The 57,671-nt window shown below is 45.9% G+C and carries 54 protein-coding genes and 2 pseudogenes; 53 read left to right on the plus strand and 3 right to left on the minus strand.

Annotated elements, in window-relative coordinates; genetic code table 11:
* A pseudogene (locus Q0339_RS02075) lies at positions 1-248 on the plus strand (oligopeptide ABC transporter substrate-binding protein); the annotation flags it as partial.
* Between the two features lie 223 nt (positions 249-471).
* Positions 472-2,220: an oligopeptide ABC transporter substrate-binding protein gene (locus tag Q0339_RS02080; RefSeq protein ID WP_298077122.1), complete on the plus strand. Its 1,749-nt coding sequence runs from the start codon at positions 472-474 to the stop codon at positions 2,218-2,220.
* Between the two features lie 104 nt (positions 2,221-2,324).
* On the opposite strand, the gene Q0339_RS02085 is transcribed toward Q0339_RS02080, so the two are convergent.
* The gene (locus Q0339_RS02085) at positions 2,325-4,073 is read right to left on the minus strand and encodes an oligopeptide ABC transporter substrate-binding protein (RefSeq protein WP_298077124.1); all 1,749 of its coding nucleotides are present in this window, start codon (positions 4,071-4,073) and stop codon (positions 2,325-2,327) included.
* Positions 4,074-4,277: 204 nt separating this feature from the next.
* Between Q0339_RS02085 and rnc the strand changes: the two genes are divergently transcribed.
* The 8 genes from rnc (at position 4,278) to ffh (ending at position 13,447) form a co-directional block, all read left to right on the plus strand.
* The gene (gene rnc, locus Q0339_RS02090; RefSeq protein ID WP_298077126.1) at positions 4,278-5,015 is read left to right on the plus strand and encodes a ribonuclease III; all 738 of its coding nucleotides are present in this window, start codon (positions 4,278-4,280) and stop codon (positions 5,013-5,015) included.
* Positions 5,016-5,018: 3 nt separating this feature from the next.
* Positions 5,019-8,573 (plus strand): chromosome segregation protein SMC, encoded by a 3,555-nt coding sequence (gene smc, locus Q0339_RS02095; protein WP_298077127.1) that lies wholly within the window; start codon positions 5,019-5,021, stop codon positions 8,571-8,573.
* A 38-nt stretch (positions 8,574-8,611) separates the two neighbouring features.
* Complete coding sequence (locus Q0339_RS02100) at positions 8,612-9,421, plus strand: Cof-type HAD-IIB family hydrolase (protein ID WP_298077128.1); 810 nt, start codon at positions 8,612-8,614, stop codon at positions 9,419-9,421.
* A gap of 38 nt (positions 9,422-9,459) precedes the next feature.
* Complete coding sequence (ftsY, locus tag Q0339_RS02105; protein WP_070755486.1) at positions 9,460-10,482, plus strand: signal recognition particle-docking protein FtsY; 1,023 nt, start codon at positions 9,460-9,462, stop codon at positions 10,480-10,482.
* A gap of 156 nt (positions 10,483-10,638) precedes the next feature.
* Positions 10,639-11,073 (plus strand): hypothetical protein, encoded by a 435-nt coding sequence (locus Q0339_RS02110; RefSeq protein WP_070755487.1) that lies wholly within the window; start codon positions 10,639-10,641, stop codon positions 11,071-11,073.
* Positions 11,074-11,204: 131 nt separating this feature from the next.
* Positions 11,205-11,576 (plus strand): metal-dependent transcriptional regulator, encoded by a 372-nt coding sequence (locus Q0339_RS02115; protein WP_070755488.1) that lies wholly within the window; start codon positions 11,205-11,207, stop codon positions 11,574-11,576.
* Positions 11,577-11,585: 9 nt separating this feature from the next.
* A complete protein-coding gene (ylxM, locus tag Q0339_RS02120) occupies positions 11,586-11,906 on the plus strand; it encodes a YlxM family DNA-binding protein (protein WP_298077130.1) in 321 nt (106 codons plus the stop codon).
* Between the two features lie 65 nt (positions 11,907-11,971).
* Entirely contained in the window at positions 11,972-13,447 is a 1,476-nt protein-coding gene (gene ffh / locus Q0339_RS02125; RefSeq protein WP_298077131.1) for a signal recognition particle protein, read from the plus strand.
* Between the two features lie 56 nt (positions 13,448-13,503).
* On the opposite strand, the gene Q0339_RS02130 is transcribed toward ffh, so the two are convergent.
* Positions 13,504-14,706 (minus strand): NADH-dependent flavin oxidoreductase, encoded by a 1,203-nt coding sequence (locus Q0339_RS02130; RefSeq protein ID WP_298077133.1) that lies wholly within the window; start codon positions 14,704-14,706, stop codon positions 13,504-13,506.
* Between the two features lie 150 nt (positions 14,707-14,856).
* On the opposite strand from Q0339_RS02130, the gene Q0339_RS02135 reads away from it, so the two are divergent.
* The 28 genes and pseudogenes from Q0339_RS02135 (at position 14,857) to nth (ending at position 43,217) form a co-directional block, all read left to right on the plus strand.
* A complete protein-coding gene (locus Q0339_RS02135) occupies positions 14,857-15,864 on the plus strand; it encodes an LLM class flavin-dependent oxidoreductase (RefSeq protein WP_298077136.1) in 1,008 nt (335 codons plus the stop codon).
* Complete coding sequence (locus tag Q0339_RS02140) at positions 15,864-16,202, plus strand: glycine cleavage system protein H (protein WP_298077138.1); 339 nt, start codon at positions 15,864-15,866, stop codon at positions 16,200-16,202. Before Q0339_RS02135 ends, Q0339_RS02140 begins: the two co-directional genes overlap by 1 nt.
* 16 nt (positions 16,203-16,218) lie before the next feature.
* Positions 16,219-17,010: a protein-ADP-ribose hydrolase gene (locus tag Q0339_RS02145; protein ID WP_298077139.1), complete on the plus strand. Its 792-nt coding sequence runs from the start codon at positions 16,219-16,221 to the stop codon at positions 17,008-17,010.
* Entirely contained in the window at positions 16,991-17,866 is an 876-nt protein-coding gene (locus tag Q0339_RS02150) for an NAD-dependent deacetylase (RefSeq protein WP_298077140.1), read from the plus strand. The genes Q0339_RS02145 and Q0339_RS02150 overlap by 20 nt, the downstream gene beginning before the upstream one ends.
* A gap of 9 nt (positions 17,867-17,875) precedes the next feature.
* On the plus strand, positions 17,876-18,898 hold the full coding sequence (locus Q0339_RS02155) for a lipoate--protein ligase (RefSeq protein WP_298077141.1): 1,023 nt from the start codon (positions 17,876-17,878) through the stop codon (positions 18,896-18,898).
* Between the two features lie 310 nt (positions 18,899-19,208).
* Positions 19,209-19,940 (plus strand): metal ABC transporter ATP-binding protein, encoded by a 732-nt coding sequence (locus tag Q0339_RS02160; protein WP_298077142.1) that lies wholly within the window; start codon positions 19,209-19,211, stop codon positions 19,938-19,940.
* Positions 19,941-19,942: 2 nt separating this feature from the next.
* Positions 19,943-20,785: a metal ABC transporter permease gene (locus tag Q0339_RS02165; protein WP_298077180.1), complete on the plus strand. Its 843-nt coding sequence runs from the start codon at positions 19,943-19,945 to the stop codon at positions 20,783-20,785.
* An 11-nt stretch (positions 20,786-20,796) separates the two neighbouring features.
* Positions 20,797-21,699, plus strand: a complete 903-nt coding sequence (locus Q0339_RS02170; RefSeq protein WP_298077143.1) for a metal ABC transporter substrate-binding protein — start codon at positions 20,797-20,799, stop codon at positions 21,697-21,699.
* 95 nt (positions 21,700-21,794) lie between these two features.
* Entirely contained in the window at positions 21,795-22,058 is a 264-nt protein-coding gene (gene rpsP / locus Q0339_RS02175; protein ID WP_023390741.1) for a 30S ribosomal protein S16, read from the plus strand.
* A gap of 35 nt (positions 22,059-22,093) precedes the next feature.
* On the plus strand, positions 22,094-22,357 hold the full coding sequence (locus Q0339_RS02180) for a KH domain-containing protein (protein WP_023390740.1): 264 nt from the start codon (positions 22,094-22,096) through the stop codon (positions 22,355-22,357).
* Positions 22,358-22,405: 48 nt separating this feature from the next.
* Positions 22,406-23,368 carry a hypothetical protein gene (locus Q0339_RS02185; RefSeq protein ID WP_298077145.1) on the plus strand — a complete coding sequence of 321 codons (963 nt, stop codon included), beginning with the start codon at positions 22,406-22,408 and terminating at the stop codon, positions 23,366-23,368.
* A gap of 259 nt (positions 23,369-23,627) precedes the next feature.
* Positions 23,628-24,530, plus strand: a complete 903-nt coding sequence (locus Q0339_RS02190) for a hypothetical protein (RefSeq protein ID WP_298077146.1) — start codon at positions 23,628-23,630, stop codon at positions 24,528-24,530.
* Positions 24,531-24,641: 111 nt separating this feature from the next.
* Complete coding sequence (locus Q0339_RS02195) at positions 24,642-25,652, plus strand: hypothetical protein (protein WP_298077147.1); 1,011 nt, start codon at positions 24,642-24,644, stop codon at positions 25,650-25,652.
* Positions 25,653-25,758: 106 nt separating this feature from the next.
* The gene (locus Q0339_RS02200; RefSeq protein WP_298077148.1) at positions 25,759-26,739 is read left to right on the plus strand and encodes a hypothetical protein; all 981 of its coding nucleotides are present in this window, start codon (positions 25,759-25,761) and stop codon (positions 26,737-26,739) included.
* A 73-nt stretch (positions 26,740-26,812) separates the two neighbouring features.
* A complete protein-coding gene (locus Q0339_RS02205; RefSeq protein WP_298077150.1) occupies positions 26,813-27,802 on the plus strand; it encodes a hypothetical protein in 990 nt (329 codons plus the stop codon).
* Between the two features lie 80 nt (positions 27,803-27,882).
* Entirely contained in the window at positions 27,883-28,416 is a 534-nt protein-coding gene (gene rimM, locus Q0339_RS02210) for a ribosome maturation factor RimM (RefSeq protein ID WP_298077151.1), read from the plus strand.
* Positions 28,406-29,137 (plus strand): tRNA (guanosine(37)-N1)-methyltransferase TrmD, encoded by a 732-nt coding sequence (gene trmD, locus Q0339_RS02215; RefSeq protein ID WP_298077182.1) that lies wholly within the window; start codon positions 28,406-28,408, stop codon positions 29,135-29,137. Before rimM ends, trmD begins: the two co-directional genes overlap by 11 nt.
* Before the next feature lie 122 nt (positions 29,138-29,259).
* Positions 29,260-29,607: a 50S ribosomal protein L19 gene (gene rplS, locus Q0339_RS02220; protein ID WP_023390732.1), complete on the plus strand. Its 348-nt coding sequence runs from the start codon at positions 29,260-29,262 to the stop codon at positions 29,605-29,607.
* Positions 29,608-30,423: 816 nt separating this feature from the next.
* Positions 30,424-32,196, plus strand: coding sequence for a DUF4118 domain-containing protein (locus tag Q0339_RS02225; RefSeq protein ID WP_298077152.1), 1,773 nt, complete (start codon positions 30,424-30,426; stop codon positions 32,194-32,196).
* 189 nt (positions 32,197-32,385) lie between these two features.
* On the plus strand, positions 32,386-33,141 hold the full coding sequence (locus Q0339_RS02230; protein ID WP_298077153.1) for a hypothetical protein: 756 nt from the start codon (positions 32,386-32,388) through the stop codon (positions 33,139-33,141).
* Positions 33,142-33,153: 12 nt separating this feature from the next.
* Positions 33,154-34,979, plus strand: a pseudogene (locus Q0339_RS02235) (DUF2194 domain-containing protein).
* Between the two features lie 2 nt (positions 34,980-34,981).
* On the plus strand, positions 34,982-36,388 hold the full coding sequence (gene pelF / locus Q0339_RS02240; protein WP_298077154.1) for a GT4 family glycosyltransferase PelF: 1,407 nt from the start codon (positions 34,982-34,984) through the stop codon (positions 36,386-36,388).
* Positions 36,388-37,860 (plus strand): exopolysaccharide Pel transporter PelG, encoded by a 1,473-nt coding sequence (gene pelG, locus Q0339_RS02245; protein ID WP_298077156.1) that lies wholly within the window; start codon positions 36,388-36,390, stop codon positions 37,858-37,860. The genes pelF and pelG overlap by 1 nt, the downstream gene beginning before the upstream one ends.
* 127 nt (positions 37,861-37,987) lie before the next feature.
* Positions 37,988-39,598: a CotH kinase family protein gene (locus tag Q0339_RS02250; RefSeq protein WP_298077157.1), complete on the plus strand. Its 1,611-nt coding sequence runs from the start codon at positions 37,988-37,990 to the stop codon at positions 39,596-39,598.
* Complete coding sequence (locus Q0339_RS02255) at positions 39,588-40,385, plus strand: polyphosphate polymerase domain-containing protein (protein ID WP_298077158.1); 798 nt, start codon at positions 39,588-39,590, stop codon at positions 40,383-40,385. The genes Q0339_RS02250 and Q0339_RS02255 overlap by 11 nt, the downstream gene beginning before the upstream one ends.
* 26 nt (positions 40,386-40,411) lie before the next feature.
* The gene (locus Q0339_RS02260) at positions 40,412-41,095 is read left to right on the plus strand and encodes a DUF4956 domain-containing protein (protein ID WP_298077159.1); all 684 of its coding nucleotides are present in this window, start codon (positions 40,412-40,414) and stop codon (positions 41,093-41,095) included.
* 32 nt (positions 41,096-41,127) lie between these two features.
* Positions 41,128-42,504, plus strand: coding sequence for a DUF4832 domain-containing protein (locus Q0339_RS02265; RefSeq protein ID WP_298077160.1), 1,377 nt, complete (start codon positions 41,128-41,130; stop codon positions 42,502-42,504).
* A gap of 80 nt (positions 42,505-42,584) precedes the next feature.
* Complete coding sequence (gene nth / locus Q0339_RS02270; protein WP_023390722.1) at positions 42,585-43,217, plus strand: endonuclease III; 633 nt, start codon at positions 42,585-42,587, stop codon at positions 43,215-43,217.
* Between the two features lie 110 nt (positions 43,218-43,327).
* On the opposite strand, the gene Q0339_RS02275 is transcribed toward nth, so the two are convergent.
* Complete coding sequence (locus Q0339_RS02275) at positions 43,328-43,951, minus strand: lysophospholipid acyltransferase family protein (protein ID WP_298077161.1); 624 nt, start codon at positions 43,949-43,951, stop codon at positions 43,328-43,330.
* 79 nt (positions 43,952-44,030) lie between these two features.
* On the opposite strand from Q0339_RS02275, the gene Q0339_RS02280 reads away from it, so the two are divergent.
* From Q0339_RS02280 to Q0339_RS02350, 15 genes are all read left to right on the plus strand, one after another.
* Complete coding sequence (locus Q0339_RS02280; protein ID WP_298077162.1) at positions 44,031-44,819, plus strand: glutaminyl-peptide cyclotransferase; 789 nt, start codon at positions 44,031-44,033, stop codon at positions 44,817-44,819.
* An 11-nt stretch (positions 44,820-44,830) separates the two neighbouring features.
* Positions 44,831-45,406 (plus strand): 5-formyltetrahydrofolate cyclo-ligase, encoded by a 576-nt coding sequence (locus Q0339_RS02285; protein WP_298077163.1) that lies wholly within the window; start codon positions 44,831-44,833, stop codon positions 45,404-45,406.
* Positions 45,407-45,464: 58 nt separating this feature from the next.
* Positions 45,465-46,181, plus strand: coding sequence for a rhomboid family intramembrane serine protease (locus Q0339_RS02290; protein ID WP_298077165.1), 717 nt, complete (start codon positions 45,465-45,467; stop codon positions 46,179-46,181).
* 11 nt (positions 46,182-46,192) lie between these two features.
* On the plus strand, positions 46,193-47,167 hold the full coding sequence (locus Q0339_RS02295) for an ROK family glucokinase (protein ID WP_298077167.1): 975 nt from the start codon (positions 46,193-46,195) through the stop codon (positions 47,165-47,167).
* A 10-nt stretch (positions 47,168-47,177) separates the two neighbouring features.
* On the plus strand, positions 47,178-47,579 hold the full coding sequence (locus tag Q0339_RS02300; protein ID WP_070755516.1) for a rhodanese-like domain-containing protein: 402 nt from the start codon (positions 47,178-47,180) through the stop codon (positions 47,577-47,579).
* A gap of 9 nt (positions 47,580-47,588) precedes the next feature.
* Positions 47,589-48,215 carry an SGNH/GDSL hydrolase family protein gene (locus tag Q0339_RS02305; protein WP_298077169.1) on the plus strand — a complete coding sequence of 209 codons (627 nt, stop codon included), beginning with the start codon at positions 47,589-47,591 and terminating at the stop codon, positions 48,213-48,215.
* A 114-nt stretch (positions 48,216-48,329) separates the two neighbouring features.
* Entirely contained in the window at positions 48,330-48,686 is a 357-nt protein-coding gene (locus Q0339_RS02310) for a hypothetical protein (protein WP_023390714.1), read from the plus strand.
* A complete protein-coding gene (locus tag Q0339_RS02315; protein ID WP_298077171.1) occupies positions 48,655-49,950 on the plus strand; it encodes an excinuclease ABC subunit A in 1,296 nt (431 codons plus the stop codon). The genes Q0339_RS02310 and Q0339_RS02315 overlap by 32 nt, the downstream gene beginning before the upstream one ends.
* Positions 49,951-50,030: 80 nt before the next feature.
* The gene (locus Q0339_RS02320; protein WP_298077172.1) at positions 50,031-51,362 is read left to right on the plus strand and encodes an FAD-dependent oxidoreductase; all 1,332 of its coding nucleotides are present in this window, start codon (positions 50,031-50,033) and stop codon (positions 51,360-51,362) included.
* A 124-nt stretch (positions 51,363-51,486) separates the two neighbouring features.
* Positions 51,487-52,632 carry a tRNA guanosine(34) transglycosylase Tgt gene (gene tgt, locus Q0339_RS02325; protein WP_023390711.1) on the plus strand — a complete coding sequence of 382 codons (1,146 nt, stop codon included), beginning with the start codon at positions 51,487-51,489 and terminating at the stop codon, positions 52,630-52,632.
* Between the two features lie 68 nt (positions 52,633-52,700).
* Positions 52,701-53,027 carry a preprotein translocase subunit YajC gene (gene yajC, locus Q0339_RS02330; RefSeq protein WP_298077173.1) on the plus strand — a complete coding sequence of 109 codons (327 nt, stop codon included), beginning with the start codon at positions 52,701-52,703 and terminating at the stop codon, positions 53,025-53,027.
* 285 nt (positions 53,028-53,312) lie between these two features.
* The gene (gene opp3b, locus Q0339_RS02335; RefSeq protein WP_298077174.1) at positions 53,313-54,251 is read left to right on the plus strand and encodes an oligopeptide ABC transporter permease; all 939 of its coding nucleotides are present in this window, start codon (positions 53,313-53,315) and stop codon (positions 54,249-54,251) included.
* Position 54,252: 1 nt separating this feature from the next.
* Complete coding sequence (gene opp3C, locus Q0339_RS02340) at positions 54,253-55,323, plus strand: oligopeptide ABC transporter permease (protein ID WP_366517269.1); 1,071 nt, start codon at positions 54,253-54,255, stop codon at positions 55,321-55,323.
* A gap of 8 nt (positions 55,324-55,331) precedes the next feature.
* Positions 55,332-56,393, plus strand: a complete 1,062-nt coding sequence (locus Q0339_RS02345) for an ABC transporter ATP-binding protein (protein ID WP_298077175.1) — start codon at positions 55,332-55,334, stop codon at positions 56,391-56,393.
* Entirely contained in the window at positions 56,374-57,264 is an 891-nt protein-coding gene (locus tag Q0339_RS02350) for an ATP-binding cassette domain-containing protein (protein WP_298077176.1), read from the plus strand. Before Q0339_RS02345 ends, Q0339_RS02350 begins: the two co-directional genes overlap by 20 nt.
* Positions 57,265-57,671 lie beyond the last annotated feature (407 nt).

Genomic DNA, 57,671 nt, shown 5'->3' on the forward strand with positions numbered 1-57,671 from the left:
CTAGTGATCAAAATGATAGCTTACTCAAAGACATCCGCTCTGATGCTTCCTTTGACGCGGATTACCGTAAGGAAGCCTTCAAGAAATGGCAAGACTTCATCATGGATGAAGTCCCAATGGTGCCAACTCTCTATCGTTACCAGTTAACATCCTTTAACAACCGGATTAAGCACTATGATGCAACTCCAGGGGTTGACTTCGACTGGAACCAAGTAGAATTAACGGCCGATTCACCAATCAAGGAATAGGCGTCTAAGAACGCACAAGAGGCTGGGATTATCCCAGCCTTTTTTGTCATTTCTGGGGATGATGGCCTAGTAATTCTGAGTGTTGAGTGGCCTTTTAATGGCTAAAAGCATCGGAATATGATACAAAAATTAAAAAATGGTGAAAAAACTATTGCTTTTCAATATGAAAAGGAGTATAGTAAACTCAATAATCAAATGACACCTATGTTTGGAGGAGAAAAACATGAACAAAACTTTGAGAAAAAGTCTTACCCTCATGGCTACGGCCTTTTCTGTCGGCGCCATTATGGTGCCTTCAGTGACAGCTGTGGCTGAAGGCGATTTGCCCTTATCTGTTTCTAACGAAGGAACAGCCATTGAGGGTGGAGTATTCAAATATGCCTTAGTTGGGGATCCCTTCTCTGGCGCACTCAGCAGTCTTTACGCTGAAAAGTCTAATGACATGAGAATTACTGAGTTCTTCAACCCAGGCCTCTATGGTTCTGATGGCGACTATAAGATTGACGATTCTGGTTTGGCTAAGTTGACCTTTGACCAAGCTAACAAGAAAGTCACCATCAAGATTCCGGAAGGGGTGACCTGGACAGATGGCCAGCCCCTCACCATTGAAGACGTCATCTACCCTTACTATGTAGTAGGGCACAAGGACTATACCGGTATCCGTTATGGTTCTGACTTCAAGAACGTGGTTGGGATGGAAGAATACCATGAAGGTAAGTCTGACACCATCTCTGGTCTTAAGAAGATAGATGATTACACCTTAGAGATTAGCTATAAGGAATTCTCAGCTTCCATGCTCCAAGCAGGTGGTGGGGTATCCTCCTACGTCGAACCTAAGCACATCTTAGAGAAAACACCAGTCAAGGATCTTGAAGATAGCGAACAAGTTCGGACAAATCCAGTTGGCTTTGGGCCTTTCAAGGTTAAATCCATTACCCCAGGTGAGTCTGTTGTCTTCGAACGGAATGACAACTACTACAAAGGCAAGCCTAAATTAGCAGGCCTACAAGTCGATGTGGTCAACGCCTCAACGGCTGTGTCAGAAATGAAGGCAGGTAACTATGACTATGCGTCATTACCAGAGGATGCTTACAACACCTATAAGGATGCAAGCAACTTCAAGACCTTAGGTCGTTTGACAAACGTCTACAGCTACATTGGTTTCCACGTTGGGACTTGGAATAAGGAAAAAGAGCAAGTACAACCAGATGACAGCAAGCCAGTGTCCAATAAAGCGCTCCGTCAAGCCATGGGTTACGCCATTGATAATGATGCCATTGGCCAACGTTTCTACGAAGGCTTACGGGTGCGGGCAAACTCTCCAATTCCATCCATGTTCGCAAGCTACAACGATGGTAGCATCGAAGGTTATACCTACCAACCAGAGAAGGCTAAACAGATCTTGGCTGATGCCGGCTTTGTCGACAAAGATGGCGATGGCTTCGTGGAAGATCCTAAGGGTAATAGCTTCAAGCTGACCTTCGCTTCTATGTCAGGTTCTGATGTAGCTGAACCAATTGCACAATACTATGTTGATGCTTGGAAACAAATTGGGGTGAACGTTGAACTCTATGAAGGTCGTTTGCTTGAGTTCAACACCTTCTACGATCTCCTAGATAAGGACGCAGATATTGATGTCTTCCAAGCTGCCATGGGGGTAGGGGGCGATCCAAACCCATCTACTCAATTTGGTCGCGACAACCAGTTCAACATGATGCGTTGGGCAACTGACGAAAACGATAAGCTCTTAGCAGCTATTAACTCTGATGCAGCCTTCGAAGATGCAGCCCGTAAGAAAGCCTACGATGAATGGCAAAAATACGTAATCGATGAAGCGCCTGTTATCCCAACGCTCTACCGTCATACCCTTGTTTCAATTAACAACCGGGTTAAGCATTATGATATTACCCTAGGTTCTGGGACTGAATGGGAAGAAGTAGAATTGACTGCTGATCAACCTGTCAAAGAATAAGACACAAAAAGATGCAAGAACTTTACAGTCTTGCATCTTTTTTGCTTGAAAAAATAATAGGCTAGGATTACATGAGGTAATCCTAGCCTAGGGCAGTAGCCCAATTATTTGATTGGTTCGTCAGCCGTTAATTCTAACTGCTCGATCCCGAAGCTTGTGCCGTTAGCAACATCATAGTGTTTAACACGGTTGTTGACAGAACGGATACCGTAACGGTAGAGGTAAGGAATAGCAGGAAGTTCTTCGTTGGTGTAAGCTTGCCATGCGTGGAAGGCTTCCTTACGGTAGGCTTCATCGAAGGCCTTGTCAGAAGAGAGGGCTTCTAGCAATTCTTCGTTCTTGTCGTCAGCCCAACGTTCGTAGTTAAATGGTGCTTTCTTACTATAGAAACCAGTTGGATTTGGGTCACCGCCGGTACCCCAAGCTCCTTCGAAGACATCAAAGGATTGGTCATCGCCACGAAGCATTTCAGCATAGGAGTTAAAGTCATAGAGACGACCGTCTAACAATTCGACATTAATCCCTACTTGCTTCCAAGACTCAACGAAGTAGGACCAGAGTGGTTCAGCAATATCGCTAGAGCTACGAGCTAAGAATTTGAGGGTGAATGGCTTACCGTTAGGATCTTCTACGAAGCCGTCGCCATCTTTGTCGACAAAGCCCGCATCAGCTAAGATTTGTTTAGATTTTTCTGGGTCATAAGTAAAGCCAGGAAGATCTGAAGCGTGCACGCTCTTGAAGAGGGAAGGAATCAAGGTGTTGGCACGGAAGCGGAGGCCGCTAAAGAAGCGTTGACCTACAGCATCTGCATCGAAGGCGTAAGCCATGGCTTGTCGTAAAGCCTTTTGTTGGATGACCTTGCTAGTGTCCATCTCAACTTCTTCCTTCTCCTTGTTCCAGCTACCAAACTTGAAGCCAATGTAGGAATAGGTGTTTTCAACTGTCCCAATGGTCTTGAAGTTGGTGGCATCTTTAAAGGTGTCGTAAGCATCAGTTGGCAATTCAGCCAGGTCATAGTTACCAGCCTTCATTTCAGCTACGGCGGTAGATGGGTTGACCACCTCAATGACAGCACCGTCAACTTTTGGTTTGCCCTTGAAGTAGTATTCGTTGGCTTCTAAGACAATGGCTTCACCTGGTGTGATGGATTTGACGCGGAATGGGCCCATACCGACTGGATTTACGCGTACTTGGTCGCTATCGGCAATATCCTTAACGGCAATCTTGTCATAAATATGTTTAGGTTCTACATATGGAGAAATCCCGCCCCCAACTTGCTTCATAGAAGCTGAGAAGGTTTGATAGCTGATTTCTAAGGTATAGTCGTCAATTTTCTTAAGACCTGAAATAGTATCCGTCTTGCCTTCGTGGTAGTCTTCGATCCCGACTACGTTCTTGAAATCTTCTCCGTAACGAATCCCAGTGTAGTCCTTGTGAGCGACAATGTAGTAAGGCGCGATGACGTCATCAATGGTAAGGGGTTGGCCATCTGACCATTTTTGGTCTTTACGAATGGTGATGGTCACTTTCTTGTTCTCTGGATCTAGTTTGGCACTTGCTAAACCGGTATCCTTGATTTGAAGGTTTTCGTCATATTCAAAGAGCCCAGTGTTGATGTAGCCTACGACGCTTAAGTCAGTCGCTTGGTCAGCGACTAGAGAGCTGAAGGCGCCAGCAAATGGTTCGCCAGCAACCTCCGCAATTTTCAAAGTGCCACCTTGAATAGGGGTCCCTTCGTTGTCGACGCTTGTCTCAAGCGCAACTTGCGCATTAACTGCAGGGCTGATGGTCCCTGCCAAGGTAAAGGCAGCCAAGCCTAAAATCGCTGCTTTACGCAGTACGGAATGATTCATTTATATTCCTCCACAAATAATTAATTATAAGATACTGTAACAGTTTACTCCTATTTTCAAGCCTTTTCAAGGCAATATGAGCGAATAGCCTATGTTAAATAACTATTAGACCTTATAGTTTTAGATTATAGCTCGACTTCCCTTTGTCAAAAGGGGGTCAAACGTGATAAAATAGATAGGATGAAAGAGAGGAGGTGAATGGCTATGAATCGGACCATTCGTGTAATAGAAAAGCAGTTGAATCTGACTTTTAATAAGCCGGAATTAATTCAACAAGCCTTTCGCCATACATCCTATGCAAATGAACAAGCCAGACGCCATTTGCCGCATTATGAGCGCTTGGAATTTTTGGGAGATGCCGTTTTAGAACTGCTATCCAGTGAATTTCTCTATCACAGCTATCCAAACTTACCCGAAGGCAAATTAACTCGTATGAGAGCTCAAATCGTACAAGAGAAGAGTTTGGCCTACCTAGCCCGACAACTTAAGTTCAACCACTTCCTCCAATTAGGTAAGGGGGAAGAGTCGAGCGGTGGTCGGGAGCGTGACTCGATTCTAGCTGACTGCTTCGAAGCGGTTCTCGGCGCAATCTATGAAGATCAAGGCATAGAGGTCGCCAAAGACTATCTCAACCGGGTTATGTTCAGTCAACACCAACTCTTGCTTGGCAGAGTAACACAAGACCACAAGACCCTCTTCCAAGAGCGAGTTCAAAAGCAAGGAGCGGTTCAGATTGACTATCGCCTCAAAGATAAGCAGGGTCCTGCCCACGACCAAATTTTTACCGTAGAGCTCTATGTCAACGACCAACTCATTGCCACTGGACAGGGATCTAGCAAGAAGCAAGCCGAAATGCAGGCGGCTGAACAGGGCATGGCATCCGTAGATCCAAAGACTGGCAGTCTCAAGGCGCCAGATTCAACTATTAGAAAGGGAGGTTAAGCCTTGTATTTAGCACGTATTGAAATGACAGGTTTTAAGTCTTTTGCCGATAAGACTGTCATTGAATTTGACCGCGGGATGACGGCGGTCGTTGGCCCTAATGGGTCGGGCAAGTCTAACCTCTCGGAAGCTATCCGTTGGGTCTTAGGGGAACAATCCGCTAAGAGCTTACGGGGCAATAAGATGGAGGACGTCATCTTTAACGGGACCCAAGCCCGTAAGGCGGTCAACCTAGCTAAAGTCACCCTGGTCCTCAATAACGAAGACCGTTACTTGGACTATGATTTTAGCGAAATTTCCATTACGCGTTCCTATAACCGTAATGGGGAATCCCAGTACTTCATTAATAATGAAGCGGTCCGCCTCAAGGACATCGTCGACTTACTCCTAGACTCTGGTTTAGGTAAGAACAGCTTTGCCATGATCTCCCAAGGTAAGGTGGAGTCCATCTTCCTCAATAAGCCGGAAGAACGCCGTTCTATTTTTGAGGAGGCGGCAGGGGTCCAGAAGTATCAATTCCGTAAGCAAGAAGCTGAGCGCAAACTCAGCAAATCCAGCGATCACCTAAGCCGGGTACGGGACATTATTCATGAGTTAGAGCTCCAACTCAAGCCGCTCAAGCAACAACAAGAAGCAGCCTTGCTTTATTTGGAACAGAAGGAAGCCCTCAAGCAATTGGAGATTTCTCTCTATGTCTATCAGGTTGAACAATATCGTGATGCCTGGCAAGCGGCCAAGGCTAAGAATCAGGCCGTTAGCCAAGAATTAGCTCAAGTAACTGCCCAGTTAGAGGCCTTAACCACCCAACTGGAGCAAGAACAAGCCAGCTTAGAGGATTATATCCAACAAATCGACCAAGCATCAGAACGCAATCAAGCCCAGGTTCAAGTCATTGAGCAGACTAGGGCCAAACAACAAATGCTGGATCAACAAATCCAGTTTAATACCTCCAATTTACAGGAGAAGCAGCTGAGCTACCAACAACATCAAGCAGAGGCTCAAGCTCTAACTGAGCGCCTATCAGCCTTGAAGGAAGAAGAAGGCAAGGTTCAGTTGGAAATGGCAGAAATTAAGCAACACCTGGCCAAGCTGGAATCCGAGCGTGCCAGTCTTGCGGGTTTGTCAGAAGATCAGGCTGAGCGCCTGCGGGCAGACTTAATTGATGCCTATCAGGCTGAAGCCAGTGCTAAGAACCAGTTGGCTCACCAAGAACAAATTAAGCAACAAGCCCAAGCACGTCTGGCTCACTATCAAGCTCAGGCTGCTCAAGCCCAGGCGGATCAAGGAGACTTGGAGAGTCAATACCTGGAGGCACAGGAACGCTACGAGAGCAGTCGTGAGGCTCAAGTCAGTGCCCGTCAAGCCTTTCAGACGCTCAATGAGCAGTTACGTCAAGGCAATAGCCAGCGTGAGGCCTTGCAGGCCAAGCTCTTCCAATTTGAGCGCCAAAGCCAGATGCTGGATGCTAAGGTTCAATCCTTGGCCCAGCTGCAAGCAGACTATGCGGGTTATTACGCAGGCGTCAAAGCCATTATGAAGCGTAAAAAGCAATTGCAGGGAATTGAAGGCACAGTGGCGGACCTGATTAAGGTACCGGCTGACTACCAAGTAGCCATTGATACTGCCCTAGGTGCTAGCGTCCAACACGTAGTAGTCACAGATGATGCGGCTGCCCGAGCGGCCATTGCCTACCTCAAGCAAGCCCAAGCAGGGCGTGCTACCTTCCTGCCTCGTGCCAGCATGAAGGCCCGCCATCTAGGCGCTGGGCAAATCCAAACAGCTAGCCAGACAGCTGGTTTTATTGGCCTAGCTTCTGATTTAGTAGAGTTTGACCCAGCCAATCAGATCATTGTGGCCAATTTGTTAGGGACTACTTTGGTCTGTGACCGCATTGAAGCGGCCCAAAGCCTTGCCAAAGCCCTTAAGCATCAGGTCAAGATTGTCACCCTGGATGGAGAAGTCCTCATGCCGGGTGGTTCCATCACAGGTGGACGCCAGAAGCAACAAACTAGCTCCATGTTAGCTCGTAACCAAGAGTATGAAGCAGCCAAGGCCGACATGGCGCAAGTCATCAAGGACCGAGCTCAGGCGGAAGCTGAGTGGCAAGCTTTTCAAGTGCAAATTCAAGACTTGCAGGGGCAGGTGGAAGCCGCTCGACTTAGCATGAGTCAGGCGGATTTAGCCTTTCAACAAGCCCAAGAAGGCTTAGGCCACTTAGCGAGCCAGGTCAAGCATCAATCCCAACATCAATTAATTGCCCAAGACGAAGTCAGCCAGCTTAGCCAGACGATTGCCAATGCGGAAGCCCACTATGCGCAAGCTCAGGAAGACTTAGTGGCAGCCCAAGCAGCCATTGCCCGTCTCAGTCAGGATTTACAACAATTGAACTTGAGTGAAGAGGATCGCCAACAGCAACTACAAGTTCTAGATGCCTCGCTATCCCATTACCGGACTCAAGAAGCCGTTAAGCAAGTAGAAGTGCGGCAGTTGCGACATGATCTGGCGACAGCTAAGAGTCAATTAGAGGAACGTCAGAATTTCCTTATGCAGTATGAGAATCTGGCAGACCAGAATTCTGCCGATTTAGCTGAATTAGAGCGTCAATCGGCTGATTTGCTAGAGCAATTAGCGGACTTAGAGGCCACGGCTCAGGCGCAACAGGCGGAACTTACAGCATTACGAGAAGCGCGGCGGGTTCTCAACGAGACCTATCGGGCTCATGAACAAGAAGATCGCCAACTCCAAGGTCAGCTTCAACAACTTTATAAGGATGAAGCGCGAGCACAGGCTCAGATTGAGAAAAATGAATCCCTGATTGATTCTCACTTGGATTATTTAAGTCAAGAATATCAACTGACCTATGAAGCAGCCAAAACAGAAGCTAGTCAGCTAGAAGATGCTAGTCAAGTTAGCCAACAAGTTAAGCAGATTAAGCGTCAAATTGACAATTTAGGTCCCATTAACTTGGCGGCCATTGACGATTATGCTGCCTTAGACGAGCGTTATACTCATTTACGGGAGCAAGAAACCGATCTGCTGACTGCTATGGGACAATTACAAGAAACCATGGATGAGATGGACGCGGAGGTAATCAAGCGATTCAGCGAGGCCTTCCATCAAATCAACCAACAATTCCAGAAAATCTTTAAGAAACTCTTTGCCGGTGGGGAAGCCGCCCTGCAATTGACGGATCCAAGTGATTTGTTGACAACAGGGATTGACATTATCGCCCAACCGCCAGGCAAGCGTAAGCAGCATCTAGCCCTCCTATCTGGGGGCGAGCGGGCCTTTACTGCCATTGCGCTCTTGTTTGCCATTCTGGAGACGCGTCCTGTTCCCTTCTGTGTCTTGGACGAAGTGGAGGCGGCCTTGGATGATGCCAACGTCTTCCGTTATGGCCAATATTTGCAGAACTTTACTGAAAATACGCAGTTCATCGTCATTACTCACCGTAAGGGGACCATGGAACATGCCGATGTGCTCTATGGGGTTACCATGGAGCAATCAGGTGTCTCCAAGTTGGCTTCAGTACGTTTGAGTGAAGCCAACTACGACTAAGTGTTAGACTCAGACCCATATATAGAAGGAGGAAGGCTATGATTAAGCTAATTGCCATTGACCTTGATGGTACCTTACTTAATGCTCAAAAAGAAGTATCCCAGGCTAACCGCCAGGCACTAGCCTATGCTAAATCCAAGGGGGTCAAGGTAGTGCTCTGTACCGGCCGACCTTACTTTGCCATGAAACATTTCCTAGCTGATTTAGGCTTGGTAGACCCAGAAGATTACATTGTGACCTTCAACGGTGGTATGGTCCAAAAGGCTCAGGATGGCCAGGTATTAGTCTCTAATACCTTAGGGACATCAGATGTCTTGGCTTGGTATCAAGTGACACAAGATTTGGATTTACCAATTAATGTCATTGATGCCGATTGTCTCTATGAGCCGACTGCCTATCCTGCAGGCTATCCATCCCTCTACTTGGAAAATGTCACCAATGTGCCGAGTGTGGTCCAAGACTATAGGACCTTTGATCCAGATCATGCCTTCAATAAATTCGTCATTGTCACCACTCAGGAACATTTGGATGCTCAAATTCCTAAGTTGGATCCGGATTTCAAGGACCAATACGCGGTCTTCAAGTCACGCTCCTTCTTCCTTGAAGTCATGAAAAAAGGCGTCAGCAAGGGTGATACCCTAGCTAAATTAGGGGAACTCTTAGATATTAGTCCGCAAGAAATGATGACCATGGGGGACCAAGAAAACGATCTGTCCATGATTGAATTAGCAGGTCTAGGCGTAGCCATGGGCAATGCGACCGATCAAGTCAAGGAAGCCGCCCAATATGTCTCCTTGACCAATGAGGAAGATGGCGTAGCTCACGCTATTCATAAATTTATCGTATAAAACAAAAGTCAGCTAAGACTTAGAAAAGGGGTGAACCCATGGGGTTATTTGATCGTATACGGCGTGCCTTTACCGGGGAAGATGCCGTTGTCAAAGAAGAAGAAGTAAAAAAAGAAGACCAGATAGTCATTGACTCCTACGACCAAGGGACAGCCAAGACCCGTCGCAACTTCACTGATATTATGACCAATCTCTTCACCAGCTTCCGTGAAGTGGACGAGGAGTTCTATGAGGACTTGGAAGAAGCCTTTATCGGGGCGGACGTTGGTTTTGCGATGACTATCGCTATTACTGATGCCATTCGTGATGAAATCGAACGGACAGGCGTCCACAAGCCAGAAGATGTCAAGCGCGTACTCCTTGAAAAAATGGTTCAAGTCTATGAGCGAGGCGGCCAAAATCTGGTTTCACTTAAGGAGAACCCAGATGGTCCGACGGTTATCCTCTTTGTCGGGGTTAATGGGGTAGGGAAAACAACATCGGTCGGTAAGATTGGTTATCAGCTCAAGCAAGAAGGTCACAAGGTCCTCATGGCAGCTGCCGATACCTTCCGGGCTGGTGCTGTTGAGCAACTGAATGTCTGGGGCGAGCGTCTGGACATTCCAGTGGTAACGGGCAAGGCCCAAGGCGACCCTGCCGCTGTTGTCTATGATGCGGTTAAGAAAGCCAATGCGGAAGGCTATGACTATCTCTTAGTCGATACGGCCGGTCGTTTACAGACCAAGGCCAATCTCATGGAAGAATTGGCTAAGATTAAGCGGATTATTGAGCGTGAGAACCCAAATGGGGTCCAAGAAGTCCTATTAGCTTTGGACGCGACAACCGGGCAAAATGCGCTCATCCAGGCCAAACAATTCAATGAAGCAACTGAAATTACCGGCTTGGTGCTGACTAAGTTAGATGGAACAGCCAAAGGGGGCGTAGTCCTCTCCATTCGCTATGAATTGGATATTCCAGTTAAGTACATTGGTCTCGGTGAGAAGGCGACTGACTTGAAGAAGTTTGATGCTGAAGCCTATATGTACAGCTTGGTCAAGGATGTTCTAGAAGTAAAAAATTAAGATAGCGAGAGGTTGGGTTAGCCTGGCCTCTTTTTGTAATGGAGATGAAGTCGCTGTGATTTGGATTATCGCAATCTTAAGGAAAACTTTACTTGCGTGTGGGATTTTTTTAGGGTAGGATAAGATGTTAACAATCTATCTGTTTGAGGAGGTCCTATGGAAAAACAATCTTCCTTTAAGTTTGTCATTCAATATAATCTACTTTTATCCATCTTTGCTAGTACGGCCATTTCAGCCGCTATTTTAATAAAATATAGTCAGTTTTCTTGGGGGCAGTTGGCCGTGGATACGACACAAGCCATTATTATCAGTGTCTTGGTCGGCGTGGGCTTTCCTTTTGACTTGATTACCAAGCCACTTAAGTCAACTCTGTCATTAAGCGGCTGGCCTTTGCGTTTGGCAACGAACGCCATGATTTGTGCGATAGTCGCGGCGGTTGTGACCATCTATTTCAAGCTGCTAATCTTTGGCTTTGGGCCGGCAACTGGCCCTGCCTTCCTAGCCGATTATCCCTTGTCCTGGGCAGTTGGGGTAAGTGTGGCTTTTATTCTAGAACCTTACCTCTTATCATTTTTGCAAGCAGATAGTTAAAATAACCTAGTGCTCTTTGGGCACTAGGTTGTTTTTATAACAATAAGACTTAGGCAGGCCTAATCCAGTTTGTCTTGACTCTAGAAACATGGTAGAATAAGACAAGAAGGATTAGGAGACGAGGTGTCGCAATGAAAAAAAGCCAAAGTCAAGAAGACTACCTTAAGTTCATTCACGAGGCAGGTCATGGCCAATATGTTTCTAACAAGGAAATTGCCACTGGTCTCAATGTAGCCCCTCCTTCGGTGAGTGAGATGATTACTAAATTGGCCCAAGAAGGCTTGGTAGCCTACAAGCCCTATAGTGGGGCCATGCTGACGCCTCAAGGCAAGAAATTAGCCATTGAATTAGTGCGTAAGCATGAAATCTGGGAATATTTCTTAGAGCACAAACTAGGCTATACTAAGACGGAAGTCCATGAATTGGCGGAGCTCTTAGAACATGCAACTTCAACGGATTTGGCCAATCGCCTGGCAGCCTATATCCAATATCCTGAAGGGTAGGCGGCTCTAATGGATTTAGCAAAAGTAATGCGAGTCAACCAGTTGCTTGGTTTTTACGGCGGGCTTCTGACTGACAAGCAACAAGCCATGCTAGGGCTCTACTATGAGGAAGATTTTTCCCTGGCTGAAATTGCCGACCACTATGACATTAGTCGCCAGGCTGTCCGGGATAATTTGAAGCGGGCTGAACAGACTTTAGAGCACTATGAAGATCAGCTCCATCTCTTAGCACGGCGAGAGGCAAGACTAGCCTTGCTAGACCAGCTAGCCAATCATACCAATGAGGCGGGTCAGGCTTTCCTAGCAGAAATACGGGCTATGGATCAGTAGACCAATTTATAAGATAAAATCAATAGAGGAGGCTAGGTCAGTCCTAGCCAAGAAGGAGGAAAACAATGGCGTTTGAAGGATTATCCGAACGCTTGCAGAATGCCATTAGCGGCATTGGTGCCGGAGGTACCATTAGCGAAGCAGACTTAAGACAGATGATGCGGGAGATTCGTCTAGCCCTCTTAGAGGCCGACGTCAACTTCCAAGTGGTGAAGAGTTTTGTTAAGACAGTCAATGAACGGGCCTTGGGCTCAGATGTCTTGGCTTCTTTATCACCCGCTCAACAAGTAGTCAAGATTGTTGACGAAGAATTAACTGCCCTCATGGGTGGCGAACAGGTGCCGCTTAACTTTGCGACCCAACCGCCAACCATTATTATGATGGCCGGTCTCCAAGGGGCCGGGAAGACAACAACCGTAGGTAAGTTGGCCAAATACGTCCAAGCCCAAGGCAAGAAGCGGCCTTTACTGGTGGCAGGCGATATTTACCGTCCAGCTGCCATTGCCCAGCTTCAAACTATCGGCCAGCAACTAGGTTTTGATGTCTTTAGCTTAGGTTCAGATGTCAGCCCGGTAGAAATTGCCCGTCAAGCGGTGGCTCAAGCCCGCATGCAAGGTAATGACGTAGTCTTAATCGATACGGCAGGTCGTCTGCACGTCGATGAGACCCTGATGGAAGAGTTGCGCCAAATTAAGGCAGCGGTTAACCCACACGAAATTCTGCTGACTGTGGATGCCATGACCGGTCAGGATGCCGTCAACGTGGCCAAGTCATTTAACGATTCTCTGGATATTACCGGGGTTATTATCACCAAGTTAGATGGGGATACCCGGGGTGGGGCGGCCTTATCTATCCGCTCGATTATCGACCGTCCAATTAAGTTCACCGGTCAAGGTGAAAAACTAGACGCCCTGGAGCCATTCTACCCAGACCGTATGTCTAGCCGGATTCTGGGTATGGGGGACATGATGACCCTGATTGAGAAAGCTCAACAGGAGTTTGATGAAGCCCGCGCCCAAGAGATGGCTGATAAGATTAAGGCCAATAGCTTTGACTTTAATGACTTTATCGAGCAAATGGACCAAGTCAACAAGATGGGCCCACTCAAGGACTTGATTAAGTTAATCCCTGGGATTAACAAGATTCCTGGCCTAGATGAATTGGATGTCAACCAGAAGGATATGGCGCGTGTTAAGGCCATTGTCCTCTCCATGACACCAGCCGAACGTGAGAATCCAGACATTATTTCTCAGAGCCGTCGTAAACGGATTGCAGCAGGTTGTGGTCAGTCGCTAGCCGATGTTAACCGCATGATTAAACAGTTTAATCAGTCACGCGATATGATGAGCCAAATGTCTAATGGTAAGATGGGCGGTATGAAGAAAATGATGGCCCAACTCCAACAAGGCGGCGGTGGCTTCCCAGGTATGGGTGGCGGCGGTATGAGCGATACCGACTTCATGACACCAGAACAGTTAGCTAAACGTAAGGCTGAAAAGGACTTACAACGCAAACTCAAAAAATTGAAGAAACGTCGTTAAGACAAGTAAAGAGGCTGGATATTCCAGCCTCTTTTTCTATCTATATAATAGGAAGTTTAAACTTCTTTGAAGGTCTTATCACCGTCATAATTCTGCTCTAGCTTGCGGAATTGGTCGCGAGTATCTTGTGGCAGGGCTTGGCCGATATCCATCATGCGGACAATGTCCTTGAAGGCGGCTTGAGGAATAGCCAAGTCTGCCAAGTCTTCAGGACTAATCTGCAGATTAATCGGATCAGGATCTCCTGCAGCAAACTTATTGACAAAGTCTGGATCCACCACAAAGGGGGTAGAAATCCCCACTAATTCAGCATGTTCTAAGGCTTCTTGGGCCTTGGCAATAGAGTTAATGCCACCCGTTACCATGAGAGGAAGTCGACCGGCTAGATGCTCATGGACGACTTGGTTAATTAGACGGCCTTGATGGGGTCCCGCAGCTCTCACGCGGTTACGGAAGACATCCCGCCCCCAACTTGCTAGGCAGAGGTAGTCCAAGGGGACACGTTCTAAAATCCAATCCGTCACTTGATTGAATTCTTCTACTGTATAGCCCACTTCTTGGCCGCGCGTTTCCTCAGGCGTACAGCGATAGCCTAGGATAAAGCCAGGCGGCGCCAGTCGCTCGACGACCTCCATAATGGCTTCCCAAATTTCTAAGATCAAGTGAGCGCGATTTTCTAGACTATCAGCCCCATATGCATCCGTCCGCTGGTTAGAGAAGGTAGATAAGAAGGACTGAGGCAGCAAACGTTGGGCACTGGATAACTCGATGCCGGCAAAGCCCGCTTGAATGGCCCGTCGCGTTGCATCCGCATAGTAGCCAATGATGGCCTTTATCTGTGACTGATCTAAGGCATTGACTTGATGGGGGATAGGGGAATTCAGGGTCATTGGGCTCGGCCCGTAAACATAGCCCTGCCGACGTAAGTAAGGCTCCGCAAATCGTCCCGCGTGGGTCAATTGGATGAGCGCCTTGGCGCCATCTTGCTGCATAGCCTGAGCTAGTTTTGTCAAACCCGGCACACAGACATCCTCAGCTAGACTGGGTCCAAATTCGAAGAGTTGTCCCTGGGGATGAATGTAGGCAGCCCCGGTGATTTGTAGGGGGGCGGACTGAGCTCGGCGGCGTGAGTAGGCCAAGTCTTCTTCTGTAATGTGACCTTGCGCGGTTGAGGAATTGGTAGTCATAGGTGAGAGGACGAAGCGATTGGCTAAGGTATGGGTACCTAGACCTAGTGGGCTAAGCAGGGGTGATGGCATGTGAGACACTCCTTCGGCAGCTGTTCAAGCAGCTAGCATAATCAGATACTTACACGTTAGCATGAAAATTTCATCTGGTCAAACACCATGAGTTGACATTCCCCTTGGTCTGATTGATAATAAAATTATTGATAAGAATGGAGGGCTCACATGTTACTAAGTGTTTTGGATTATGCCATGGTAGACAGTGGCCGAACAAGTCAAGAAGCCCTAGGGGAGACAGTAGCCCTGGCTCAATTAGCAGATGAATTGGGCTATCACCGTTTCTGGGTGGCCGAGCACCATCAGGTGCCAGCCCTAGCCAGCGCCAGCCCGGAGCTCATGATCATGCATTTGCTAGGGAAAACGCAGCGCATTATGATTGGTTCGGGTGGCATCATGCTACCTCACTACCAGCCTTATAAGGTAGCAGAGTGGGTGACTACCCTCAGGTCCCTCTATCCAGGTCGTGTCAATGTGGGCTTAGGAAATAATCCAGGTACCAGCTCTGTCAGAGAATTGATGGGCACGGGTGAACTTAAGCGCTCAGATTATGCCCAGCAAGTGACGGATTTGGTTCAGTACTTGGCGGATCCAGAATCAGTTGGTTTGCACGCGCCAGGACCTAGCCAGGAGGCCCTATGGTTGCTGTCGGCTGGCCTTCACTCAGCCCAGTTAGCAGGAAGTTTGGGTCAGGCTTATGTCTATGGCTATTTCCTAGCACCAGGCAAAGACCCACTTGCCAGTGCCCAAGAAGCCTTAAATACTTATCGAGCTGCCTGCCAAGAAGCAGGCCACGCACCACAGGCTAGCCTGGCGGTCTTTGTGGTCTTAGGTCAGGATGAGACTCAGTGTCAGCAACTCCTATCAGCCTTAGACATCTGGCAACTGGGTAAGCAAGATTATGCTGAATTCAAGACCTTTCCAACAGTCCAGGAGGCGGCCGCTTATCCCCTAAGTCAGGAGGACCGAGCACAGATAGAAATCAACCGTCAGCGTGTGGTCGTAGGCACCCTCGATCAAGTCAAGCAGCAGCTAGATGACTTGGCAGCTAGTCTAGACCTTGAGGAGCTTATGGTTATTCCCTTAGTGCCAGATATTAAAAAACGTCAAGCAACACTCCAGGCTTTAGCACAAGCCTATCAACTCAATCAAGATAAGAAATCGGAGGAATTATAATGAAGAAATTAGGTAATTATTTATGGGTTGAAAAAGAAGGGGATATCTACACCCTCAGCATGACCCCAGAATTACAAGACGATGTCGGAACGGTCGGCTATGTGGAATTTACCCGCCAAAGCCAAGTCGAGGCTGGCGACTCCCTCTTAAGTTTGGAAGCCTCTAAGACGGTTTTAGATATTTTTTCACCCCTATCTGGTCGCATTGTGGAGCTTAACTCCGCCGCTCAAGATCAGCCAACCTTGCTTAACTCAGCTAATCCAGCAGAATCTTGGCTGGTGCGCTTGACTGATGTTGAGGAAGCAGCCTTCTTGGCTTTACCAGATCCGCTAGACTAAGAGAGGTGGGGCTGACATGTTTGAGCAAGATTTGGATGCCCTGATTCGTCATCTTGGGGCTAGCCCTGAGCCGGGGACTGATGAAGAAAAGTTCCGGCAATATCGTGGCTTAGTCAATCAACGCTTGCCTTATCCAGTTAGTCAGGACTACCTCGATTTGGAAAGTCGCTTCTTGGCAGCCTGGCGCCAGCAGGAACCTATCTATCACTTGGCTGATTGCCAGAAGACAGCGCACCCCTCACTTTATCTCTGGCAGGGGGATATTACCCGTTTGGCGGTAGATGCCATTGTTAATGCAGCTAATTCAGCCATGCTAGGTTGCTTTGAACCTAACCATTATTGCATTGATAACCAGATTCATACCTTTGCCGGCGTTGGTTTGCGCTTGGCCTGTGCCGATTTGAAAAAGGCCCGTGGTGGTAAGCCGCTGCCTGTCGGTCAAGCTCTCATGACACCCGGCTTTAATTTACCAGCCAAGCAGGTCATTCATACGGTAGGGCCACGCATTCATCATTTGCCAGTATCGCCCATGATGCAGGACCTACTCAAAAAGGCTTATCGGGCTTGTTTGGCTTGTGCCGACCAAGCGGGTTTGGAGACAATCGCTTTCTGCTGTATTTCGACCGGTGAATTTTCCTATCCTATTGAAGAAGCGACTCCAATTGCCATTGAAACGGTCGCCGCTTATCTAGCGGAGACGGGTTCCAAGCTCAAGGTCATCTTCAATGTCTGGACAGATAGCCAGTACCAACTCTATCATGACTTACTTAATTCCAAGGAGGCCTCCCATGTGGCAAGCACTAACTAAAACCTATCCTAATCAAGCCCAGCAACTCTTGGTCCTGCTTAAGGAAGCAGAGGCAGTAGTTGTGGGGATTGGAGCCGGCATGTCAGCCGCGGATGGTTTTACCTATATTGGCCCACGTTTCCAAGAGGCTTTTCCTGACTTTATTGAAAAGTATGGATTTCTTGATATGTTGCAGGCTAGTCTCTTTGATTTCCCTAGTTGGTCGGAATATTGGGCCTTCCAAAGTCGCTTTGTCTGCCTCAACTACTTGGATCAGCCCGTGGGTCCATCTTACTTGGCTCTCAAAGACTTACTCAAGGACAAGGACTATCATATCATAACGACCAATGCCGATAATGCCTTCTGGGTGGCAGATTATGATCCCAAGAAGGTCTTCCATATCCAGGGGGAGTATGGCTTGATGCAGTGCAGTCGCCATTGCCATGCCCAGACCTATCGAGATGATGCGCTGATTCGCCACCTAGCTCAGCACCAAGTCCAAGGTCAGGTGGCTTATGAAGATATTCCTCTCTGTCCTAAGTGCGGGGCACCGCTAGAAATCAACAAGCGAAATGCTGAAAAGGGCATGGTGGAAGATGGAGACTTTATGGCCCAATTGGGTCGCTACAAGGATTTCTTGGCTAGCCATGAAGGGGACAAGGTGCTCTATCTTGAAATCGGGGTAGGTTTTACCACACCACAATTTATTAAGCAACCTTTCCACCAAGCGGTCATGGCCAATCCGGATGCCATCTTGGTGACCTTAAATCAAAAACAATATCGCATGCCACGTGCCATTCAAGACCGGACGGTCTGGCTGTCTCGAGACAGTAAAGACCTCTTGTTGGCCTGTGCGGCTGCAGCTAATCAAGCCTAGGAGGATGAGATGTATCTAATTGAACCTATTCGCAATGGCCAATATCTGCCTGATGGGGCCTTAACGCTGGCTATGCAGGTCTATGTTCTTAATCATTTAGACTTAGACGAGACCATACTTTTCCCTTATTACTGTAAGCCTAAGGTGGAAATCGGTCGCTTCCAGAACGCAGAGGTGGAAGTCAACCATGACTATCTTAAGGAACATGATATTCAGTTAGTCCGTCGTGACACGGGCGGTGGGGCGGTCTACTGCGATCAGGGGGCCGTCAATGTCTGCTATATTATGCCAGGCGATACCAATATCTATGGCAACTATCAACGTTTCTACGCACCCGTTGTCAAACTCTTACATGATATGGGGGCAAGTGAGGTCGAGCAAAGTGGTCGTAATGACCTGACGGCGCTAGGCAAAAAGGTATCTGGTGCCGCCATGACCATGGTAGCTGGTAAGATTTATGGTGGTCATTCCCTCCTATTAGATGTCGATTATGAAGCCATGGTGGAAGTGCTCAATCCTAACCGTAAGAAAATTGATTCTAAGGGCATTAAATCGGTGCGCAGCCGGGTTATGGGCTTGCGCGAACTCTTGGATGAGCCCTATCGTCATATGACCATTGATCAGTTTAAGGATGAGGTTATTTGCCGTCTAATGGGGATTGACTCCATTGATCAAGCCAAGCGTTATCAGCTGACTGAAGAAGATTGGACAGCCATTGAAGCCCTGGCTGATTCTAAATATCGCAACTGGGAATGGAACTATGGAAATTCGCCACGCTATAGCTATAATCGCGATGCTCATCTGGGAATCGGGACTGTAGAGTTCAGCCTAGAAGTTGAGGCTGGTCGCATTAGCAAATGCCGTATCTATGGTGATTTCTTCGGTAAAGGGGCCATCCAAGATATTGAAGAAGCCTTGCTAGGAACAGCTGTTACCAAGCAAGATTTATTAGCGGTCCTATCCAAACAGGACTTGGCTCATTATTTTGGCCCAGTCACCGCCCAAGAGCTGGTGGACTTAATCCTATCCTAACATTTCGGCTCCTGTCCTTTGAAAAGGGCGGGGCTTTTTTTTTGATGCGGCTTGAAAAATTTTCGTCATTAATTTTTTGGTGGGTGTCTCAAATGGAGTGGCCAAAACTAATATCACTGCTAACAAGAAACCGATATAATGAGTTAGCCATGAAAAGCGCCTATCACCATAGATAAACATAAGTTTGAAAGCTAAAAGCTTCTAAACCTAAAATCACAAGAAAAATTTTTGCAAACCTAAACATTTTAGGTTGACCTAATCTTTTCTCTGGTGTACAATATAATTAGCGGTAAGAGAGGAGATGATTCATGTGATTAAGACACAGGATCTAACGGTCAGTTATGACAATCAAGTGGTCGCTTTGGAAGGGGTTAACCTAGAATTAGCAGGTCCGACCATTACCGGCATTATTGGGCCCAACGGTGCTGGTAAATCTACTTTTGTCAAAGCAATCTTGAATATGGTAGACCATGATGGCCAGATTTTTCTGGACGGGGTGCCTGCCAAGAAGATGCTGAAGAAAGTAGCTTACGTCGGACAAAAGAGTGACATTGATTTCAACTTTCCAATTAAGGTCAAAGAATGTGTCTCCTTAGGCACGTATAGTAATCTCGGTATTTTCCGCAAGGTAAGTAAGAAAGAATGGAATAAAGTTGAAAAAGCGCTCGCCCAAGTTGGCTTGAGTGACTTCGCTAACCGACAAATCTCAGCCCTCTCGGGTGGACAGTTCCAACGCGTTCTGATGGCGCGCTGTCTGGTTCAAGAAGCAGATTACATCTTCTTGGACGAGCCCTTTACTGGGATTGATTCGGTCAGTGAAGAGATTATTATGAAGATCTTGAAGGACCTCAAGAACCAAGGCAAGACCGTCTTGATTGTCCATCATGATTTGCATAAGGTACGGCGTTACTTCGATCAGTTGATTATCATCAATAAGCAACTGATTGCTGTAGGGCCTACTGAGCAGGTATTTAATGACCAGAATATGAAGGCCGCCTATGGCGACAGTGTTTATTTTGGTAAGGGAGGTGACCAGGTATGACCTTGATTCATGAGTTTATTGAGAATGTGTCGACCCTGCATTATATGCAGAATGCGCTAGTCACCGCCATTGTCATTGGGATTGTCTCAGGGGCTGTAGGGTGTTTCATTATCCTAAGAGGGATGTCTCTTATGGGGGATGCTATCTCCCATGCGGTGTTACCAGGGGTCGCCTTATCCTTCATTTTGGGGATTAATTTCTTCGTCGGGGCCATTGTCTTTGGGCTTTTTGCCTCCATGATTATTACCTTCATTCGAGGAAATTCAATTATCAAGGGGGATACAGCGATTGGGATTACCTTCTCCTCCTTCTTGGCCTTGGGGGTCATCCTGATTGGCTTGGCCCGGAGTTCGACAGATCTCTTCCATATTCTCTTCGGGAATATCTTAGCGGTTCAAGATTCTGACAAGTGGATTACCATTTGGGTTTCAGTAGCGGTGCTAATCGTCATCATCCTCTTCTTCAAGGAGTTGTTGATTACGTCCTTCGACCCGCAAATGGCTAAAGCCATGGGCATGAAGGTCAACTTCTACCACTACCTCTTAATGATTCTCTTGACCTTAGTGTCTGTAACGGCCATGCAAAGTGTCGGAACCATCCTGATTGTGGCCATGCTTATTACACCTGCTGCCACCGCCTATCTCTACGTCAATAGCCTTAAGTCTATGATTCTCCTCTCATCGATTTTGGGGGCTGTGACTTCAGTATTAGGTCTCTTCCTCGGGACTAGCTTCAACGTGGCGGCCGGCTCCAGCATTGTACTCACCTCAGCTGTGATTTTCGCGATTAGCTTCTTCATCTCTCCAAAACAACAATTCTTTAGAAAGCGGGTTTTACGCAAATGAAACATAAGCTAATGAAATTAGTGGCACTCTTGACGGTATTGTTTTGTTTGGTACCAAGCGTGAGCGCTCAAGATAAAAAACTCAAAGTTGTCGCAACTAACTCTATTATCGCCGATATCACCAAGAACATTGCGGGTGATAAAATCGATCTTCACTCCATCGTACCAGTAGGCCAAGACCCTCATGAATATGAGCCACTACCTGACGATATTAAGAAAACTACCCAAGCTGATTTAATCTTCTACAATGGCATTAACTTGGAAACTGGGGGCAATGCTTGGTTCACTAAATTGGTAGAAAATGCCAAACGAGTGGAAAATAAAGACTACTTCGCAGTCAGCGAGGGTGTGGAAGTTATTCACTTGGAAGGTGAGGGCGAAACCGGTAAGGAAGACCCTCATGCTTGGTTGAACTTAGAAAATGGGGTGATTTACGCTAAGAACATTGCTAAACACCTGATTGAAAAAGATCCAAGCAACAAGGACTTCTACCAAAAGAACTTGGATGACCATGTTGCCAAGTTAGAAGCTTTGGACAAGGAAGCTAAAACTAAGTTTGATGCTATTCCGGAAGAGAAGAAAATGATTGTTACCAGCGAAGGCTGCTTCAAGTACTTCTCTAAAGCCTACAATGTACCATCAGCTTACATCTGGGAAATTAACACCGAAGAAGAAGGCACACCTGACCAAATTCGTGATTTGGTTAAGAAGCTCAAAGGTTCTAAGGTATCAGCTCTCTTCGTAGAATCAAGTGTGGATGACCGTCCAATGAAGACCATCTCTAGCGAGACTGGTATTCCGATCTACGCTAAAATCTTCACTGACTCTATTGCTGAAGAAGGCCAAGAAGGCGACAGCTACTACTCTATGATGAAGTATAACTTAGATAAGATCTCAGAAGGTTTAGCTAAGTAAACAAAATTTTCGCATCTGTAAAGTAAAAATACTTTACAGATGCTTTTTTATATGTTAGACTAGGGTCTGTAATCAATTGAGGAGGTGAAATTAACATGGCAGTTAAAATTCGTTTGAAACGTATGGGTTCTAAGAAAGCACCTTTCTACCGTATCGTTGTTGCTGACTCACGTTCTCCACGTGATGGTCGTATCATCGAGAAAATCGGTCACTACAACCCATTAACTAACCCAGCTACTTTAGAAGTTGAAGAAGAACTCGCATTGAAATGGTTATCAAATGGTGCGCAACCATCTGACACCGTGCGTAACCTCTTGTCTTCAAAAGGGATCATGAAGAAATTCCACGAAAGCAAATAGTCTCGAGCAGTGTTCTAGATAAAGGATGATGAGATATGGTAAATATTGAAGCATTAATTACTGCAATCGTGAAGCCGCTCTTGGACCACCCAGAAGATTTTGGCGTGGAACAAGTAGAGACCGATGACTTCATGGAGTATCATTTGCACTTGAATCCGCAAGATGTAGGTCGTGTGATTGGTAAGAAGGGCCGTGTAGCTCGTGCCATCCGGACCATCGTCTACAGCGTTAAGACTCGTGGTCGCAAACGGTCACGCATTGTCATTGCTGACCATGCGGAAGAAAGTTCAGCAGAATAATCAAGCGCCCTTTAGGGGCGTTTTTCTATATTCATTAGGAGGAAATCGGTGAAGAAAGAAGAAAGAAAAAAGCTTAAAGAAGTATTTGGTTGGCGGACATGGGCCGGTAGTGGCCTCTTGCTGTTCTTATTAATTTTTACGTCCTTTGCTTATCTGGCTCTCCTTGCGACCCAACCCCAAGCTCTTTTGGCAGGCCAGGAACCTTTCCCAGAAAGCTCGAGCAAGCATGTAGTGGTAGAAGCAGAGTCGATCTTTCTCTTGGCTGAAGAGGATAATGTGGCTATCTACCTTGTCTCAGCCGCTAAGGTAACAGATAAGCCTTACCTAGTCTTGGTCGCTAGCAAAGATGATCCGGATGTCGCCGCTGCTCGACTCAAGACCTATGGCGCGCTTCTCAATGAACCTGCAAAGCTGATTGGGGAAGTGGATAAGAGTGACGCAGCCAAGAAACTCTTAGATACAATGGCCGATAATAGTGAAACTGGTCTTCCATACCGTGATCAGCTATGGACGGAATATCTAGTCAACATGAAAGAATATCGTCAGTCACAAAGGACCATCCATTGGCTAGTTTATGGTTTTACATCAGCCAGTGTCTTGTGTATCTTATGGGGATTGTTCAACCGCTACCGTCGACGTCAGTTCTATGACCGTCTCTATCAACGTTTCCCTGAACTCAAGGGCCAGCTTGACCACTTGCAAGCAGCCAGTGATTATGCAGATGACTATCGTGGCCTTTATCTCTACAAAGACACTTTGATTTGCTTGGGGCTGCGCATGGCGGTTCTGCCTATAAACGAGCTATCCGCTTTGACCTTGAATAAGATAGTTTCGCGTGGTCGTTACGGGGTAAAACATGTTAACTACTTCTTCCGCGCACGAGATGTGAAGGGGCAATTTCATACCTTTAGATCCTACCATGGTCGCAAGAAAATTTTGGCGGAAGACTTGGAGACCTTCCTAGTTGTGCTAGGGCAAGGCTATCCTGATTTGCAAATCACTTCTAAATAAGCTTAAGACGCCTTTGAGGCGTCTTTTCCATTTGTCGGGTTTTATGCCTCAGAGACTTTTTCGAACTCAGTGCATTTGTTAAGGTAATCTTTCTTATTAAGTAAGAAATCGCTTGAAAATATCTGTACAAATCTATGAAAGGGGTTTATAATAGAGATATACTTAAGGAGCAAGAAGGGTGTCTATGAAGGAAAAAAACTTGCGTGGCCTTTGGGCAACTTTTTTTCTCACCGTTTTATTTGGTGGATTTGCTATTATAATGTGGTTTATAGGTTGGATTGCAAGTAGCCCTCAGTATGTTGTGGACCGGGGTGGTCTCTATCCAAACGATTTTGGACAAAACGTAGCTATTAAAATTGAAATCATTGAAGAAATTGGCAATATAAAGAACGATGACAAGGCTGCTATGTACTTGGTTTTATCAGGTGATAAAGTTCTTGGCCTCATTGCGGATAAGGATGATGCTGATATTAAGTCTGCCTTTGCAAGCCAAGAAAAAGGTTTACTAGTTAGCAATCCTGTTCTGGTAGTTGGTGAAAAAGATAGCAGCTCTGCTGCTAAGGATAACATCTCTAAAATTCGTCAATCACTTGAGACTGATGCTCAGACTTCCTTAGATGGCTCCTATATTATTCATGTCAAGAAGCATAAATCTAGTGCGCAAATGCTCATGTATGGTGCTTATGGCTTTGTCGCGCTGGCCTTGTTCTTCGTCGGGCTCTTTGTCTTCAATGTTTCCCGCCGTAAGAAAGCCTATCGTGAACTCTATGCCCAATTCCCAGAATTGGAAGGTAACCTGGATCTCTTAGTATTAGGTGGCCAATATGCTGACAGCAAGCGTGGACTCTATGTCTACAAGGATCATCTCATTGCTTTGGCGCAGCGCAATACCATTGTGCCTGCCAAGGATATCCTCTACTTAGTGGCTGTCAAACAAACCATTCAACAGGGGATTGCTAGCCATGTCAACTACTCGGTTGAAGCCTATGATAAGAACTTCAAGAAACATGTTCTCAGCACATTGGGTGGCTCTAAGAAAACCTATGATGATGATATCAATGCCTTTACTTACTTCGTCGATCAGCACTACCCTGAAATTCTAGTGGGTGCTGATCATGCACCAGAATACCAAGCATTGAAAAATGCTGCTGGTGTCAAATAAGCCCTCACCGGGAGAGTCAGCCTTAGGGCTGGCTCTTTTTACTTGCAAAGGCTTCACACTGACTTCTAAAAAGGGTATAATGAATTTATCATTTAAGAAAGAAGGTAAGTTATGAAACGCAATAATCTTCGTAATGTTTGGCCTTATTTAATTTTTGCCATGATTTGCGCTGCCCTTGGTGGCTTCCTCTTCTATAAGAGTCAGAATTCAAGTGCTGACCAGTTTGTAGAACAAGGCCTGGTCTACCCTAAGACCGAAGCGCTGACAGGGCATACCGCAGTCACCATTAAGGAAATTATTCCTGTTTTGAAGATTACCATCACAAAAACAAAAAATGGGGTCGTAGTGTCTGAAAACAACAATACAGGCTTGGTTGCTTACTTGGCCTCTGACGGCGAGCGGGCTTTTCCAGTAGTATTACATGATGATTCTAACGTACTTAAAATCCTTAAGGAACGACTTGAGGCTGGGCAACTGGAGTCTAATCCTCTAAATGTTTTGGCCCTTGCCTCAAAAGACTCGGATGACTTAAGAATTGCAGAAAAAGTTATCCAACGTGCTGATGTTGATGCTTCTGTAAAATCAGGCTATGATGATTCTGCGCTCCTAGATGTGGCAGAAGCTGAGAGCCGTCTCAACATCATGAAGTTCGCAAGCTATGCCTTAGGCGCTGCGGTTCTATTATTGCTACTTACCTCCCTCTGGAAATACTGGAAAAATACTAAGTTCTACAATACCCTCTATGATCACTTCCCAGAATTAGCGCAAGACCTAGATAAATTAGTGACCGACAGCGATTTCCACAGCCCTGAGTTAGGTCTCTATGTCTATAAGAACCACTTGGTAGTGATTGGGGCTAATGATCGTATCATCGACTTGACTCAAATCATCTATACTTATGCAGTCCGTCAAACCAATAATTCAGTGGTTACCTTCCAAGTTCACTTGCATAATAACCAATTCCGGCGCCTTGTAGTCAAGCCACGGCGCTATCAAAGAGACTTCACCCAATCCATGTTAGATCGTCTCATGGTTTACTTGCAAGAAGCTTATCCATCTATGTTGGTAGGGGTTCAGCATGCGACCGATTATAAAGAATTAAAACGTCAAGCACGTGGCTAAGCCATGCCTGACCCATGCAAAGGACTGGGGTGACCCGGTCCTTTTTGATAGTGGTTAGGATGGCCTTAATCTTGTAAAATAGAGGCATGGTTTGAGGAGGGAGAAAATGATGAGAAAATATAAATTAATGAAGCTCTTGCCTTCTTTAATCATGGCAGCCATCTGTCTCTTGATTGGGGGACTACTTGCCTTTATCAGCCAAACGACCAGTGCGGAGAGTCTCCGTGCCCAAGGATTAGTCTATCCTAAGGTCTCAAAAGTCAGTCGATTGACTGCCGTCCCAGTTCAAAAATTTACTTATGTTTCCTCCGTCAGTAATGTAGTGAAGGAAGGGAAAACGGTTGTCTATCGCGATGACAAGACCGGAATGAGTCTTTTCTTAGTTGGTGATGGAATAGGGGATATTCCAATCCTAATGCCAGATGACTCGCCTCTTCTGTTGAGACTCAAGGAAGAAAGTGATAAGGGCAAACTAGAGATGGAGCCTTATTATGTGATGGCAATGGTAGATGACAGTGACAGAAGCCGAGAGTTTATAAAATCAATCGAATACTTTGTCAAAAGTAAGACGGGTAGGCAAGTGTTTGTAGCGGAGATGTTAGTTAACCAAAGCAAGGCGGATACCTATATTCAATCCATGAAGTTAGCAAGCTATGTTTTCTTAACTTTATCGCTTCTAGCATTTGGCTTTACTGTCTATCGTTATAGGGCTATGCGTCGTTTTTGGCGCCAGGTCTATCAAGTGATCCCTGAACTAGCCGGAGATTCCGATTTCCTTCTGTCTATGTGCCAGTTCAAGGCCAAAGAATTGGGCCTCTATGTCTGCCAAGACCATCTTATTGTCATAGGTCGCAGAGACCAAGTCCTGAACTTAAAGGATTTTTTGGCTTTAAGCATTAGCTCCCAGGTCATTAATAAGCGACTGAACAGTAAACTAGTTTGTTATTATCAGGATGATCACTATGACTTAGTTAAGTTACGCCCTTATCCTGACTTAGAAGCGCGTGCGCTATTAGAAGCTTTCCTGACATATATCTCAAGTCATTACCCTCATATCCTGATCGATGATGAGCGACTGGGAATTTAAAGGGGCTACTAGACAGGGGATAAGGTCTCCGCTATAATTAAGTTAATGATAATAATTAGAAAGAAGGAATTCCATGAAACCCAACTTTAAACGAGGTGTGATTAGTCTCGTGATATATGGTTTGCTATTATTAGGTGCAGCCGGCTTCTTCCATTATGTGGCGACTCAATCGACACCTGACAAGTTAGCCAGTGAAGGGTATGTTTATCCTAAAACGAGTGAAACCACTAAAAGTAGCAAGACGACTTTTGCAGTAAAAGCTATTTATAGAATTGAAGATACCAAGCATGAGAAAGAACAAACCTTTGTTGTGGCGGGTGATAAGAGCCTCCTAGTGACTGAGGCTAAACCCGATTTAGCCATTATCAAAAAGCTAGAAGAAGCCCAAAGAAAGGGCACCCTAGAGACTAACCCTATTACGATTATGGGGGAAGTTAAGGAGCTCAGTAGCCTTTCCCTCCAAAACACTAGAGAATCACTAGAAAAGCAAGAGCCTGGAGTGGCGGACAACAAAGCGTTTGAAATTAAGAAACTCAACCTGACCAGTGTTGCTAATGTTGAAAGTACTGGTACCATTATGACTGCAGGTACTGCCTTAGTGGGCTTAGGTTTCCTAGCCTATGCTGTCTTCCGTTATCTAGATAATAAACGCTTCTACGAACAACTTTTAGTAACCTTCCCTGAGCTAAGTCAAGATGAACAAGCCTTACGTAAGGGTGCGACCTACTACGAGAAGCATTTGGGCGTCTATGTCTATAAGGATCAATTGATTGTCATGGGGCGTAAGAATGCCATGGTGGACTTGCGTGACATGATCTATAGCTATGTCTACAAGGAAACCAGACGTTTTAACCTCTACAAGACCGTCAAGTTTGTGGTCTATCTCCATACCAAAGACTTCAAACGCTTAGCTGTCTTCCCAGCCAAACACTCAGTTAAAGACACTGAAGCCAAATTAAATCGACTCATGGAATATCTGGATGCCAGCTATCCTCAAATGCTAGTCGGATTTGACCATAAGGACGAATATATGGCCCTCAAACAAGCGGCGGGCCGTCGTTAAGACAACTAGAATCAGGCTCCCTTTCATGGTATACTGAAAGGGTAGGCCTGATTTTTATTAGGCATAAAAGGAGGACAAGTATGACTTATTATCGTGTAGCCCGTATTGTGAATACCTTCGGGATTCGGGGGCAACTCAAATTAATTGCCGATACTGACTTTCCAGAGGAGCGCTTTGCAAGTGGCAAGACCCTCTATATTCTCAAGGATTTGAATTCCCAACCGCTAGCTAGTGTTCAAGTCGCTAAGGCCGCTATCCATAAGGGGACTTGGCTCATTAGTTTTGTTGGTTACGACAATATTAACCAGGTTGAAGGCTTCAAGGGCTGTTGGCTAGCCATTGATGAGAGTGAGCAGGAGGAGCTAGAAGAGGACAGCTACTACCATCATCAGCTCTTGGGCTTGGAGGTTGTCACCCTAGAAGGCAAGACCCTTGGGAAGATTAAGGAAATTCTTCAGCTAGGTTCCAATGATGTCTTTGTGGTTCAACGCAATATTCCTAAGGCCAAAGACGCCTTGATTCCTTTTATTGGCGATGTGGTCAAAACTGTTGACCTGGAAGCCGGACAGGTTAAGATTGAACTAATGGAAGGGCTGATTGACGATGAAGCTTGATGTCTTGACCCTCTTCCCTGAGATGTTTGAGCCCATGCATCATTCTCTGATGGGGCAAGCTCAAGCCAAGGGGCTGATTGACTTCCAGACCCATAACTTCCGGGACTTTGCGGTTAATAAGCATGGCCATGTGGATGATTATCCCTTTGGTGGTGGGGCAGGCATGTTACTGCGGGTGGATCCCATTGTTCACATGCTAGAACATATCGCGCCCAAGGAAAATGCCCGCATTATCCTGATGGATCCAACCGGGGTGCCATTTAGTCAGAGTTTGGCGCAGGAATGGTCTCAAGCAGAGCAGTTGGTCTTTATTTGTGGCCACTATGAAGGCTTTGACGAGCGGGTGAGGTCTTTTGTAACGGATGAAGTTTCACTGGGAGATTATGTCTTAACCAATGGCGAATTGCCGGCCATGATTATGATCGATGCCACTGTGCGCTTGATTCCTGAAGTCTTAGGCAATGCGGAGTCCATTGTGGGCGAATCCCATCAACGTTCACTCCTAGAGCATCCTCAGTATACCCGCCCACGAGATTTTCGTGGTATGGAGGTGCCAGAGGTACTCTTCAGTGGCCATCATGATAAGATTCGCCAGTGGCAGGGCAAGGAAGCTATCCGCCGGACTTTAGAACGCCGACCAGATCTACTCGAACAGGCCGATTTGTCCAAAGAAGAACGCAAGTGGTTAGCTGAAATTCAGACCGAAAAAAATGTCAATTAGGCTTTACAAATAGGTAGAGTTTGGTATAATACTAGAAGTGGTGAAAAACCGCAGATATCACAATATTCCGCTGGCTACGCCCTAGGGCTAGTTATGAGTGTTAGTCGAGAGGAGAAAAAAACATGAGTAAAGTGATTGAAAAAATTACCTCAGCTCAATTACGTAGCGATATTCCTGAGTTCCGCCCTGGTGACACTGTACGTGTACACGCTAAGGTTGTCGAAGGTTCACGCGAACGTATCCAAATCTTCGAAGGGTTAGTAATCAAGCGTCGCGGTGCTGGCATCAGCGAAACTTACACAGTTCGTAAAATTTCGAACGGTGTAGGGGTTGAACGTACTTTCCCAGTACACACTCCACGTGTTGCTAAAATCGAAGTTGTTCGTAAAGGTCGCGTACGTCGTGCTAAGCTCTACTACATCCGTGCCTTGTCTGGTAAGGCTGCACGTATTAAGGAACGCGGGCGCTAACATACCGAAACATGAAAAGAACCATCAATCGTCTTTGGACGATTGGGGTTCTTTTTTTGTATATAAGGAAAAGTTTGTGAATTTATAGTGTGTCATTATTGTTTTAGGTAGGTGATTGAACAAACATTATCAGTATTATCAATGTATCTTCAAAATATTTGTGATTCTATCTTTTAGCTGCCTTTAAAAGTTCTTGTGAATACTTAGGGTAGTTGACGGAAAATACTAGAAGAATTTGTCTTGATTTAAAGGTCATGAAGGCCTTGGATAGATAGCCTAGTATCTTGTAAAGGATAGTTTTAATTTAGAATTCTCACTTATTAAGAAGATTAAAGAGATTTAAGTGCTCTCATCAAATTATTGTCTTATATAAGCGCGCTATAATTTTATCTAAATAGACAAGTATTGGAGAATTTTGTCTATTTATACTTGACCAAAGTTTTTGTCAAAATATACTAAATAGGATTTATTTTAATTTTGGAGAAAAAAGGGGCCAGGTCGGAAATTGTGAGGGAAAGACCAAAAAATCACCGACTTATGTTACAGAATCATTACGATTTGGTAACGGCATTCTAGCAAAATGAGATAACCTTTGACCTAAATTTGTACAGTGTTATAATAGTGCCAATCTTAGGGGAGTAGTGGAAAAAAGGGTTATATATACTAATTTGGAGTTTTTATTTTGAAATTCCTTGGCAACTTCAGAAATTTCATTTCTATTTCTATCTTAAATTATTAGGCATTTTCTAGGGCATTAAAAATGAGGGCAAACTACTTTTACTAGGCAAGAAATATAATTGGGGGTAAACAGTAACTATGAATATACTTGTTACAGGGAATACAAGTTACCTGACGCGAGAATTTATCCAAGAAGCTTTTCCGGAAGGGCGTGTGATTATTCTTGGACCCTGCGACTTGAAGACATCTTATCGGCAAGGTGTAACGGTCTTATCCATGGAGCAAAGGGACTGGGCCTTAGAAGAGGTTTGCGAAATGTATGAGATTAACCAAGTGGTTTTCTTTTCTAATTTTCTTACGCTTCGGTCACAGGAAGTTGGCGAAGGGGAGGCTCTTCAGCAACTCCTTACGGCTTGTCAGAGCTATCGCATCAGTCGCTTTTGCTATTTGTCTGGACCGCAGTCAGGCTATCAAAATCAACAGTTAGAAACACAACTGGCACAAAGCTACGAGCAACTTTGCCTCTATGAAGGAAAAGAGCATGGCATGTCAATCAAGGTAATTCGATTACCATATCTCTATTCAGATCAGACCTTACCGCCTTATATCGATCAGATATTCAGTCAGTGGGCGGCTGGAAAAGCAGTGCGTTTCAAGGAGAACCGTGACAGTGACTTTTTCTTCTTACAGATGGATGATTTAGGTCGCTTGCTTTATAAAGTCTTGGACGATTGGACAGATGAGTCAGAGCTATTGATTGTACCTAATAGTTTTAAACTGACATATCAAGATTTGGCTCTTACCATGTATCAGCTTCAACCAGATGCTTCCCTTAGTTTTACTAAAGGACAGCTTCAACAAGTAGAGCAGACCGATTCTATGAGTGCTTCGCTTCGAACACGTTATGGATGGTTTCCTCAATTTAATCCTTTAGAGGATTGGCAAGCCATCTTAAAAGAGCGTTACCTTGGTCAAGGAAAATCATCTTTGCTCGGATGGTGGCAAGACTTGAAGAGCTGGATGGGGTTACACCCAAGCCTAGTTCGGATTATTGAAGTATTTCTTCTCTTCCTATTATCAGAACTCGTCTCTCTTATCTTAAGAAATCAGCAACAATTCCGAGCGGTTGACGTTCGCTTGCTCTATATTGTCATCATGGCTATGACTGGAGGAATTGGGATGGGGCTCTTATCGGCTGGTTTATCGATTTTGGCTCTGCTCTATATTTATGTGACCTCTGGGAACAACTGGATTACGCTCTTCTATGACCCACTTAACTGGGTTCCTTTTGTTGTCTACCTAGTAACTGGTGCAATGGTTGGGCGTTTACGGGCTGAAACCTTGCATGATAAAGCCGTTTTATCGCGAGAGAACCAGCTGCTACGCGATAAAAGTCATCTAATTCGGCAACTCTATCGTGATATGCTACTTGATAAGGCCATGTTGAAAAAGCAAATTATGGGCTGTCGTGATTCCTATGGACGCCTATACAATTGGGTAGAACGACTGAACCAGTCAACGCCTGAAGGAGTTCTTAAAGTGGCTCAAGAGCTCTTGGTTGAATTAGTAGACCCATTGGCCTTGGTCTTCTATCAGGTATCAGGGACTAACCAGCTAGCTCCTGTTCCTAATCTTAGTCAAGCACTGGCAAGTCCTCTCTTAGAGGGACCTTTAGGCCCATTAGCTGAGCCTTTGATGGCAGGTGAACTTTGGTTGAATCGGCAACTTGATCCTAGTTTGCCACATTACGTGGCGGGATTACGTTATCAGGACCAGCTCGTTATTGTAATTGGTTTGTTAGAGCGTCAACTAGACCCCATGGATGTGGCGCAATATAATCAACTTCGTGTTATTTTTGGTTTAATTGAAATGTCACTCCAGCATGCATTGGAAATCACTAATAACCAATAAAATAAGGGGGATAAATCCATGCTACCGACTTTGGTACTGCTTGTATTATTGCTAGGGCATATAATTTTTGCCTATCTTCTCTATCGGCAGATGCTTGCTCGTAAAGTTTCAATCAATCCTATTTTGTGGATACCCATTTTCATACTTCCCTATTTGGGGCCTGTGGCGGTAGCCATTGCCTATTGGTTGATGTCTAAGCAATCAAGAAGTCAGGAAATAGAAATAGGTCAAGAGGATGTTTTAGAACTAGAGGACCAAGTGTTAGAAGCAGAAGTCGAGGAGGCAGACTTCGTTGATCTTCGAGCGTCTGAAGATGTCAGGCAGTGGGTACCGATTGAAGAGGCATTATTACTCAATGATTCGATTACTAAACGCGAATTGATGATGAGTATGCTTAAAGACCAACCAAGCAATGTAGTGGCCTTGTTACAAGAAGCACGAATGAATGAGGATGTTGAAGTGGTCCATTACGCAACTGTTATGTTAGCGGAATTACACAAAGACTATGACCTCAAAGTGCATCAACTTAAAGAAGAATTAGCTAAGCAACCTGATAATCTTGCCATTTTGGAAGAACTTTGTTTAGTTTTAGAGGATTATTTGATGTCTGGTTTAGTAGCTGGCAAATTTGCTGAGAGTTCTCGATATCAGTATATTGATTTATTACGACGTAAGGTGGCACTTAGTCACGAGCTTAACGACTATATCCGTTTGGGGAAGCAGTACTTAGCTTTAGGGGAAGAACAACGCGTGCGGCAAGTTCTAGAATACTGCCAGATTAATTGGCCAACAGATGAGTCTTACCGCATGTTTCAATTTCAAGCCTTAGTCGCTCAAGGCGATCGATTAGGCTTACAACAATTTTTTCAAGATATTGACACTTGTCGTGTATATTTTTCACGCCATAATCGTCAGGTAATTCATTTTTGGCGGCAACAAGTGTAGTAGGGGGACACTATGAAAGGATGGAAACAATTTCGGTATAGGGGGATTTTTTTAGTATTTATTGGTTTTCTGGGATTAGCTCTAGCCTTATTTATTGAGCGGCAAGGGATAGGCTATCAAATACCAGAACAAGCCTATACCTATCTTACAGGAGCAGTAGTGACTGCTGATCAGGCTCAGTCACAAGTGCCAGTCAATACCCTTGTGGTAACGGACAGTCGTGACCCATCGAGTATGCTGGCTAAAGAACAGTTTCAACAAATTTTTAAGGATATGAAAGTTGGCTATAATTTAATTGATATAGCCAAGGAATCTTTTCCTGATGTCAAGAGTTACGAGAAGGTTGTAATGCTTGTTTCGCAACTTGATGATTTAGACCAAGAATTAATTGCCCTACGTGATTGGGTTGAGTCGGGGGGCTATGTTCAATTTGCCCTAACACTTCAAAAATCCAGTCATCTGTCTCTAATCGAGCAAGCTTTGGGGATTAAACAATCACAAGCTGAGCATGGTCTTGTAGACAAGCTCTATATCGAACCGGACTTCATGATTGGTGGGGGACGTGAGTATATTATCGAAGAACCATTTGATTCTGCACTCAAAGTTGACTTATCTGAAAAGGCCAAGGTTCACGTTAGTCGTAAGGAAGGTCCTGGTGTCTTGCCTTTAATTTGGGAACATGCCTATGGCAAGGGCAAGTTTGTCATCGATAATTTTGGTATCTATAACAAGGTAACTCGAGGACTCTATGCAGCTTCCTATAACCTTATGGGTAAGGTGGCCAGTTATCCTGTTATTAATGGTTCGGTCTTCTACTTAGATGATTTCCCTGCGCCAGTTCCAAGTGGTGATGGCAAGTATGTTAAACGGGACTATAACCTAAATGTTGCTGATTTCTATACCAATATTTGGTGGGTAGATATGCTGTCGATAAGTATGGGATTAAATATACCGGAGCAACCATTGAGAACTATGAAGATGACACATCAGGGAATGTTCACGGCCAAGATGATATTTCTCGTTTCGTTTATTTTGGTAATATGCTCCTAAGATCAGGTGGAGAAATTGGCTACCATGGTTATAATCACCAGCCTTTATCTCCTAAGTCTCTGGACTATAAAGGTGTATATTCTTATAATACCTGGGAAGAATCGGCTATGGTATCAGCAATGAAAGAGTTAGTACGTTTTAACGAAGAGCTTTTTCCTAATGTAGAGAAGTCAGTCTATGTACCACCTTCCAATGTTCTATCGGCGGAAGGGCGCAAGGTATTGGTGGAGGAAATTCCAGAAATTAAAACGATAGCTAGTAACTATTTCCCTGGTGATTTCGCCTATGACCAAGAATTTGAGTGGGCGTCAGATGGCATGGTAGAGCAGCCACGGATTATTTCGGGTGGGATGCTAGACGATTTTATGCAGTTGGCTGCATTCTCTGAACTGAACATGCATTTTGTCAACAGTCACTTTATCCATCCGGATGATACCTTAGATGTGGACCGTGGGGCTGAGTTGGGTTGGGCTGTGCTTAAAAGTAACCTAGAGCACTACATTAGTTGGCTCAAGGCGGCTGCACCTGATTTAAGAGATTTGACAGGCTCCCAGCTATCAGGTGCTATACAACGGTATTCGGCCTTAGTTCCTAAGCAAAAAAACACAGCCACAGGAATAGAATGGACATTTGACCATTTCTATGATGAGGTTTACCTCTTTGTACGTATCAATGAAGGCCAAGTGGGAAGTCATGTAAATGGTGGTACTTTGACGCACTTAACAGGGAACCTCTATCTGCTGAAAGCAAGGCAGGCCAAAGTAACCATGGACTGGAGTGAGGAATAAGGATGAGAATTTGTTTGATTTTAGAAGGAAGCTATCCTTATGTCCATGGTGGGGTCTCAACTTGGATGCATCAATACATCCAAAATATGCCTCAACACGAATTTGTCCTCTGGGTCATCGGGGCTAAGGCTAAGGAAAAAGGCCAATTCGTCTACCAAATGTTAGATAATGTGGTTGAAGTGCATGAAGTTTTCTTAGATGATGCCTTACAATTAGTGCCAAGTAAGCGACTCTTTGATTACCGTTTCAGCAAAGAAGAGTTAGACGCTCTCAGAAAACTTATGGAAACTGGGCGTCCAGACTGGGAGGTTTTATGCCGACTCTATCAAGATAAGCATCTGAATCCAGTTGATTTCTTGCAAAGTGAGAGTTTTCTGGAGATGATGGTGGATATGTGTCAGGAGCAGTATGCCTATAATGCCTTTGCAGAAGTATTCCACACCATTCGGTCTATGCTCTTACCAGTTTTCTATCTCTTAGGTCAAGAAGTACCACAGGCAGATGTCTATCATGCTATTTCGACAGGTTATAGTGGTATTCTAGCGCTATTAGGGCAATATCGTTATGATCGACCTATTCTATTAACAGAGCATGGCATCTATACCCGTGAGCGAGAAGAGGAGATTATTCGCTCTAACTGGGTCTTGCCAAGTATGAAGGACCATTGGATTAAGTTTTTCTATATGCTGTCGGACATTATTTATAGCCGGGCTCAAATTATATCTAGCCTTTTCACCAAGGCTCGTCTAACCCAAATTGAGATAGGTTGCAATCCAGACCGTTGTCGGGTGGTAGAAAATGGGATTGATTTCCAACGCTTTTCTTCTGTACCGGCCAAAATTCCAGATGGACGAGTAGATATCGGAGCAGTCGTGCGTTTGGCTCCTATCAAGGATATTAAGACCATGCTCTATGCCTTCTACGAATTAAGTAACCGTCTTGATAATGTTCGTCTCCATATTATGGGGGGCGTGGACGATGAAGAATATGCTCAAGAATGCTATGACCTAGTTAAGCAAATGCAGTTGGATAATGTTATCTTCACTGGCCGGGTAGATATTGTAACTTATATGGAAAATCTCGATTTTACGATTCTGACAAGTATCTCGGAGGCCCAGCCTTTATCTGTCTTGGAGTCATTAGCCTCAGGCCGTCCTTGTGTCACGACCGATGTGGGATGTTGCCGGGAATTATTGGAGGGTGGCCCAGGCGATGATTTGGGCTTAGCTGGTTATTGTGTTCCTCCTACTTACCAAAAAGGATTAGCCGATGCGATGGAACTCATGTGCCGGTCCCAAGAAGGACAATTAAAGATGGGGGCCATCGGTCGAGCACGTGTCGAGCGTTATTATCAATATGATCGGATGCTCAAGGGGTATCTAGCTATGTACGAGGAGGTGGAGGTCTAATGGCAGGGATTGGATTTGAATTAAGGAAAGTCTTTAACCAAAAGGGTCTCTTCTCTCGGGCAAAGGCATATGGCTATACTGGCGTAATCTATGCCGGTCCTATGATACTAGGTGGGACTTTAATCTTTGGGATTTCCTACCTAGCAAATCGTGTGGGGCTTAATCGTGCGGATAGTAATTATTTGACTAGTATGATTACCTATGCTATTTTGTCGTCTTTGACAGTGAATTCTTTTTTCTCTTACGCGGTGACTCGCTTCGCTTCTGATATGTTATATGAGGAAAAGGAAGCCTATCTTTTACCTTCTTTTTTGGGATCTTCTGCAACGATGATTGGCTTAGGCGTCTTATTATATGGGCCATTCTTAATCCTGTCAGGTGTGACAGTCGTGCAATTAGTTCTTAATCTCACCTTGTTCATGGAGTTGATTTTTGTCTGGAATGGGGTTCAATATTTGACTGCCTTGAAGGACTACAAGGCAATTTTACTAGCCTTTTTAACGGCTAGTCTTGTAACCTTTTTAGTAGGATGGTGCCTCCTATCATTTAAGTTGCCAGTTTTGACCTCTCTATTATTTAGCGTCTGTGTAGGTTATGGCCTTATGTTTTTGGGGATTGTTTATCTCTTGGCACGATATTTTCCTTTAGATCTAGGAATGCTAGATGAGTCTTTTTTCTTTTTGAAATGGATTGATAAGTTCTTTGATTTGGCCTTAATTGGCTTCTGCCTGCATATCGGAATTTTTGGGCATATTCTTGTGGTCTGGTTAGGGCCATGGGGAAGTCCAGTAAGGGGGCTATTCTTTGCTTCTCAAGTCTATGATGTGCCGGTTCTGTTAGCCTTTTTGACCATACTGGTGACAACGATTAATTTTGCCTTGGCGACTGAGGTACATTTCTATCCTAAGTATAAGCGTTACTATGGCTTATTTAACGAGAAGGGGACCTTGGCCGACATTAAAGAAGCAGAAGAAGAGATGTTGACAGTCATGATGCGTGAACTGATAGCACTGGCTTGGAAGCAGCTTTTTGTTACCATTCTAGCTATATCAGCAGGAAATGCACTCCTAGATGTCTTACCCTTGGGAATTAATGACCTCATGCGAGGTTATTTCCGTATTTTATGCGTAGGCTACGGAATTTATGCCATTGCCAACGTTATCTTGTCTATTTTGTTATACTTTACGGATTATAAGGGTGCTTTGATTGCTGCAGCTAGCTTCGCAATTGCATCGCCACTTTTAACGTTTGTATCGCAGTACTTTAATCGTGCCTTTCTAGGATTTGGTTTTTTGGTGGCTGCTGCAATTTTCTTCCTAATTGCCTTATGGCGCCTAGATCGCTTCACCAAGAAATTAATGTACTATACACTGAGTGCACAACCTATGACACTTGTGGTGCACCATGGTTTCTTCAGTCGGCTTTACGACTATCTGAAAGGGGTGGGGTCTCGTGCCTCTAAAAATACCTAAAGGAAGGTTACTGATTTTATGCCTTGTAACCTCATGCTTTATAGCAGCATGCGGGCAAGAGGAGGCCAGTAACCAGTCGCTATCTAATCAAGAAAAGACGGTTGAATTTGCCGAAAACAATTATCACTTGCGTGATAAAGAGTTGCTTTACCAAGAAGATCCTCAATCAGTCAAAACGCTCTACCTAACGATTAAATCGGGAGATGCAGCGGAGAATACCAACCATACTTGGGAAGAAATTAATACCTACTCCGTTTATGATTATGAGAAATGGGGTCTTCCTCGTTACCAAGTGGCTGCCCTCTTGCAAGCAGGTGACGATACAGGTCCCTTAGCTGGGGAATTAGGCTACAGTGAGACAGTGCCTAATGCCACTGTTCAGGTCCGGGGCCAGACTTCTAGTCGTAATCAACAGAAAAACTATAAGATTAAGCTCAAAAGGAATAAGGGGAGCTGGCAGGGTCAGCGAACAATCAACCTCAACAAGCACCAGACAGATGGGCTACGCTTCCGTAACAAATTAGCCTATGACTTAATTCGGGGCATTCCTCAATTAATTGGCTTACGTACACAATTTGTTCATCTCTATGTCAAGGATGAAAACGGCTCAGAGCCTGATAAATTCGTGGATTATGGTCTCTATACTCAAGTCGAACAACTCAATGGTAGTGGCCTTAAGGCTCATGGTCTTGATAGTAATGCTCAACTCTATAAGGTTAATTTCTTTGAATTCCTACTATATGAAGATGCCATTAAGCTAGAAGACGATCCCGATTTTGATCGAGTTGCATTCGAGAAACTCTTAGAAATTAAGGGAGATCGTGACCATCATAAGCTAATTGAGATGCTTCAGGCAGTGAATGATTTGGATCGGCCCATTGATCAGACCTTAGATACTTACTTTGACCGAGAAAATTTGACCTACTGGCTGGCTTTTCAAATTCTCATTGGCAACACAGATACGCAGAGTCGAAATGTCTATCTCTACAGCCCGCAGAACAGTCAGCGTTGGTATTTTATCCCTTGGGACCACGACTCGGCCTTCTTCAAGAAAGAATACGAAATTGAGAAATTTGCGGGAAAAACTTCCTGGGAGTCTGGCATCAGCAACTATTGGGGGAATCGTCTCTTCCAACGTGCGCTCAAGTCGGCTACTTTCCGTCAGGAGCTAGATGATGCCATTCAAGATTTGAAGGGCAAGCTAAGTCCAGAGTATCTAAGCCAAGAAGTGGCTAAGTACCAAGAAACCGTCAAACCCTATGTTACCAAAGAGCCGGATAGCACGCACTTGGGGTTGACTCCTAGTCAATATGATGAAGTAGCTGCAGCTATTCCTAAGGAAATTGAGAGCAATTATCAGGACTATCTAGATAGCCTCAAGAAGCCTATGCCATTCTTTATCGGGATACCTGAGAAGGACGAGAATGGCAAACTCAAGGTTCGATGGGACGCGGCTTATGATTTGAATGGGCAAAAGATTACCTATAAGGTGGAGGTTGCTAAGGATTTCGAGTTTAAAGAAATCATCCACATGGAGGAAGGTATTACTTTGCCTGAAACGGTCCTAGATATGCCGGAAAAAGGGCACTATTTTGCCCGTGTGACGGCTACTAATGAAGCTGGCGAGACACGCCATGCCTTCGACTACTATGTCACGGAAGTCGGTAAACATTTCGGCGTTAAGAGCTTCTTCATTCAGTCAAATGGGAAGATTAGTGAGGATGTTTATGAAGAATAAGCTATTAAACACCTTGTGGGGCAAGTCGCAAAGCTTAACTTGGAAAGAAGACAGTCAAGCGCCAGGAGAACCTTATCGGCATGAGAATAAGTATCTGATTTCCTATCACGATCAAGACAACTTGCGGCGTCGCCTGTCAACTGTTTTGGCCCTAGACAAGCATGTCAAGGGTGGCGGCTATACCATTCGGAGTCTCTATTTTGATGATTACTGGCAATCTGCCTATGAAGAAAAAGACGCAGGGGTTCTGATGCGGAAGAAGTACCGGATTCGTATTTACAACTTTCAGGACCACTATATTCGGCTTGAACGCAAGAAGAAATTCGGCGCTTATATCTACAAGGAGAGTGCGCCTCTGACGCGGGCTCAGGTAGAGGATATCTTGCTGGGTAACTATGATTTTCTTAAGCACAGCCCGCATTCTCTGGCGCGTGAGTTCTATATCGAATGTGTGACCAATATGATGCGCCCGCGCGTCATTGTGGACTACGAACGAGAGCCTTGGATTCTAGATGCTGGGACGGTGCGGGTAACCTTTGACACAGATGTTCGAGCAGCGGTCGGTTCCTTCGATATTTTTGATGCTAAGTTGCCTTGTTTGCCAGTCTTACCACCTGACAAGTTGATTTTAGAAGTCAAATATACGGAACTTATGCCACAAATCGTGCGTCAGTTGGTGCCGACTGGAGCCTTGGAATATACGGCAGTCTCTAAATATGTGCTCTGCTATGAAAAGACAGCCTATAAACATGGCTTCAATTATTGGTTCGACCATGAGCATTTCTAATGTGGTCGATGAAGGAGGAGTTTTGAATGAATACTAGCGTTCAAGACGTTATTAAACGTTCATTTATAGAAACTCAGCGCTTTGCTGCTGAAAATTTGCCCAAGCTGATTGGCTCGCTCTTGCTAGCCTTTGTTATGGGCTGCATTATCTATTTTGTCTATCGTCGTTTTTATACTGGCGTGGTCTTCTCGCGTAGCTTCGCGGTGACACTGGTTGGGATGACGGTGCTGACTTGTATGGTGACTTTGGCCATTTCGACCAACGTGGTCATTTCCTTAGGGATGGTCGGGGCCCTGTCCATCGTGCGTTATCGGACGGCGGTTAAGGACCCCATGGACTTGCTCTATCTCTTTTGGGCTATTACCTCGGGCATTACGCTAGGGGCTGGTATGTTTGTGCTGTCGGTCTGTGCAGCCTTGATTGTGATTTTGATGATTGTGGTCTTCTATTTCCGTCAGGAGACGGGTAAGGTCTACATTGCGGTTATTCACTATAAAGGTCTGGAAACTGGGGATGCCATTGTGCAAGCCTTTGGCAAGATGAAGTTCTTCATCAAGTCTCGCACCATGCGCAAAGATGGCAGTATCGAAGCTGCTATCGAGGTCTTCTGTAAGTCACAAAACGACTTCCTCTTTATGGAGAAAATCCAAGCCCTTGAGTCAGTGGATGATGTAACCTTAATTCAATACAATGGCGAGTATCATGGCTAACAGATGAATAGTAGTCGTCCAGGAGGGGAAAGATGCGTCAATATTACTTTAGCTGGTTGGTTTTAGCATGTTTACTTACAGTCAGTCTAATCCAGCCCAATCGAGTGAATGCTCAAGACCAAGTTTTGCGTGAGGCTAGCTTTGACTGGCAGGAACCTGAATCAGGCAATCCGCTTATGGGCTATGCCCTCCAGGCTGAAAAGTCCCAGGTAGATTCGGATATTCAACTTCTTTACGTTGACGTGACTTGGAAAGAATTGGAACCCCAAGAGGGGAAATATAATTTTGAAGCCATTGAGAAGGCTAATCAGTTTGACCGTTGGCGCAAAGAAGGCAAGCATCTGGTTTTGCGCTTTGTGCTTGATTTACCTGGCCAAGACCGTCATCAGGATATTCCGGATTGGCTCTACCAAGAGATCAAGGGGGCTGGTGACTGGTATCACACAGATTATGGCCAAGGCTTTTCGCCAGACTATAGTCAAGAAGCCCTGATTAAAGCCCATGACAAGGCGGTGGCTGCTATGGGTCAGCGTTGGGGACAGGATGGCTTTGTCTCCTTCATTGAGCTAGGCAGTGTCGGTCACTGGGGCGAGTGGCATGTCAACTATGAAAAGGGCCTCAAAAGGTTGCCGTCTGAAGATATTCTGGAACGTTACGTCGCACCTTGGCGCACGGCCTTTCCTAAGACTCAGATTCTCATGCGACGGCCTTTCAAATGGGGTCAGACCTATCAATTAGGACTCTATAATGACATGGTTGGAGAAGAAATCAATACTAGCCAGTGGTTGGAGTGGATTCAAGCCGGTGGAGTTTACGACCAGACTCAAAACAAGAGCTTGCTTGCCATGCCACAGGCTTGGAAGACGGTTGCCATCGGCGGCGAAATGACCAGCGCCCATTCCATGGAAGACCTGATGGGGTCACGACTCCAGGAAGTCTTGAAGCATGTCAAAGCCTCACATATGACTTTTATTGGGTCAAAGGCGCCCAAAGCTGATTTAGGTCAGGCAGCCTATAAGCAAATTCTCAGTCAACTAGGTTATCAAATCTATGTCTCCCAGGCCCAGCTAGAGCAAAAGGGGCAAGAGCTGACTATGATCTTAACTTTTGAAAATAAGGGAGCTGCGCCTTTCTACTATGACTGGCCGGTATACCTATACCTTCAAGATGATCAGGGAAAAGAAATCAAAAAGATTGAAGTGCCATTGACCTTGTCCAAGCTAGTGCCAGGGCGCCAAGAGAAGGTCAGCCTTGACTTAAATCTCTCGGCCCAAGAAAGCTCTCGGGCAGGGCATTATCAATACAGCCTAGGCATTGTGGACCCTATGACCGGCAAGGATGCCCTGCGTTTGGCCATGCCAGGCTATGACGCCCAGACAGGTCGGACGATTCTTTTTCCTGCCCAATAGGATTAAGCAAGTCGCTTGGCTGCGATTGATGCCTGAGCTATAATAGAAGGGAATTTGCTAGACTATCAGGAGGAAACGTCATGTCAGCCAAGATTACCATGCCCTTGGATAAAGCCAGGGTGATTGTTAAGAGAATCCAAGCCCTATATCCGGATGCCCACTGCGAACTCATCCATGACAATGTTTTTCAATTATTGATTGCGGTCATGTTGAGTGCTCAAGCGACTGACGTCTCGGTCAATAAGGTGACACCGGCCTTGTTTGAACGCTTTCCCACACCGGAAGCCTTCTTGCAGGCTTCGCCTAAGGAAATAGAGCCCTATATCCAAACCATTGGTCTGTATCGCAATAAGGCCAAGTTTATCTATCAATGCTGCGAGCAGTTGATGCAGCGCTATGGTGGGGAAGTGCCTAGAACGCGCAAGGAGCTCATGGACTTGGCAGGGGTTGGTCGTAAGACTGCTAATGTAGTCTTGGCCGTAGGATTTGGCATTCCAGCCTTGGCGGTAGATACCCATGTGGATCGGGTAGCCAAACGTTTAGGTTTTGTACCAGCCAATGCCACACCTTTGGAGGTAGAAGAAGCCTTGATGGAAATTATCCCTAAGGAAGATTGGGCTCAGGCTCACCATGCTATTCTCTTTTTCGGCCGCTACTACAGTACCGCTAAGAATCCTAAGCCTATAGATTTTCTCTTTGAAGGCTTAGAATGATGAATGAAATAAGTAAAGACCCTGGCAGTTGGAAGTCGCTCTAACTGTCAGGGTCTTTTGGGTAAAAAACTCCCATTATATCATATATGATATAATGGGAGTGGATGAGCTTATTTTTTGCGTGGTTGGTAGTGATAGTTAGGATCTAGTTGATGGTCTAATTTGGCGAATTCTTCAGCCAGTTGGGCATCAATTTGAGCTAACTTGTCCTTGTCGTACTTGACGCCTTCTTGGTAAGGAATTGGGGCACCAAAGGCGATTTTACAGCGACGACGCAAGAAGAATTGCTTGAAACCAATAGGTGGTTGGATGGCACAAGGTACGATGGCTTGTTTGCTGAGCTTTTGGATGAAGGCTGTCCCGCCCTTAATCTCAGTGGTATGACGAGAGCCGGAAGGGAAGATCCCTAGAATCTTGCCATCTTCATTCATAATCTTAACTGCGTGCTTGATGGTGCTAGTTGATGGTTTGTCGCGATTGACGGGGAAGACGTTGACCTTACGGAAGAGCCAGCCCAGTGGCTTGAACTTGAAGAGACTTTCCTTGGCCATAAAGGCGATTTGATGAGGATAGGTCTCGAAGGCAACAAACAAGGGGTCAGTCAAAGACCGGTGGGTTGCGGCAATAATGTAGGGCTGATCTTTAGGAAGATTTTCCAAGCCTTGCACGATTTCACGGCCATTGATTAGGCGGAAGATGAAGCGGATAAAAGTTAATAAGAAATTATATAGCATAAGTGGCTCCTTCACTCAATATATGATACTATCATCATATCAAGTCATGGAGCGAAACTCAAGTGAGGAAGTGAGTGAGATGAAAAAATACCCTCTAGTTTTGGGGCTGTTGGCCCTAATTTGTCTAGGTGCATCTAATCAGCTAGTGCAGGCAGCCCCCCAGGCTGACTACGAAGTGCTAGCACAATATGAGCGGGATGACCGCTGGTTTACCCAAGGCTTGGAATTAAGCCCTGAAGGCCAATTAATCATGTCAACAGGCCAGTATGGGGATTCCGTTGTAGGTATCTTGAATTTAGAGACAGGCCAGCTAGAAGTTAAGGATCGACTAGAGCGCCAAGTCTTTGGTGAAGGGCTAACGCAGACACCGGATGCTGTCTGGCAGATTACCTACAAAGAAGGCCTAGCCTATAAACGGGACCCTAAGACCCTGGCCATTTTGGAAACCTTCCACTATGAGGGGGAAGGTTGGGGCCTGGCCTATGATGCCAGTCGCGACAGTCTCTGGATGACCAATGGCTCCACTAAGTTACAGGAACGGGATGCTAAAAACTTTGAGCTCAAGCGAGAGGTAACGGTGACGGACCAAGGCAAGCCCATTAAATGGCTTAATGAATTAGAATTGGTCGACGGCAAGCTCTATGGCAATATTTGGCAGAGTCCCTTTATTGTAAAGTTGGACCCTGAGACGGGCGTCATTGAGAGCCAGTATGACTTTACGTCACTGATTAAGGAGCATAAACTAGAAGCTCAGACGACACCTGGGGGTAAGCCTGATGTGCTCAATGGTATCGCCCATATAGAAGGGGACCGCTTCTATGTGACGGGTAAGTACTATCCCTATGTCTTTGAAGTACGCTTAAAATAAGGAGGCCATTTATGACTAACGTAACAGATTTAAAGGCTAGCCTAAGGCAAGCCACCCTAGCAGCCCTCAAGTCCATGCCTGCTTCTAGTCGCCAGCAGTTAACGGATGATTTATGGCAACAATTTTTGGCTTTATTGGTGGAAGAAGGCCACCAGCGCATCGGGCTTTATTATGGTGTAGGAGAAGAAGTGCCAACGGCCCAGTGGCTAGATCCTTTGGTAGACTTAGGCTATCAAGTTTTCCTGCCGCGCATGATGCCTAAGCGAGGCTTGGATTTCTGTCTATATCGTGGGCAAGAGAGCTTAGAACAAGTTTTCCGTGGCATCTACCAACCTAGTCAGGCGGAGCCAGCAGTGGCTATGGCTAGCTTAGATCTTTTGCTTGTGCCAGGCCTAGCCTTCCGGGAGGATGGCCAGCGGATTGGCTTTGGTGGCGGCTACTATGATCGCCTCTTGGCTCAGATTGAGACGCCAACGCTGAGTCTGGTCTTGCCTTGTCAATATTATGAACAGATGGCTTGGCAAGCGGAGGGTCATGACCAGCCAGTAGGGCGTTTATTGTTAGCGCGCTCATTGAATCAGCCCTAGGCGAAAAGCCAAAAATAAGGTATAATAATTGGGAACGATTTAGAGGACGGAGGGTATTATGGAAATCAAACGAACCTGGCGCCGAATTCAACGTGGCCCTTGGGTGACTTACCTCTTTTTACTAGTGTGTGTCGCCATGTTTATTGGGACCTATGGCTTAACCCGAACTGGAATAGACTGGTATCGAGCCTTGATTCTACTGGGAGCTAAATATAATATTAGGATTGTGCTTCAGAATGAATGGTGGCGGCTAATAACGGCTGTTTTCTTGCACGCTGACTTGCAACATATCGCATTGAATAGTGTGTCTTTCTATTTCTTAGGTCAAGAATTAGAGCCTCTGATGGGCAAATGGCGCTTCTTACTGCTAAGTTTAGGGGCGGGGATTGGCGGCAACATTGTCTCCTTTACCTTTTCTAATTATAATAGTGTCTCGATTGGGGCTAGTGGGGCTGTTTTTGGACTCTTTGCAAGTTATTTGGCCTTATCTTATCTCTATCCAGACTCTTACAGTCTGAGTGCAAGAGCCCAGAACTATGCGGCCTTAATCGTGATTAACTTAGTCTTTTCCTTCCTGTCACCAGGCATTGACTTTTTTGGCCACTTGGGTGGCGCCTTCTATGGGGTAGGCTTGACTTATGTCTTGCAGCTGCCACATTCTTTCCGCCGTACTTGGTGGCATCGCCTCTTGGTTCTGCTAGTCATTCTGGCTATCAGCGCCGGCCTGATTTATTTTGGAATTGTTAGATTCAATAATAGCCTTATCTATCGCTAGGAGTGAGATTTATGTCAAAGAAAATTTTAGGTATTGATTTGGGCGGTACATCCGTCAAGTTTGCGATTATTTCCTCAGAAGGGGAAATTCAGGAAAAATGGACCATTGGGACCAACATCCTAGAGGATGGCAAGCACATCGTGCCTTCCATTATCCAGTCCATTCAAGAACATATGGAACGTTATGGCCTTACCAAAGATGACTTCTTAGGGATTGGCATGGGCTCACCAGGTAAGGTGGATGCAGAAGCGGGGACGGTAATTGGGGCTTTCAACCTTAACTGGCGGACCTTACAGCGCCTGAAAGATGCTTTTGAAGCAGCCCTGGATATGCCTTTCTTCCTTGATAATGATGCCAACGTGGCAGCCTTAGGGGAACAGTGGAAAGGGGCCGGCAATGGCGAAGCCAATGTGGTCATGTTTACCTTGGGAACAGGTGTTGGGGGCGGTATCGTCTCTGGTGGCCAAATGGTGCGCGGTGCCAACGGAGCAGCTGGGGAAGTGGGCCATATCACGGTCGAAACGACGGACCCAATTCCATGTACCTGCGGTAAGCCAGGTTGCTTGGAGACAGTCGCTTCAGCCACTGGTATTGTCAACCTAGCCCGTAAGTTTGCCGAAGAATATGCCGGTGACTCACCAATTAAGGCAGCCGTTGATAATGGTGATGAACTTTCTTCTAAATTGATTTTTGATGCGGCTAAGGAAGGCGACTTCTTCGCTAACCACATTGTGGATATGTTCGCGCGCTACTTAGGCTTGGCATGCTCTCATGTGGCCAATACCCTCAACCCTTCTAAGATTGTGGTGGGTGGCGGGGTATCCGCAGCCGGAACCTTCCTTTTGGACAAAATCCAGGTATTTTTCAATCAATATGTCTTCCCGCCAATTAAAGACACCACCCAGCTTGTCTTGGCTGAATTAGGGAACGATGCTGGGGTCATCGGGGCAGCCCAATTAGTACGTCTTGCCCTAAATAAGGACTAGGAGTAGAAGCATGCAAATTCTGAATTTTATTACCGTTGTTTTATTAAGTATTATTGTGATTTACACCCTCTATTATGGGATCTTGTGGGGCATGGGGCGCTATGCGGCCAAAGCCATTAAGCAAGAAGACCTGATTGCAGCAGGGCGTAAGGGGCAATTGATCGATGTTCGTGAAGCGGCTGAGTTTGAGGCTCGTCATATCTTAGGGGCGCGTAATATCCCAAGTTCTCAATTCAAGATGCGCTTCAAGGAAATCCGTAAGGACCAAGCTATTTACCTAGTAGACGAGGCTTTTGGGACCGCCCAACGTGCGGCTTTCCGTCTCAAACGCAATGGCTATAACGACATTTATATCCTTAAGGGTGGTATGACTGAGTGGACAGGTAAAGTTAAGACCGCCAAAGGAAAGTAGGCGACTAGCATGCGGATTCTTTGTTTTGGTGACAGCAATACTTGGGGCCTCAATCCCCTTAATGCCAGTCGCCATCCCAAGCGCTGGACCCGTGTCTTGGCAGCTTTGCGACCAGAGGATGAAGTGATCGAAGAAGGCCTCAATGGCCGAACGGTCAATAGCCCTGACCATAAGAACCCTGAGCGACATGGCATGACGGCCTTGCCAATGGTCATGCAATCCCATGCTCCGCTGGATCAGGTGGTCATCATGTTGGGGACCAATGAGTTCAAGCGCCATTTTGGTAAATGCGCCAATCAGATTGCCTTAGGTATTGGGGAAATGATTAAATACATTCAGAATCCTGCCAACTGGGCCCATCAGGTTCCACCCAAAATTTTGGTGGTATCACCTATTGTGGTGGGGCGTGGCCTTATGAATCATCCCGAATTTCTCTACCAGGACATTGATGAGTATGGCATTATGCAGTCAGAATATCTAGCCAATATCTTGGAAAGAATTTGTGACCAATACGGCGTGGCCTTCTTAGATGCTAAAACCGTGGCCCAACCTTCCAATATCGACTTCGTTCACATGGACGAGGAAAATCATCAAGCTTTAGGACAAGCTATTGCAGCCAAATTGGCGACATTATAAAGAAGAGAGAAGCCTCTTCCCGTGATTTAGGGAAGAGGCTTTTTCTATTTCAAAGGGTGCAAGTCCATTGACAAAACGAACATACGTTCGTATACTTAAGATGAGGTGAATACAATGGCAATGAATACAAATTATCATGACCGCGGCATGAAGAAGTGGCAGCCTTTTTTCTCCAGCCCTCATTTGAAGGCCAGTGTTCTGGCTAATCGAGAGGAGGTTTTGGCGACTTATCAGGCGCCAGAGGTCATGACTGAGTCCGAAATTGATGCCCAGCTCCAGCGGGCTTTTCAAGAAAGACTGAGGGTTAAGGTGACCCTCAATGTACAGGTAGCAGAGCGCCATGCTTACTATATGGGGCAGGTCATTGGACGGGCGGATCAGTTTGTCTTAATCGACAACTCACCGGTTGAATACGAGACCATCCGCCACGTCCAAGTCTATGAGCCGACCAAGTGGTGGGACCATGCTTGAGCGCGACCCTGACCTCTTCCCCAAACAGGATATTCTCTGCATTGACTGCAAGTCTTTTTTCGCCAGTATTGAATGCGTAGAAAGGGGGCTGGACCCGCTGACGGCCAAGCTTTGCGTTGTCTCCAGGCCCCATCTCAAAGGGGGCCTGGTCCTGGCCAGCAGTCCTCGTATGAAGGCAGAATACGGCATCGGAACCGGCAGTCGGGTTTATGATTTACCTAAGCGGGATTCGGATATCGTCTTGGCGCCGGCGCGTATGAATCTTTATGTTCAGCGTAACCATGATATCAACCGAATCTTCCTCCAGTATGTGGCTTGGGAGGATTTGCATGTTTATTCGATTGACGAGGCTTTCCTGGATGTGGGGCGCAGTCATGCGCTCTTTGGCTCTAGCTATCAAATTGCCTGGCAGATTCAGCATGATATTTACAAGCGCTATGGTCTGCCGACCTGTGTGGGCATAGGGGACAATCTACTACTGGCCAAGCTCTGTCTGGATAATGTGGCCAAGTACCGGCCGCCTTATCTAGCTTATTGGTCCTACGCTAGGATTCCAGAGACTGTCTGGAAGATTGAAAAGCTCAGTGATTTCTGGGGGATTGGCCGTCGCACTCAGACGGCGCTAGAGGCCATGGGTATTTATACAGTAAGGGATTTGGCTCATGCTGATTTGGGCAAACTCAAGGCCCGCTTTGGGGTCAAGGGGGCAGAACTCTATTATCACGCCAATGGTTTAGATGCCAGTGTCATACGTGAGGCTTATAGTCCTCAGAGCCAGGTCTATAGTGCTTCCCAGATTTTGGAAAGGGACTATCTGGACTATAAGCAAGTCGCCTTGGTGGTCCGAGAAATGGCGGATAACCTAGCTAGCCGCCTGCGACGAGAAGGGCGAATGACATCTTGTCTAGGCTTGGGCCTGGGCTATGGCAAGGACATCATCCCCAAGCGCTCGGGTGGCCAAATGACCTTTGAATTGACCTCTAGTAGCAAGCAGCTCATGGCTCACAGCCAGACCTTGCTCAAGCGTCACTATTTCCGCCTACCTGTTAAGAGCCTGCATCTGACCGTCAGCCACCTGCAGGCAGCTGGCCCAACCCAGCTCTCTCTCTTCCAAGACCCGGAACAGTCCGCCCAAGAAGAAAGGGCCGAACGCGTGGTAGATGCCGTCAGAGAACGTTATGGCTATGGCAGTTTAGTCCGCGCCAGCAGTCTTTTGCCGGGGGCTACGGCGATCCAACGGGCGGATTTGATTGGGGGCCACTAGTTACCAAAAAGTACCTAATTGTTTTTTTCTGGCAAGCGAGCTAAACTAGGATTATAGCAAGAATGAAATGAGGGATTAACATGACACAACATTATCAAAATATCGTGATTGGCTTTGGTAAAGGGGGTAAAACCCTAGCGAAAACCTTGGCTGGTCGTCAAGAACAAGTACTCTTAATTGAAGCTTCTCCTAAGATGTACGGGGGGACCTGTATCAACATCGGCTGTATTCCATCTAAGACCTTGATTGAATCAGCAGGACAAGGCTTAGACTTCGAAGCAGCGGCTGCTCGCAAGGCTAAGTTAATTGCTGCCTTAAATGACAAAAACTATCACATGATTGCAGATGAAGCGAGTGCCGAAGTTTGGACTGGTTGGGCTCGCTTTACCGGCAACCGCAGCCTTGAAGTCACCTTAACTGACGGTCAAACCCGTCAAGTAACAGGGGACCGCATCTTCATTAATACTGGGGCTAAGACTTCATTACCAGCTATTCCTGGCTTGGAAGGCAATGATTTTGTCTTAACTTCAACAGAAGCTTTGGATTTACAAAAATTGCCAAAACGCTTAGTTGTGGTAGGAGCAGGTTATATCGGTTTGGAAATGGCCGATATGTTCCGGACCTTCGGTTCTCAAGTGACCGTCTTGGATATTTTTGACCGCTTCATGCCACGTGAAGAACCAGAAATTGCCGCTCAAATTAAGGCAGATATGGAAGCTGCTGGTTTGACCTTCTACTTAGGCATTCAAGATTTGGCCTTTGACGGTGGGACTGTGACCTATAACTACCAAGGGAAAAGTCAACGTCTAGAAGCGGATGCCATCCTGGTGGCGGCTGGTCGCCGTCCAAATACCGCGCAATTAGGCTTAGAAAATACCGATATTGAATTGGATGCTCAAGGAGCGGTGGTAGTCAATGAACACTTAGAAACAGCTGTTCCTGGCGTTTACGCTTTAGGTGATGTCAAAGGTGGCCCACAATTTACCTATGTATCTCTAGATGATTTCCGCATTGTCAAAGATCAACTCTGGGGCGACAAGTCTCGCAAGGTGTCTGACCGTAATCTTATTCCTTACACCGTCTTCCTCCAAACGCCATTATCACATGTGGGCTTGACAGAAGCGCAAGCGGTGGAAGCAGGCCATGAGGTCTTAGTCTTCGGCTTACCAATGGCGGCTGTGCCTAAAGCCAAAGTCATCGGCAATGACCGCGGTAGCTTCAAGATCATTGTCAACAAGGTAGATCAAACTATTTTAGGTGCGACTCACTATGGGGTTATGTCACCAGAAGTCATTAACTTCTTGGCATTAGCTATCAAGACCAAGGTGCCTTACACTGAAATTCGCGACTTCCTCTTCACCCATCCAACCATTGCGGAAGCCTTGAACGATGTCTTAAAACAACCAAAATAAGTATGAGCGGCGAGGCCTAGGTCTCGCTGCTTTTTGTCTAATCCAACTGCGGCAAAAGTGGTGGTTTTGACAGGCAAAATTTGCTATAATGGGAGAGCACTGAACAGATAAAGGAGTCGATGACATGACCAAACCAGCAGTCTGGTATGAACTCATCAAAGAAGAAAAACATACTGGCGCCCGCCTGGGAATCTTACATACCCCGCACGGATCCTTCCCGACCCCCATGTATATGCCGGTCGGTACCTTGGCAACCATCAAGGGCTTGTCGCCTGAAGAACTCAAAGAGATGGGAGCAGATGTTGTCCTAGCCAACACCTACCACCTCTGGTTACGACCAGGTGAAGACTTGGTAGCGGAAGCCGGTGGCCTACATAAATTTATGAACTGGGACAAGGGGATTCTGACTGACTCAGGTGGTTTCCAAGTCTTCTCCCTCAGCGACATGCGTAAAATCACTGAGGAAGGGGTCCACTTCCGCAACCATATTAATGGAGAGAAGCTCTTCCTATCGCCTGAAAAGGCCATTCACATTGAAAACCAATTAGGTGCCGACATTATCATGAGTTTTGACGAGTGTCCACCTTTTGACCAGTCATATGACTATGTCAAACGTTCAATCGAACGGACTACCCGTTGGGCTGAACGAGGCTTGCGCGCCCACCAACGTCCACAGGATCAAGCCCTCTTTGGTATTTTACAAGGGGCAGGCTACAAGGATTTACGCCTAGCCCATGCTCAAGATATGATTGCTATGGACTTCCCTGGTTATTCGATCGGAGGGCTGTCAGTTGGGGAATCTAAGGAAGAGATGAATGAAGTCCTGGATTACTTGACACCTGTCATGCCTAAGCACAAGCCGCGTTATCTAATGGGGGTTGGTTCACCTGACTCGTTGATTGATGGCGTCATTCGTGGGGTGGATATGTTTGACTGTGTCTTGGCCACACGGATTGCCCGCAATGGGACCTGTATGACTAGCCAAGGACGTCTGGTAGTCAAGAATGCTCAGTATGCCCGCGACTTCCGTCCAATCGACGAGAAGTGCGATTGCTACACCTGCAAGCACTACAGCCGGGCTTACATTCGCCACTTGATTAAGTGTGACGAAATTTTCGGCCTACGTCTGGCTTCTATTCATAACGTCCACTTCTTGCTCAATCTCATGAAGCAAGTTCGCTACCACATTGAAAATGATTCTCTCTTAGACTTCCGCCAAGCCTTCTTCGAAGAATACGGTTATAGCAAGGCCAATGCGCGTAATTTCTAGAAACTGCTAGCAATTTATAGCAGAGTCTGATAAAGTATAGATTATAGAACACAATAAGGAGTGACAAAATGGATTTACTAGTTAGTGTATTACCCTTTGTCTTAATCATGGGGGTTATGTATTTCTTCATGATTCGCCCACAACAACGCCAAGCTCAAGAGAAGCAACAAATGTTGCAGGCCCTCAAAAAAGGGGATGCTGTTGTAACCATCGGTGGCTTACACGGGGTTGTTGAAGAAGTCGACTTGGCTAACCGTCTGGTTGTCTTAGACTGCGAAGGCATCTACTTAACCTACGAACTAAGCGCTGTTGCCACTGTTAAACAAGGCGAACGCGTACGTCCTTCAGTAGCTGACTTAGAACCAAAAGAAGAAGTAAGCAATGAAGAAGCCTAAGTCCTAGGCTCTAGCTGAGACTCTGTCTCAGCTTTTTTTTTTGGCTGTCATAAGAAAGGCAGGGGAGAAGTGACTAGAATGTTCGTCTTTTTGCTGACTTTGTCAAAAAGACAAAAGCCTAGTAGAATAAGGATTTTGCAGGTCCTTCCTAAGCCAAAGGACAACATTCAAATGGAATTTTGATTTTTTAGAGCAAGTGACTAGAGTCAAAGGGGGCACATAGGCTATAATATAAGAGATACTAGACCCCTAAGACACCAATCAAGGGGACAAAGGATGTGACCTATGAAAGCCTTTATTCGTTATATGGTCAAGCGCCTAGCCTACATGCTCTTGACGCTCTTTATTATTGTAACTGTCACTTTCTTCTTAATGAAACTCCTGCCAGGGACGCCATTTTCCAATGAAGATCAGTTGACTGCTGCCCAAATTCAAACCCTCAACGCTAAGTATGGCTTGGACCAGCCAATTTGGGTTCAATATGGGCGTTACTTGCTCAATATTCTCAAGGGGGACCTAGGGGTGTCCTTCCAATTTAACAATACGCCTGTTTCTCAGCTTATTATTGACCGGGCGGGTCCTTCTATGCAATTGGGCTTACAGGCTATGTTGCTGGGGACAGTACTGGGGACTTTCCTAGGTGTCATTTCGGCAGTCTACCAGAATACCTGGATTGACCGTTTTACTTCGGTCTTTGCCATTGCGGGCCGTTCAGTCCCAAGCTTTGTCTTCGCCGTTGTCTTGCAATTTCTCTTTGCCGTGGTCTTAACTTGGTTCCCGATTGCCTTCTGGCGTGATGGCTTTGCCTCAACCGTTCTGCCAACCATTGCCTTGTCCCTGTCACCGATGGCGGATGCGGCCCGCTTTGTCCGGACGGAAATGATTGAAGTCCTCAATGCGGATTATATTGAGCTGGCTCGAGCCAAAGGCTTCAGCCGCTTCTATGTGGTGGTGCGACATGCCTTACGCAATGCCATCATCCCACTCCTGTCTATTATTGGGCCTATGACGGCTGGCTTGATGACAGGTTCCCTGGTAGTGGAAAATATCTTCTCTATTCCAGGTATCGGTGAACAATTCACCAAGTCGATTATGGTTAACGACTTCCCAACTATTATGGGGGTTACCATTCTCTATTCCACCTTGTTAGTGGTCATGATTTTAATTTCTGACATAGTCAATGGGTTAATTGATCCACGACTCCGTCTGACCGGAGGTGCCTAAGATGCAACATGAATTAGCTAAGTCTTCCTATAATGAGGCTTTACTAGCTCAAGCAGGGGACCTAACCGCGCAAAAACTGCAACTGGCTAAGCGTGACTGTGGTCGCCAAGATGCCATGAGTGATGTGCCAGCCTTGAGTTTCTGGCAGGATTCCTGGCGCCGTTTACGACGCAATAAGGCGGCCATGATTTCCTTGATTATTATTCTGGCCTTTATTATCTTGGCCATTTTGGCTCCTTGGATTGCGCCTTACTCACCAACGGCTCAGAATCCATCCTATGCCAATTTGCCGCCTAAGATTCCGGGACTAGAAGGTTTATCTTGGTTTAATGGCTATGGGGCCAACCGGGCTGGCAACTTAGTTGACCGCTATGCTGCCGCCAAAGTACCGGCAGGTACCTACTATTATTTGGGAACCGACGCCTTAGGTCGTGACTTGCTGTCGCGTATCCTCTATGGGACGCGCATTTCCCTCTTGATTGCCTTTGTAGCAGCAGCCATTAACCTGGTCTTTGGTGTCATTTATGGCTTGGTTTCTGGGTGGTTTGGGGGTAAAATCGATACCCTCATGCAACGGATTTTAGAAATCCTATCAGGGATTCCTAACCTAGTCATCGTCATCCTCATGCTCTTGGTGCTCCAACCAGGGATTGTGTCTATTATTATCACCATTGCCTTGACCAGCTGGATTTCCATGTCTCGTGTGGTGCGGGCTCAAACTATTCGTATCAAGCAGCAAGAATATGTGCTAGCAGCTCGTGTGCTGGGGCAATCAACCCTTAAAATTATGTTCCGTCACATTCTGCCTAATATGCTCGGCCTGATTATTGTCCAAGTTATGTTTGCCTTGCCAGCAGCTATCTTCTTCGAAGCCTTCCTAAGCTTCATTGGGATTGGGATTCCAGCGCCAGCAGCTAGTCTGGGGACCTTAATTAATGATGGTTACAAGACCTTCCGTTTCTTGCCACACTTAATGTGGTATCCAGCGGGTGTCATTTCGATCCTAATGCTAGCCTTCAACCTTCTGGCGGACGGCCTGCGTGACGCCTTCGACCCTAAAATGAAAGAGTAGGTGACTTTATGACAGAACGTGTCTTAAGCATCGAGAATTTACAGGTTCAATTCAAAACTTATGCGGGGACTGTCCAAGCCATTCGTGGTGTGGACTTCCAGCTTCACAAAGGTGAAACTTTAGCCATTGTAGGGGAATCAGGTTCTGGTAAAACGGTGACCTCCCGTGCCATTATGCGCCTATTGAGCCAGAATGCCACCATTAACGAGGGTAAGATTGATTTTATGGGTCAAGACCTCCGCAATTTAAGCGATAAGCAAATGGAGAAAATCCGTGGATCGCAAATTGCCATGATTTTCCAGGATCCCATGACGTCGCTTAACCCAACCCTAACCATTGGACGTCAATTGGTGGAAGTCATCATCAAACATCGCAAGTTTTCGCGCGCAGAAGCAGTCGCGGAAGCTTGTAACTTGCTCAGCCTCTGCGGGATTAAGGACCCTGAGCAACGCCTGAAGGATTACCCAAGTCAATTCTCAGGTGGTCAACGCCAACGGATTGTCATTGCCATCGCCTTGGCAGGGGACCCAGAAATCTTGATTGCCGATGAACCAACGACCGCCTTAGACGTTACAGTTCAAGCACAAATTATTGAGCTTTTACAGGATATTCAGCGTCAGAAGGGTATGGCCATTATCTTCATTACCCACGATTTAGGTGTGGTAGCCAATATTGCAGACCGCGTGGCGGTGATGTATGCAGGGCGACTGGTAGAAATTGGGCCTGTGGATGAAGTGTACTATAATCCACAACATCCTTACACCTGGGGACTTTTGTCAGCGACACCGACCTTGACCTCGTCAGGTCCACTATATGCCATTCCAGGAACCCCGCCTAACTTGCTCAATCCACCAAAGGGCGATGCCTTTGCCTGCCGTAATGAGTATGCCTTGTATATTGATTTTGAACTGCAGCCTCCAATGTTTGAGGTTAACCCGGGCCACTATGCTGCCACTTGGCTTTTGCATCCAGAGGCACCTAAAGTGACGCCACCGGCTAGCATTCAAGAACGCTATGCCTATTATCAAGCTAAGAAGGAGGCTGAATCGCATGACACAAGCTCTAATTGAAGTGCGCAACCTCAAACAGTATTATCATCAGGACCATACGGTCGTTAAGGCCGTAGACGATGTTAGCTTCACCGTGCAAGCGGGGGAGACCTTTGGTTTAGTAGGGGAATCGGGTAGTGGCAAATCAACCATTGGCCGTGCCATTGTCAACCTCTATCAGCCAACGGATGGCCAGATTCTCTATCAGGGGAAGGCTTTAAGCGACTTATCCAAGGGAGAGCGACTGGATTATAACAAGGACGTCCAAATGATTTTCCAAGATCCTTATGCTTCCTTGAATCCTCGTATGAAGGTCCAAGATATTGTGGCTGAAGGTATGGAAGTCCATGGCTTGGTGGCCTCCAAGTCAGAGCGAGATGCCAGAGTGGCGGAGCTTCTGGCTTCAGTCGGTTTGTCACCTGAGCATGCTTTGCGTTATCCACATGAATTTTCAGGCGGCCAACGCCAACGGATTGGGATTGCGCGTGCCTTGGCGGTTGAACCTAAGTTTATTGTCTGCGATGAACCTATCTCAGCCTTGGATGTCTCCATCCAAGCCCAAATCATTAATCTATTGCAAGGCTTGCAAGAAGAGCGAGGCTTGACCTATCTCTTTATTGCCCATAACTTGGCTATGGTTAAATACTTTAGTGACCGTATTGGCATGATGTATCGAGGTCGCATGGTGGAATTAGCACCTGCTGAAGCGCTCTATGAGCATCCGCTACATCCTTATACTCAGAGCTTGCTATCAGCCATTCCACTGCCAGATCCGGATCAAGACCGTCAGCGTCAACGGATTGTCTATCAGCCAAGTCAAGCTGAATTAGAGGCGCCTCATGACTGGGTGCAAGCACAAGACCAGCATTGGGTCATGAAAGCTAAAGCCTAATAAGCTAAGTATAAGCCTTCTTCCTGTATCAGGGAGAAGGTCTTTTTTGTGCTCCAATTAGATTGTGAAGAGCAAGCCCAAAAGCGCGTGATTTAAATAAGTCCATGTGAAGTAAAATTCACTAACTGAAATATTAGATTCAAAGATACCAGAAAACACAAGCTGTTTTGTCATTATAAGGCGATTTTGAAACAGAAATTTAAGTGTAGTATTACAGTTCAACCCTTAATGTATCCACTTTCTGACCAAAAGTAACCGTTTTTCTTGGATAAAAGGTCCTTATATTGTATCATTCACAAAAACGGACAATAGGGGCTAAAGTGACTATTATCAAGCCTTAGAGCTTGCATTTGCTAGCCAAGAGTGGTAAATTTATAAGGTACAGTCTACTAGTAATACAGAAAATA

It is taken from the genome of uncultured Abiotrophia sp. (assembly GCF_938010525.1).
Lineage (GTDB): Bacteria > Bacillota > Bacilli > Lactobacillales > Aerococcaceae > Abiotrophia.

Bases quoted from the DNA above. Each gene is read 5' to 3' on its own strand.
- Q0339_RS02080 (WP_298077122.1), top strand. From the start codon at position 472: ATGAACAAAACTTTGAGAAAAAGTCTTACCCTCATGGCTACGGCCTTT.
- Q0339_RS02085 (WP_298077124.1), bottom strand. From the start codon at position 4,073: ATGAATCATTCCGTACTGCGTAAAGCAGCGATTTTAGGCTTGGCTGCC.
- rnc (WP_298077126.1), top strand. From the start codon at position 4,278: ATGAATCGGACCATTCGTGTAATAGAAAAGCAGTTGAATCTGACTTTT.
- Q0339_RS02100 (WP_298077128.1), top strand. From the start codon at position 8,612: ATGATTAAGCTAATTGCCATTGACCTTGATGGTACCTTACTTAATGCT.
- ftsY (WP_070755486.1), top strand. From the start codon at position 9,460: ATGGGGTTATTTGATCGTATACGGCGTGCCTTTACCGGGGAAGATGCC.
- Q0339_RS02110 (WP_070755487.1), top strand. From the start codon at position 10,639: ATGGAAAAACAATCTTCCTTTAAGTTTGTCATTCAATATAATCTACTT.
- Q0339_RS02115 (WP_070755488.1), top strand. From the start codon at position 11,205: ATGAAAAAAAGCCAAAGTCAAGAAGACTACCTTAAGTTCATTCACGAG.
- ylxM (WP_298077130.1), top strand. From the start codon at position 11,586: ATGGATTTAGCAAAAGTAATGCGAGTCAACCAGTTGCTTGGTTTTTAC.
- ffh (WP_298077131.1), top strand. From the start codon at position 11,972: ATGGCGTTTGAAGGATTATCCGAACGCTTGCAGAATGCCATTAGCGGC.
- Q0339_RS02130 (WP_298077133.1), bottom strand. From the start codon at position 14,706: ATGCCATCACCCCTGCTTAGCCCACTAGGTCTAGGTACCCATACCTTA.
- Q0339_RS02135 (WP_298077136.1), top strand. From the start codon at position 14,857: ATGTTACTAAGTGTTTTGGATTATGCCATGGTAGACAGTGGCCGAACA.
- Q0339_RS02140 (WP_298077138.1), top strand. From the start codon at position 15,864: ATGAAGAAATTAGGTAATTATTTATGGGTTGAAAAAGAAGGGGATATC.
- Q0339_RS02145 (WP_298077139.1), top strand. From the start codon at position 16,219: ATGTTTGAGCAAGATTTGGATGCCCTGATTCGTCATCTTGGGGCTAGC.
- Q0339_RS02150 (WP_298077140.1), top strand. From the start codon at position 16,991: ATGTGGCAAGCACTAACTAAAACCTATCCTAATCAAGCCCAGCAACTC.
- Q0339_RS02155 (WP_298077141.1), top strand. From the start codon at position 17,876: ATGTATCTAATTGAACCTATTCGCAATGGCCAATATCTGCCTGATGGG.
- Q0339_RS02170 (WP_298077143.1), top strand. From the start codon at position 20,797: ATGAAATTAGTGGCACTCTTGACGGTATTGTTTTGTTTGGTACCAAGC.
- rpsP (WP_023390741.1), top strand. From the start codon at position 21,795: ATGGCAGTTAAAATTCGTTTGAAACGTATGGGTTCTAAGAAAGCACCT.
- Q0339_RS02180 (WP_023390740.1), top strand. From the start codon at position 22,094: ATGGTAAATATTGAAGCATTAATTACTGCAATCGTGAAGCCGCTCTTG.
- Q0339_RS02190 (WP_298077146.1), top strand. From the start codon at position 23,628: ATGTGGTTTATAGGTTGGATTGCAAGTAGCCCTCAGTATGTTGTGGAC.
- Q0339_RS02195 (WP_298077147.1), top strand. From the start codon at position 24,642: ATGAAACGCAATAATCTTCGTAATGTTTGGCCTTATTTAATTTTTGCC.
- Q0339_RS02200 (WP_298077148.1), top strand. From the start codon at position 25,759: ATGATGAGAAAATATAAATTAATGAAGCTCTTGCCTTCTTTAATCATG.
- Q0339_RS02205 (WP_298077150.1), top strand. From the start codon at position 26,813: ATGAAACCCAACTTTAAACGAGGTGTGATTAGTCTCGTGATATATGGT.
- rimM (WP_298077151.1), top strand. From the start codon at position 27,883: ATGACTTATTATCGTGTAGCCCGTATTGTGAATACCTTCGGGATTCGG.
- trmD (WP_298077182.1), top strand. From the start codon at position 28,406: ATGAAGCTTGATGTCTTGACCCTCTTCCCTGAGATGTTTGAGCCCATG.
- rplS (WP_023390732.1), top strand. From the start codon at position 29,260: ATGAGTAAAGTGATTGAAAAAATTACCTCAGCTCAATTACGTAGCGAT.
- Q0339_RS02225 (WP_298077152.1), top strand. From the start codon at position 30,424: ATGAATATACTTGTTACAGGGAATACAAGTTACCTGACGCGAGAATTT.
- Q0339_RS02230 (WP_298077153.1), top strand. From the start codon at position 32,386: ATGTCTAAGCAATCAAGAAGTCAGGAAATAGAAATAGGTCAAGAGGAT.
- pelF (WP_298077154.1), top strand. From the start codon at position 34,982: ATGAGAATTTGTTTGATTTTAGAAGGAAGCTATCCTTATGTCCATGGT.
- pelG (WP_298077156.1), top strand. From the start codon at position 36,388: ATGGCAGGGATTGGATTTGAATTAAGGAAAGTCTTTAACCAAAAGGGT.
- Q0339_RS02255 (WP_298077158.1), top strand. From the start codon at position 39,588: ATGAAGAATAAGCTATTAAACACCTTGTGGGGCAAGTCGCAAAGCTTA.
- Q0339_RS02260 (WP_298077159.1), top strand. From the start codon at position 40,412: ATGAATACTAGCGTTCAAGACGTTATTAAACGTTCATTTATAGAAACT.
- Q0339_RS02265 (WP_298077160.1), top strand. From the start codon at position 41,128: ATGCGTCAATATTACTTTAGCTGGTTGGTTTTAGCATGTTTACTTACA.
- nth (WP_023390722.1), top strand. From the start codon at position 42,585: ATGTCAGCCAAGATTACCATGCCCTTGGATAAAGCCAGGGTGATTGTT.
- Q0339_RS02275 (WP_298077161.1), bottom strand. From the start codon at position 43,951: ATGCTATATAATTTCTTATTAACTTTTATCCGCTTCATCTTCCGCCTA.
- Q0339_RS02280 (WP_298077162.1), top strand. From the start codon at position 44,031: ATGAAAAAATACCCTCTAGTTTTGGGGCTGTTGGCCCTAATTTGTCTA.
- Q0339_RS02285 (WP_298077163.1), top strand. From the start codon at position 44,831: ATGACTAACGTAACAGATTTAAAGGCTAGCCTAAGGCAAGCCACCCTA.
- Q0339_RS02290 (WP_298077165.1), top strand. From the start codon at position 45,465: ATGGAAATCAAACGAACCTGGCGCCGAATTCAACGTGGCCCTTGGGTG.
- Q0339_RS02295 (WP_298077167.1), top strand. From the start codon at position 46,193: ATGTCAAAGAAAATTTTAGGTATTGATTTGGGCGGTACATCCGTCAAG.
- Q0339_RS02300 (WP_070755516.1), top strand. From the start codon at position 47,178: ATGCAAATTCTGAATTTTATTACCGTTGTTTTATTAAGTATTATTGTG.
- Q0339_RS02305 (WP_298077169.1), top strand. From the start codon at position 47,589: ATGCGGATTCTTTGTTTTGGTGACAGCAATACTTGGGGCCTCAATCCC.
- Q0339_RS02310 (WP_023390714.1), top strand. From the start codon at position 48,330: ATGGCAATGAATACAAATTATCATGACCGCGGCATGAAGAAGTGGCAG.
- Q0339_RS02315 (WP_298077171.1), top strand. From the start codon at position 48,655: ATGAGCCGACCAAGTGGTGGGACCATGCTTGAGCGCGACCCTGACCTC.
- Q0339_RS02320 (WP_298077172.1), top strand. From the start codon at position 50,031: ATGACACAACATTATCAAAATATCGTGATTGGCTTTGGTAAAGGGGGT.
- tgt (WP_023390711.1), top strand. From the start codon at position 51,487: ATGACCAAACCAGCAGTCTGGTATGAACTCATCAAAGAAGAAAAACAT.
- yajC (WP_298077173.1), top strand. From the start codon at position 52,701: ATGGATTTACTAGTTAGTGTATTACCCTTTGTCTTAATCATGGGGGTT.
- opp3b (WP_298077174.1), top strand. From the start codon at position 53,313: ATGAAAGCCTTTATTCGTTATATGGTCAAGCGCCTAGCCTACATGCTC.
- opp3C (WP_366517269.1), top strand. From the start codon at position 54,253: ATGCAACATGAATTAGCTAAGTCTTCCTATAATGAGGCTTTACTAGCT.
- Q0339_RS02345 (WP_298077175.1), top strand. From the start codon at position 55,332: ATGACAGAACGTGTCTTAAGCATCGAGAATTTACAGGTTCAATTCAAA.
- Q0339_RS02350 (WP_298077176.1), top strand. From the start codon at position 56,374: ATGACACAAGCTCTAATTGAAGTGCGCAACCTCAAACAGTATTATCAT.